The 55035-nt window shown below is 67.6% G+C and carries 58 protein-coding genes and 5 pseudogenes (2 of these 63 running past the window's edge); 20 read left to right on the top strand and 43 right to left on the bottom strand.

Going from position 1 to position 55035, the window contains the following annotated elements:
- Positions 1-1373: the 5' portion of an MFS transporter gene (locus LK409_RS09265; RefSeq protein ID WP_041937195.1), read on the bottom strand. The gene continues 1075 nt to the left of window position 1, outside the view; only the first 1373 of its 2448 coding nucleotides appear in the window; the start codon lies at positions 1371-1373; its stop codon lies off the left edge, out of view.
- 84 nt (positions 1374-1457) lie between these two features.
- On the opposite strand from LK409_RS09265, the gene LK409_RS09260 reads away from it, so the two are divergent.
- Both LK409_RS09260 and LK409_RS09255 read left to right on the top strand, forming a co-directional pair.
- Positions 1458-3479 carry a SpoIIE family protein phosphatase gene (locus LK409_RS09260; RefSeq protein WP_010928442.1) on the top strand — a complete coding sequence of 674 codons (2022 nt, stop codon included), beginning with the start codon at positions 1458-1460 and terminating at the stop codon, positions 3477-3479.
- A complete protein-coding gene (locus LK409_RS09255; protein ID WP_010928441.1) occupies positions 3476-4708 on the top strand; it encodes an ABC transporter substrate-binding protein in 1233 nt (410 codons plus the stop codon). Before LK409_RS09260 ends, LK409_RS09255 begins: the two co-directional genes overlap by 4 nt.
- 41 nt (positions 4709-4749) lie before the next feature.
- Here the strand turns inward: LK409_RS09255 and LK409_RS09250 are convergent, their stop codons facing one another.
- Positions 4750-6234, bottom strand: a complete 1485-nt coding sequence (locus tag LK409_RS09250) for a glutamate-cysteine ligase family protein (protein ID WP_010928440.1) — start codon at positions 6232-6234, stop codon at positions 4750-4752.
- 36 nt (positions 6235-6270) lie between these two features.
- Between LK409_RS09250 and bspR the strand changes: the two genes are divergently transcribed.
- Together bspR and LK409_RS09240 are read left to right on the top strand one after the other, a co-directional pair.
- On the top strand, positions 6271-6969 hold the full coding sequence (gene bspR, locus LK409_RS09245; protein ID WP_010928439.1) for a type III secretion system regulator BspR: 699 nt from the start codon (positions 6271-6273) through the stop codon (positions 6967-6969).
- Between the two features lie 174 nt (positions 6970-7143).
- Positions 7144-7743: pseudogene (locus LK409_RS09240) on the top strand (RNA polymerase sigma factor); the annotation flags it as partial.
- A 27-nt stretch (positions 7744-7770) separates the two neighbouring features.
- On the opposite strand, the gene bscC reads toward LK409_RS09240, so the two are convergent.
- The 21 genes from bscC to bsp22 are packed head-to-tail and all read right to left on the bottom strand — an operon-like array spanning position 7771 to position 23389.
- Positions 7771-9573: a SctC family type III secretion system outer membrane ring subunit BscC gene (bscC, locus tag LK409_RS09235; protein ID WP_003809915.1), complete on the bottom strand. Its 1803-nt coding sequence runs from the start codon at positions 9571-9573 to the stop codon at positions 7771-7773.
- Positions 9564-9962 carry a type III secretion system protein BscW gene (gene bscW, locus LK409_RS09230; RefSeq protein ID WP_010928438.1) on the bottom strand — a complete coding sequence of 133 codons (399 nt, stop codon included), beginning with the start codon at positions 9960-9962 and terminating at the stop codon, positions 9564-9566. Before bscW ends, bscC begins: the two co-directional genes overlap by 10 nt.
- Positions 9959-11008 carry a SctU family type III secretion system export apparatus subunit BscU gene (gene bscU / locus LK409_RS09225; protein WP_003809911.1) on the bottom strand — a complete coding sequence of 350 codons (1050 nt, stop codon included), beginning with the start codon at positions 11006-11008 and terminating at the stop codon, positions 9959-9961. Before bscU ends, bscW begins: the two co-directional genes overlap by 4 nt.
- A complete protein-coding gene (bscT, locus tag LK409_RS09220) occupies positions 11005-11805 on the bottom strand; it encodes a SctT family type III secretion system export apparatus subunit BscT (RefSeq protein ID WP_010928437.1) in 801 nt (266 codons plus the stop codon). Before bscT ends, bscU begins: the two co-directional genes overlap by 4 nt.
- Before the next feature lie 11 nt (positions 11806-11816).
- Entirely contained in the window at positions 11817-12083 is a 267-nt protein-coding gene (gene bscS, locus LK409_RS09215; RefSeq protein ID WP_033447679.1) for a SctS family type III secretion system export apparatus subunit BscS, read from the bottom strand.
- A 5-nt stretch (positions 12084-12088) separates the two neighbouring features.
- Positions 12089-12760, bottom strand: a complete 672-nt coding sequence (bscR, locus tag LK409_RS09210) for a SctR family type III secretion system export apparatus subunit BscR (protein WP_003809905.1) — start codon at positions 12758-12760, stop codon at positions 12089-12091.
- The gene (gene bscQ / locus LK409_RS09205; RefSeq protein ID WP_010928436.1) at positions 12757-13836 is read right to left on the bottom strand and encodes a SctQ family type III secretion system cytoplasmic ring protein BscQ; all 1080 of its coding nucleotides are present in this window, start codon (positions 13834-13836) and stop codon (positions 12757-12759) included. The genes bscR and bscQ overlap by 4 nt, the downstream gene beginning before the upstream one ends.
- Positions 13833-14381, bottom strand: a complete 549-nt coding sequence (gene bscP / locus LK409_RS09200) for a type III secretion system protein BscP (protein ID WP_003809901.1) — start codon at positions 14379-14381, stop codon at positions 13833-13835. The genes bscQ and bscP overlap by 4 nt, the downstream gene beginning before the upstream one ends.
- Positions 14378-14887, bottom strand: coding sequence for a type III secretion system central stalk protein BscO (gene bscO / locus LK409_RS09195; protein WP_010926206.1), 510 nt, complete (start codon positions 14885-14887; stop codon positions 14378-14380). Before bscO ends, bscP begins: the two co-directional genes overlap by 4 nt.
- Complete coding sequence (bscN, locus tag LK409_RS09190; protein ID WP_010928435.1) at positions 14887-16221, bottom strand: SctN family type III secretion system ATPase BscN; 1335 nt, start codon at positions 16219-16221, stop codon at positions 14887-14889. The genes bscO and bscN overlap by 1 nt, the downstream gene beginning before the upstream one ends.
- Before the next feature lie 4 nt (positions 16222-16225).
- Positions 16226-16864, bottom strand: a complete 639-nt coding sequence (gene bscL / locus LK409_RS09185) for a SctL family type III secretion system stator protein BscL (protein WP_076879814.1) — start codon at positions 16862-16864, stop codon at positions 16226-16228.
- Positions 16834-17496 carry a SctK family type III secretion system sorting platform protein BscK gene (gene bscK, locus LK409_RS09180; protein ID WP_003809894.1) on the bottom strand — a complete coding sequence of 221 codons (663 nt, stop codon included), beginning with the start codon at positions 17494-17496 and terminating at the stop codon, positions 16834-16836. Before bscK ends, bscL begins: the two co-directional genes overlap by 31 nt.
- On the bottom strand, positions 17489-18313 hold the full coding sequence (gene bscJ, locus LK409_RS09175) for a SctJ family type III secretion inner membrane ring lipoprotein Bsc (protein WP_010928434.1): 825 nt from the start codon (positions 18311-18313) through the stop codon (positions 17489-17491). The genes bscK and bscJ overlap by 8 nt, the downstream gene beginning before the upstream one ends.
- Positions 18310-18738 (bottom strand): type III secretion system inner rod subunit SctI, encoded by a 429-nt coding sequence (gene sctI, locus LK409_RS09170; RefSeq protein WP_003809891.1) that lies wholly within the window; start codon positions 18736-18738, stop codon positions 18310-18312. The genes bscJ and sctI overlap by 4 nt, the downstream gene beginning before the upstream one ends.
- Positions 18735-19262, bottom strand: coding sequence for a type III secretion system protein Bcr4 (gene bcr4, locus LK409_RS09165; protein WP_010928433.1), 528 nt, complete (start codon positions 19260-19262; stop codon positions 18735-18737). The genes sctI and bcr4 overlap by 4 nt, the downstream gene beginning before the upstream one ends.
- A 4-nt stretch (positions 19263-19266) precedes the next feature.
- Entirely contained in the window at positions 19267-19728 is a 462-nt protein-coding gene (gene bcrH2, locus LK409_RS09160) for a SycD/LcrH family type III secretion system chaperone BcrH2 (RefSeq protein ID WP_003809889.1), read from the bottom strand.
- A 23-nt stretch (positions 19729-19751) separates the two neighbouring features.
- Positions 19752-20960, bottom strand: coding sequence for a type III secretion system translocon subunit BopB (bopB, locus tag LK409_RS09155; protein WP_010928432.1), 1209 nt, complete (start codon positions 20958-20960; stop codon positions 19752-19754).
- Positions 20961-20983: 23 nt separating this feature from the next.
- Positions 20984-21925, bottom strand: coding sequence for a type III secretion system translocon subunit SctB (gene sctB, locus LK409_RS09150; RefSeq protein WP_010928431.1), 942 nt, complete (start codon positions 21923-21925; stop codon positions 20984-20986).
- Positions 21926-21972: 47 nt separating this feature from the next.
- The gene (gene bcrH1 / locus LK409_RS09145) at positions 21973-22458 is read right to left on the bottom strand and encodes a SycD/LcrH family type III secretion system chaperone BcrH1 (RefSeq protein WP_010928430.1); all 486 of its coding nucleotides are present in this window, start codon (positions 22456-22458) and stop codon (positions 21973-21975) included.
- A gap of 15 nt (positions 22459-22473) precedes the next feature.
- On the bottom strand, positions 22474-22749 hold the full coding sequence (btc22, locus tag LK409_RS09140; protein WP_003809883.1) for a type III secretion system chaperone Btc22: 276 nt from the start codon (positions 22747-22749) through the stop codon (positions 22474-22476).
- 22 nt (positions 22750-22771) lie between these two features.
- A complete protein-coding gene (bsp22, locus tag LK409_RS09135; protein ID WP_041937194.1) occupies positions 22772-23389 on the bottom strand; it encodes a type III secretion system needle tip complex Bsp22 in 618 nt (205 codons plus the stop codon).
- 163 nt (positions 23390-23552) lie between these two features.
- Here bsp22 and bopN point away from each other — a divergent pair, with 163 nt between their 5' ends.
- From bopN to bscF, 8 genes and pseudogenes are all read left to right on the top strand, one after another.
- Positions 23553-24650: a SctW family type III secretion system gatekeeper subunit BopN gene (bopN, locus tag LK409_RS09130; protein ID WP_003809880.1), complete on the top strand. Its 1098-nt coding sequence runs from the start codon at positions 23553-23555 to the stop codon at positions 24648-24650.
- Positions 24647-25024 carry a type III secretion chaperone SycN gene (sycN, locus tag LK409_RS09125; RefSeq protein WP_003809878.1) on the top strand — a complete coding sequence of 126 codons (378 nt, stop codon included), beginning with the start codon at positions 24647-24649 and terminating at the stop codon, positions 25022-25024. Before bopN ends, sycN begins: the two co-directional genes overlap by 4 nt.
- A gap of 4 nt (positions 25025-25028) precedes the next feature.
- The gene (gene sctX, locus LK409_RS09120) at positions 25029-25439 is read left to right on the top strand and encodes a type III secretion apparatus assembly protein SctX (RefSeq protein WP_003809875.1); all 411 of its coding nucleotides are present in this window, start codon (positions 25029-25031) and stop codon (positions 25437-25439) included.
- Positions 25436-25804, top strand: a complete 369-nt coding sequence (locus tag LK409_RS09115; RefSeq protein WP_003809873.1) for a hypothetical protein — start codon at positions 25436-25438, stop codon at positions 25802-25804. Before sctX ends, LK409_RS09115 begins: the two co-directional genes overlap by 4 nt.
- A pseudogene (gene bcrD / locus LK409_RS09110) lies at positions 25801-27899 on the top strand (SctV family type III secretion system export apparatus subunit BcrD). The gene LK409_RS09115 and the pseudogene bcrD overlap by 4 nt, the downstream one beginning before the upstream one ends.
- Positions 27896-29210, top strand: a pseudogene (gene bscD, locus LK409_RS09105) (SctD family type III secretion system inner membrane ring subunit BscD). The pseudogenes bcrD and bscD overlap by 4 nt, the downstream one beginning before the upstream one ends.
- A gap of 40 nt (positions 29211-29250) precedes the next feature.
- Positions 29251-29550, top strand: a complete 300-nt coding sequence (gene bscE, locus LK409_RS09100) for a type III secretion system protein BscE (protein WP_003809870.1) — start codon at positions 29251-29253, stop codon at positions 29548-29550.
- Positions 29540-29806, top strand: a complete 267-nt coding sequence (gene bscF / locus LK409_RS09095) for a type III secretion system protein BscF (protein WP_010928427.1) — start codon at positions 29540-29542, stop codon at positions 29804-29806. Before bscE ends, bscF begins: the two co-directional genes overlap by 11 nt.
- 36 nt (positions 29807-29842) lie before the next feature.
- Here the strand turns inward: bscF and LK409_RS09090 are convergent, their stop codons facing one another.
- Positions 29843-30286 carry a CesT family type III secretion system chaperone gene (locus LK409_RS09090; RefSeq protein ID WP_010928426.1) on the bottom strand — a complete coding sequence of 148 codons (444 nt, stop codon included), beginning with the start codon at positions 30284-30286 and terminating at the stop codon, positions 29843-29845.
- Between the two features lie 241 nt (positions 30287-30527).
- Positions 30528-31454 (bottom strand): LysR family transcriptional regulator, encoded by a 927-nt coding sequence (locus tag LK409_RS09085; protein ID WP_010926200.1) that lies wholly within the window; start codon positions 31452-31454, stop codon positions 30528-30530.
- 99 nt (positions 31455-31553) lie between these two features.
- On the opposite strand from LK409_RS09085, the pseudogene LK409_RS09080 reads away from it, so the two are divergent.
- The 5 genes and pseudogenes from LK409_RS09080 to LK409_RS09060 all read left to right on the top strand — a co-directional run bounded on the left by LK409_RS09080 (position 31554) and on the right by LK409_RS09060 (position 35963).
- A pseudogene (locus LK409_RS09080) lies at positions 31554-32618 on the top strand (alkene reductase).
- A gap of 70 nt (positions 32619-32688) precedes the next feature.
- Positions 32689-34062 carry a RidA family protein gene (locus LK409_RS09075; protein ID WP_010928424.1) on the top strand — a complete coding sequence of 458 codons (1374 nt, stop codon included), beginning with the start codon at positions 32689-32691 and terminating at the stop codon, positions 34060-34062.
- Positions 34063-34234: 172 nt separating this feature from the next.
- A complete protein-coding gene (locus LK409_RS09070) occupies positions 34235-34825 on the top strand; it encodes a hypothetical protein (RefSeq protein WP_003809863.1) in 591 nt (196 codons plus the stop codon).
- On the top strand, positions 34822-35403 hold the full coding sequence (locus tag LK409_RS09065) for a hypothetical protein (protein WP_010926197.1): 582 nt from the start codon (positions 34822-34824) through the stop codon (positions 35401-35403). Before LK409_RS09070 ends, LK409_RS09065 begins: the two co-directional genes overlap by 4 nt.
- Entirely contained in the window at positions 35400-35963 is a 564-nt protein-coding gene (locus tag LK409_RS09060; RefSeq protein WP_010928423.1) for a hypothetical protein, read from the top strand. Before LK409_RS09065 ends, LK409_RS09060 begins: the two co-directional genes overlap by 4 nt.
- A 1-nt stretch (position 35964) precedes the next feature.
- Here LK409_RS09060 and LK409_RS09055 read toward each other — a convergent pair whose 3' ends face one another.
- The gene (locus LK409_RS09055; RefSeq protein ID WP_010926196.1) at positions 35965-37242 is read right to left on the bottom strand and encodes a hypothetical protein; all 1278 of its coding nucleotides are present in this window, start codon (positions 37240-37242) and stop codon (positions 35965-35967) included.
- Positions 37243-37357: 115 nt separating this feature from the next.
- Positions 37358-38014: a GntR family transcriptional regulator gene (locus LK409_RS09050; RefSeq protein WP_010928422.1), complete on the bottom strand. Its 657-nt coding sequence runs from the start codon at positions 38012-38014 to the stop codon at positions 37358-37360.
- Between the two features lie 187 nt (positions 38015-38201).
- Between LK409_RS09050 and LK409_RS09045 the strand changes: the two genes are divergently transcribed.
- Together LK409_RS09045 and ggt are read left to right on the top strand one after the other, a co-directional pair.
- Positions 38202-39173 (top strand): Bug family tripartite tricarboxylate transporter substrate binding protein, encoded by a 972-nt coding sequence (locus tag LK409_RS09045; protein WP_003809854.1) that lies wholly within the window; start codon positions 38202-38204, stop codon positions 39171-39173.
- 22 nt (positions 39174-39195) lie between these two features.
- The gene (gene ggt, locus LK409_RS09040) at positions 39196-40791 is read left to right on the top strand and encodes a gamma-glutamyltransferase (RefSeq protein WP_010928421.1); all 1596 of its coding nucleotides are present in this window, start codon (positions 39196-39198) and stop codon (positions 40789-40791) included.
- A gap of 35 nt (positions 40792-40826) precedes the next feature.
- Here ggt and LK409_RS09035 read toward each other — a convergent pair whose 3' ends face one another.
- From LK409_RS09035 to LK409_RS08980, 12 genes and pseudogenes are all read right to left on the bottom strand, one after another.
- Complete coding sequence (locus LK409_RS09035; protein ID WP_010928420.1) at positions 40827-41570, bottom strand: SDR family oxidoreductase; 744 nt, start codon at positions 41568-41570, stop codon at positions 40827-40829.
- A gap of 8 nt (positions 41571-41578) precedes the next feature.
- Positions 41579-42274: an ABC transporter ATP-binding protein gene (locus LK409_RS09030; protein WP_010928419.1), complete on the bottom strand. Its 696-nt coding sequence runs from the start codon at positions 42272-42274 to the stop codon at positions 41579-41581.
- Complete coding sequence (locus LK409_RS09025; RefSeq protein ID WP_010928418.1) at positions 42274-43017, bottom strand: ABC transporter ATP-binding protein; 744 nt, start codon at positions 43015-43017, stop codon at positions 42274-42276. Before LK409_RS09025 ends, LK409_RS09030 begins: the two co-directional genes overlap by 1 nt.
- Positions 43014-43994 (bottom strand): branched-chain amino acid ABC transporter permease, encoded by a 981-nt coding sequence (locus tag LK409_RS09020; protein WP_223851092.1) that lies wholly within the window; start codon positions 43992-43994, stop codon positions 43014-43016. The genes LK409_RS09025 and LK409_RS09020 overlap by 4 nt, the downstream gene beginning before the upstream one ends.
- A 23-nt stretch (positions 43995-44017) precedes the next feature.
- Positions 44018-44881 (bottom strand): branched-chain amino acid ABC transporter permease, encoded by an 864-nt coding sequence (locus LK409_RS09015; protein ID WP_010928417.1) that lies wholly within the window; start codon positions 44879-44881, stop codon positions 44018-44020.
- Entirely contained in the window at positions 44821-46989 is a 2169-nt protein-coding gene (locus LK409_RS09010) for an ABC transporter substrate-binding protein (protein ID WP_226376535.1), read from the bottom strand. Before LK409_RS09010 ends, LK409_RS09015 begins: the two co-directional genes overlap by 61 nt.
- Positions 46990-47119: 130 nt before the next feature.
- A pseudogene (locus tag LK409_RS09005) lies at positions 47120-47446 on the bottom strand (Rieske 2Fe-2S domain-containing protein); the annotation flags it as partial.
- Between the two features lie 15 nt (positions 47447-47461).
- Positions 47462-47959, bottom strand: a complete 498-nt coding sequence (locus tag LK409_RS09000; RefSeq protein WP_041937193.1) for an aromatic-ring-hydroxylating dioxygenase subunit beta — start codon at positions 47957-47959, stop codon at positions 47462-47464.
- A gap of 28 nt (positions 47960-47987) precedes the next feature.
- Positions 47988-49106, bottom strand: coding sequence for a cupin domain-containing protein (locus LK409_RS08995; protein WP_010928415.1), 1119 nt, complete (start codon positions 49104-49106; stop codon positions 47988-47990).
- A 27-nt stretch (positions 49107-49133) separates the two neighbouring features.
- Positions 49134-50132 (bottom strand): ornithine cyclodeaminase family protein, encoded by a 999-nt coding sequence (locus LK409_RS08990; RefSeq protein ID WP_010928414.1) that lies wholly within the window; start codon positions 50130-50132, stop codon positions 49134-49136.
- Positions 50133-50143: 11 nt separating this feature from the next.
- The gene (locus LK409_RS08985; RefSeq protein ID WP_010928413.1) at positions 50144-51007 is read right to left on the bottom strand and encodes a fumarylacetoacetate hydrolase family protein; all 864 of its coding nucleotides are present in this window, start codon (positions 51005-51007) and stop codon (positions 50144-50146) included.
- Positions 51008-51128: 121 nt separating this feature from the next.
- Positions 51129-51452, bottom strand: coding sequence for a non-heme iron oxygenase ferredoxin subunit (locus LK409_RS08980; protein WP_003809828.1), 324 nt, complete (start codon positions 51450-51452; stop codon positions 51129-51131).
- Between the two features lie 184 nt (positions 51453-51636).
- On the opposite strand from LK409_RS08980, the gene LK409_RS08975 reads away from it, so the two are divergent.
- Positions 51637-52536 carry a DMT family transporter gene (locus LK409_RS08975; RefSeq protein ID WP_010928412.1) on the top strand — a complete coding sequence of 300 codons (900 nt, stop codon included), beginning with the start codon at positions 51637-51639 and terminating at the stop codon, positions 52534-52536.
- Here LK409_RS08975 and LK409_RS08970 read toward each other — a convergent pair.
- The 4 genes from LK409_RS08970 to LK409_RS08955 all read right to left on the bottom strand — a co-directional run.
- On the bottom strand, positions 52533-53477 hold the full coding sequence (locus LK409_RS08970) for a LysR family transcriptional regulator (protein ID WP_003809824.1): 945 nt from the start codon (positions 53475-53477) through the stop codon (positions 52533-52535). The genes LK409_RS08975 and LK409_RS08970 overlap by 4 nt on opposite strands.
- Positions 53478-53659: 182 nt before the next feature.
- Positions 53660-54469 carry a 2-oxo-hept-4-ene-1,7-dioate hydratase gene (gene hpaH / locus LK409_RS08965; protein ID WP_010928411.1) on the bottom strand — a complete coding sequence of 270 codons (810 nt, stop codon included), beginning with the start codon at positions 54467-54469 and terminating at the stop codon, positions 53660-53662.
- Between the two features lie 26 nt (positions 54470-54495).
- Positions 54496-54900: a nuclear transport factor 2 family protein gene (locus LK409_RS08960; protein ID WP_226376534.1), complete on the bottom strand. Its 405-nt coding sequence runs from the start codon at positions 54898-54900 to the stop codon at positions 54496-54498.
- Between the two features lie 104 nt (positions 54901-55004).
- A protein-coding gene (locus LK409_RS08955) for an NAD(P)/FAD-dependent oxidoreductase (protein ID WP_010928410.1) crosses the window boundary here: on the bottom strand, positions 55005-55035 show its 3' end. It continues 1202 nt past the right edge of the window; 31 of the gene's 1233 nt are visible here — the last part of the coding sequence; its start codon lies off the right edge, out of view; the stop codon is at positions 55005-55007.

The raw sequence follows: 55035 nt of genomic DNA, 5'->3' as shown, positions 1-55035 counted from the left end.
AGAAGGCCAGGCGGCAAGGGGAGGTTCGCGGCGGGCAGGCTGCGGGCGAACAGCGGCAAGAAACTGGCCGGCATGGCGCAGGCGAACAGATAGCCGAACATCACGGGGCGCGTCAATCCGCCCACGTCCGTACCGTCAGCAGACGGTTGCCGGCCTTGTCCGTTCGGCAACGCCCGGTTCATGACCACCGCCAACAGCAGCAACAACTCGACCGCCACCACCAGCGCCACGACCGCCACCGTCGCCGCGTCCAGGGCGCGATCACGCAAGGCCGCCGCGACCGCGCCGCCGTCCAGCCGCAGGGCCAGCGCGCCACGGCTGGCGTCGGGGCCGCCCAGCGGCAGCGACACCGTGTAGCCCGGGTCGTCCGCAAATCGCCGCTGCGCGTCGCCGGTGACGCTACCGCGCGCGTCCACTTCCTGCAGCACCCTGCCATCGCTTGCCACCAGCGCGATCGAGCCGATCAATGGATAGGCATGTATGGTGCGGGAAAACAGCCGGTCCACGCCGCGCAACTGGTGCAGTTCCAGGCCGTAGCCCAATACGCGATCCAGGCCGCGCTGCAAACCCGTGGCCAGCACGACGGCATTGTGGCGGACAACATCCAGCCACACGTCCCGGAACATGTCTATCGTGTAGCCCGCGTACACGCCTTGCGCCAGCAACAGCGCGGCCAGGGGCAGCACGAAACGGGCCCGGGTGCCGCCGCGCTCCCGCCTGCGCCGTTCGCCGCGGCGCAGGACCAACGCCAGCGCCAGCGCCAGGGCCAGCGCAACGGCCGCCGTGACCAAGGCCAGGACCTGCAGGTTGCGCCACATCAGCGCATGCATGAAGGCGGGATCGCGCGGCCAGCCCAGCACCAGCGCGGCTCGCACGATGCCGTCGCTTCCGGCCAACGGAATACCCAGCGAAACCGCTTCGTCGCCGACCAGGCGTACGCTGCCCGACGGCTGGCGCTGCACGTCCGGCTCATCATCGGGAAAGGCCAAAGCGCGCGCCAACCGCGCCGCATGCGGAACCAACACTCCGGCCGACGCCACTAATCGGCCGTCTTTCAGCACAACCGCTACTCCGGTGACACCATGGGACTCCTCCAGCAACCCGTCCAGCAGGTCGCGCAGGCCGAAGTACTGCTCCAGCGGCTTGCCCAGGCGCACGCCGTTCTCGATGACTATCGCCGATTGCCGCGCGCTCGCCTCGACCCGCGCGGCGGTCGCGTCCACGATCTGCCGCTGCAGGGCGCTCAGCGTCAACAATCCGGTCAGGCCCTGCGCCAGCCACAGCAACGCCACGAATGCCAGCGTCACGCCCAGCAATGGGCGCGCGTTCAGCTTGCGCAGCGCCCCTTTTCCGCGATCGAACCACGTACTCATGGCTGAATCCAACCATGCGGCAGCCCGTGACGGCATGTCACGCAATCCAACGCGCGCTGCCCGCACGTAGTACGAAACCCTTTCATGTTCATGCGCCGTACTCCCCGGCTAGAGCTGCCGCTTTCATTGCGTGGGAAGTTCCTCCTGCTCATTGCATCCACGCTGCTACTCGTAGGCATCGTCGTGATGCTCGTGACCCAGCGCGATGTCACGAACAACATCATCAAGAACGAACTGCATGCCGTCAGTAACATCATGGACTTGGTAGTTCGTGACACCGACACGCGCTGGTCCACGCTGCTCGACGACAAGATCCGCACCATCCGGGAAAGCCGCAGGCAACTGATCCAGCTCAGCGCGGTCGTGATATCGGTGCTGAACGCCTATGCCGCGCAGGCCGAGCGCGGACACGTCACGACCGGCGCCGCCAAGGGCATGGCGCGTGTCTGGCTGAACCATCTCGACCTGGGGCCACGCCGCGTCGCCTTCGCCTATGACGCGGAAGGCACCGTGCTGGCCAGCACCAACCCCCGGATGATCGACCGGGACCTCTCCGGGATCCGCGATTTCAAGGGCCGGCCGCTCGCCGCCGCCATGTACGAGGAAAGCCGCAACGGCGGTCGCGGCTTCGCCATCTATCCGTCTCCCCTGGACGAGTCCGCCCAGATGCGGCACGCCTATTTCGTGTACTTCCCCGCGTGGAAGTGGGTTCTCGCCATCTCCGATAGCTCACAAGCCATCATCGACAAGGTTGCCGCCCAGAAAGCCAACATGATTGCCGCGATAGACCGGAACCTGTCGGAGCTGCGGCTCAGCCGCCATGGTTTCGTGTTCGTGGTTGCGGACGATGGCACGGTGATCGTGCCGCCGCCCCCATCGGCCGCCCGGCTGCTGGATTCGACAGACGTCGAATCGGGACGGGTATTGCATACGATGCTTGCCGAAATCTCGTCTACCCGCGGCCTGACGTTGCGCTTTACCAACGGCGAAAGCGCCTGGCAGATCGACGCCCTGCGATACAAGCCGCTGCATTGGACCATCATCGGTGTCGTTCCCGAGCCGGACCTGACCGACCCGGCACAGAACCTGGCGCGCCGGCAGGCACTGATCTTCGCCGCCACCTTGCTGGCCGGGCTGATGCTGGCATGGGTGGTGGCGGTGCGCATCGCCCGGCCGTTGGCGCAACTGAGCAACTACGCTCGCCAGCTTCCCAACCAGGACCTCACCGAGCCGATCCGGGTTCCGCCGTCGGTGGCATGCCTGCCGCGCCGGCGGCGCGACGAAGTCGGACAACTCGCCGAATCGTTCCTGTTCATGAACGAACAGCTGCACCACAATGTGCGGGCCCTGATGGCGCAGATATCGAACCGCGAACGCCTCGAAAGCGAATTGAGCATTGCCCGCTCCATCCAGCTTGGCCTGCTTCCCCAGCCGTTGTCCGATGCGGCCACGCGCGGCAGCCAGTTGCGTGCCGTCATGTACCCGGCCCGGGAGGTCGGTGGGGATTTCTACGACTACTTCGTGCTGGCAGACGGGCGTCTGTGCTTTGCCATCGGCGACGTATCCGGAAAAGGCGTGCCCGCGGCCCTGTTCATGGCCATCGTCAGGACCTTGATACGCAGCGTGGCCGAAGAAGAGCACGACCCGGGCGCCATCGCCACCAAGGTGAACCACCGTCTGGTCGAGAACAATCCCAAGCTGATGTTCGTCACCTTGCTGATAGGCGTCTTCACCCCGGAAACAGGCGCCCTGACCTGGGTCAACGCCGGCCACCCGCCGCCGTTGCTCATCGACGAACGAGGCGAGGTTCGCCTGCTTCAAGGAAGCAGCGGCGCGGCCTGCGGCGTGCTGGACAACGAAGCGTATTCCACCCTGAGCACCACCTTGCCGAACGGCACCTCGCTGGTCGCGTTTACCGACGGCGTCACCGAAGCCATCCACGGCGGCTGCGCCCAGTATGGGCTGCCGCGGCTGGTCGCCCTGATGCAGGGCGCGCCGCGCGCAGCGGCCGAACTCATCGAGCACATTCTGCACGACCTACGCGAATTCGCCGCCGATTCCGAACAATCCGACGATCTCACCATCATCGCCATTCATCGCCCATGACCCTTCGCCCCGGAATACTCGCCCCGCTCGCCCCGCTCGCCCCGCTCGCCCCGCTCGCCCCGCTCGCCCTGCTCGCCCTGCTTCTTGGCCTCGCGTGGCCCATCGCGGCGGCATCCAGCCCTCCTCCTGTCGCGGCCCTGAGCTCCGACGTCGCCCTTACCTCGCCCCGCCTTCCGCCTCCCTCCCATACCTCCGGCCAGAAATGGCGCATCGGTTATGTGGGTAGCGGCGAGTACGAAGAGTATCTGCGCACGCTCTACGCGATCGCGCGCGCATTGCAACAACTCGGATGGCTGCATATCGACGACATGCCTGAGATAACCGATATGCGAAAGGCCTGGCTTTACCTGGCCACGCATGCCCGCAGCAACTACATCGAGTTCGTGCCCGATGCGTGGTGGCAGCCCGGCAACTTCGACACCGCCTTGCGGCCCGCCGTGCGCGAAGCCGTTGCGGCACGCCTGCGTGGCGCCAAGGACATCGACCTGATCATCGCCATGGGCACCTGGGCCGGACAGGACATGGTCGAACTGGGCACGCCGGTACCCACCGTGGTCGTCTCGTCGACCGACCCGATAAGCGCCCGGATCATACCCAGTGCGGCCGACAGCGGCCAGGACAACCTGCATGCCCGGGTACAGCCCGACCACTACCAGCGGCAGATCCAGCTGCTCCATGACATCGTGCCGTTCAAGACGCTTGGACTGGTCTACGAAGACACCGAAGCAGGCCGCACTTACGCAGCCATCGATAAGGTCGCTGCACTAATGCCGACATTGGATTTCTCCGTCAAGCGTTGCGACGCACGCGCGACCGGCATCCCCATCGCCACAGCAACCCAGAACGTTCTGAATTGCTACCAGAAGCTGTCGAGCGAAGTCGACGCCTTTTACGTCACCGAGCACCGGAGCATCACCTCGACGTCCGTCAAGCAGCTCGCCGCGCTGCTGCGCGCCGCCCGCGTACCCAGTTTCTCGATGCAAGGCTCCGACGAGGTCAAGGCCGGCCTGTTGATGAGCCTGGCCAAGGCGGACTACTCCAGCGTAGGCATGTTCCACGCCCAGACCATTGCCCGCATTTTCAATGGGGAAAAGCCGCGCAGCATCAGCCAGGTCTGGAATGCCCCCGCCAAGATAGCCATCAATCTGGAAACGGCGCGGCGCATCGGCTTCGACCCACCGGTGGATATTCTGCTGGCGGCCGACGAGGTGTACGAAGCGGAGCGCTGACGGGCCTGGCCAACGAGACCTGGAAAAGAATGTGCCGGCCCCTAGGACAGCACCGCGCGCTGCCGGCATACCTGTGCGCGGCGCATCTCAGACGTGCCGCGCGCCTGGCGCCACAAGCGCAGCATGCGGTCCGCGGCGGTCTCGCCGGTTTCCACCACGTAACGCACATAATCGAGCCATTGCTGTTCGTCGCCGGCCAGTCCGCCTTCGGCTACCGCCACGACCTGTTGGCAAAGGCAGCGCACCTGCGCATCGTCCAACGCCAAAGCGATGGCCCGATCGCGCAACGCGCGCAAGCGCAGCCAGCCCCATCGCCTCACCAGGGCCTCGGCGTCGTGCAGATTGCGCAACAGCCCCAATTGCAGCGCCGACGCCGCCATCGGCGCGCTGGCCGCGACGGCATCGCCGGCTGAGCGCAGCAAGTCGGCATCGGCAAATACCGCACCCGGCGCGCGCCCCTCGATGTAACCTTGCGCGCCGGCCTGCTCGAACAGCGCTTCCAGGCCGCCCTGCCTGTCCCAGGCTCGCAACAGCGCCGGCAAGGCGGGGACAATCGGCATCCTGTAGCGCCAACGCGCGTCCAGGAACTGCGCGAACTGCGAATAGACGAAATGTTCGCTGCGCGCGGCCAGACGCACGGAACCGCCATCATTCAGGTTTCGCGCGGGCCACGCGCCTGCATACAGGAACTCTGCCAGCGAAGGGGCTCCCACCAGGCAGGCCACATCGGCGTTCTTGTAGTCGCAAGCATCGCCCGGCGGTAGCGCCCGGCTGGAGGTCAATCCGCCGAACATCCAGCGGAAATAATCGCCGAGATCGCGAAACGGCCTTGCAGGCAGGCGATGCAGCAGGTCGTCGCCCAGGTAGCGCGCGCCTCGGAACATGCGCGGCCACAGGGTCAGGCGGTTTTCCTTGAGACCGGTAACCCGCCCTGCCTCCAGCGGGCTGTTGGCGAACATGGCGATCTGCGCGGGAGCCAGCGCCAGCACGACGTTCAGGCAGCGCGCGGCAATGGCCACGGGAACCGACGTGCAGGGGCTGTTCTGTGCCTTGGCGTCTATCCCGATCCGGTGCAGCCAGCCTCGCTGGCCGACGAGCTCCTCGTAGATGGGCCGCGGCACCCGCACTCGCCGGTACCAGTCGGCATCCAGGCTGGCGGCGGGGTGCTCGGCCGCGTTGATCAGCATCGCCCCCTCCGCGGCCAAGGCGAGCTGCGTGTCGCGCAGCTCGCGGCGCACCGCTTCGGCCAATCGGCGCAGCCCTCCAGCGCCGCCGTTCACAGGCGCGAATGCGGTTTCGAGCAGGTTATAGCCGTTATCAAGCCCGCTCAGGCCATGGGGACCGCCCACCCCGCACAGGCGCGCGCCCAGCCGGCACTCCTGCACGGACTCTCCGCGTTGACGGCGCAAGTTGCGCAGCGATTCGAAATGACGCGCCACCGGATGGCTGGCCCCGGTCGCACGACAGGCCACCACCATTTCCAGCTCGAGGCCCAGCGTATGGCCGACACTTTGCGCAGCGTTCAAGGCGAGCCTCGATGGCCGGACGGGAGCGAGGCATGCATGCCGTCGGGTTTGTCATGCCGGCATGGAACCGAAGAGCCGAAAGCGTCACACAGTGCATATTCCATGTTCCCGCTCCGTAGAACGCGATACACCCAAGGATTCGAGACAACGGCCCACCGCATGAACTTCCAGATCCCACCCGCTTTACCTGCTTTGGAGCTTGATGTCTTTGCGCGCGCCGCCAGCCAAGGAGAGACCCTTTATGTCACCAAAGCAGGCGAGCAGTTCCAGGTCATCGCATCCGGCACGACGCCATCAGGGCGCAACGTATCCTGGGTCGCCACCGACGAGGACACGCTTGTCATGTTTTCCAGCGCGCTGGCGCTGGCCTACGGCACGGGAATCGCCCGCGCCGTCGCCAAGGAGCTCGATCTGCACGCGGCCCCGACGACATCGCTGTCGGCGCGTGTCGTCACGCGAGCCGTCGACATGGCGGAAACCTCACGCCACGCCCTGCAGGGCGTGGATTTCCTTACCTTCCTGTCCTGGTCGGCGCGCGCCGACACCGCCGGCTTCCGACAAGTCTGTCACGACACCGGTGTCTCTCCCGATCAGATATCCGGAACGTTGCGTGCCACGATCGACGAAAGCATGCAGCAGCGCTTCGCATCCGCCGCACAATCAGGTAAGGCGCCGGTATCCGCCCATACGGCGCAAGAATGGTTGCGCGAGGTCCTTGCGCACCACCTGATGTAGTCCTCATACGTCGCATCGTAAGTTTTACGGAAGGCATTCAGCGCGTTGTATCTGAATGCTCCGGTAGCGACCGCGATCCGACATTAGTTTCGGAAGTTAACAACTGCCGGATAAAACCGGCAGTCAGTATCTTGGTGACGTGAATTATCACCCTTTCACTTGGTATCGCTTTGCATGGTTTCTCCCCCGTCATCCGGTCTTCCCGCTTCTCTCGAAAAACCGGACAACGCATATCCCGATATCGCCACCGAGCGATCGGACCAGCAGTTGCTGAGCAGCCTGGTAGCCGAACATGCCGGCCGATTGCAGAGATTCATCGCCAAGCACATCGGCCACAGCAGCGACGTCGAGGACCTTGCGCAACAGGCTTTCGCCGAAGCGGCCCGCGCGTATCAATCGTTTCGTGGCGACTCCCAGCTTTCCACCTGGCTGTACGGCATCGCGCTCAATCTGGTCCGCAATCACTTGTCGCGTGCGCCAGAGCGCCGTTATGAATTCACCTCCGACGCCAGCCTGGGTGTCATGCCATGCAGTGCGCCCAACCCCGAAGCCGTGACCGAGCAGCGTCAACGCATGCGCTTGCTACGCGAAGCGCTGGAGCAGCTCCCCGAAAGCATGCGCGACGTGATCCTCATGGTCGGCGTGGAAGAACTCTCCTATGAAGAGGCTGCCGCACTGCTTTCGGTTCCTGTAGGAACCATTCGCAGCCGACTTTCCCGCGCCCGCTGTGCCTTGCGCGAAGCGCTGCGCGAACGAGGCTACGACAGCGTGCCGTATAGCCCCCCCCTGCCCGGGCCACGCTCAGGGCGACGCCTCCCCCGCCTCGCCATACTCCACATGCAATGCATCCGGCACCAGCCGGACCCGCCTGCCCGCGCGGGCATCATGACGCACTTGTGTATGCCCGTCCTCGCCGGGTGCAATGCTCAGGCTGCTGCCATGCCCGCCCCAGCCCGTGCTCATGAACACCTGCGACGTGCCCGCAACGGGGCTGAAGACCGGCTTGCCCTCGATGGCCACGACACGCGGCCGGATCAGGAACAGCCGCTCACGGCGCTGTACCGCCCGGGACTTGCTCGAGAACAAGAACCCCAGGCCTGGGATATCTCCCAGCAGCGGCACTTTCTCGACCTGCTCTTCGTCACGGCGATTGTTGTAGCCGCCGATCAGCAGCGTCTGCTCGTCCCCCACCACCGCCAGCGTGCTGATGCTGCTTTTCCGGACCCGGGGCAGACCATCGATGGGATACTCCTGCAAGACCCTTCCGTCCTCGATATCGATCGCCAATTCCACCTGGCGTCCTCCCTTGGCGGCGATATAGCGCGGCGTCACACGCAACGACGTACCCACCGTGACAGGCGTGACCGTCGCTACGCGCTCGCCCAGGGTGCGAATGTAGAAGGTATCCGACAGGTCTATCATGGCGCCAAGGTTGTCGGCGGTCAGGATGGACGGCTGAGACAGGATATTGGCCTGCCCGTCCGACTCCAACGCACGCAAGCGCGCCGCCAGCCGGGTACTGACACTGATCCCCAAGGTTCCGGGCGCCAGCTCGGCCGCCGCGCCGTCCACGGGCAGACCGTTGCCGGGACGCAGCCCCAGATCGCCATACCCCAGGCTGGTGGTTCCGATCTGCGCCCCCCAGGTAACACCCAGTTCGTTGACCAGATCGGTATTGACGTCCACGATCATGGCCTCTATTTCGATCAGGGTGCTGGGCACATCCAACTGCTCGATCAGGGCACGGTAGATCGGCATCCGTTCGGGAATATCCTGCACGATCAAGGCATTGAGGCGCGTGTCGGCCTGCACGCTGGGCTCGCTCAGGCGCCGGCCAGCTGCCTGGGCCGCGCCAGCGAGCGGCGCTTTCCCGTCAGCGGCCGCATCGCCGAACACCGGCGGATTTTCCCGCAGCGGCGCCGCCACCGCGGCCAACGCCGCGTCGTTGCCCGGCCCCGCCCCCAGGATCAATTGGCGCAGCATGGTGGCCATCCCCGGCGTAACGACCTGCTGGTCTCGATAACGGATCACCCGGTCGCTCACGGAAGCATGCTTGAGGCGAAACACCGCCACCTGCTGATTGCCGGCCCCCTTGGGCAACGCCGCTACCGCCTGTTCGACCAGCGCGACATAGGCCGGCGGCCCTGACACCATGGCCACGCCTTGCGCCGGCAGCTCTCCCCACCCGAAACGTTCGTCCAGGATGCCCAGTTGCAGCAAGGCCTGGCGCAACGCCGACGGCGAAGCTCCGGCTGCATCCACCGCGCGGGTAACCACGTCGCTGGTGCGGCTGACATACAGCGTGCCGGCATGCACGAACCAGTTGAACCCATAGATGCCGCTGAGACGCTCGATGAACTCCGTGGGTGTGCGCGCATTGAAACGCCCATTGACCACGCCTTGCACCCCTTTGCCCTGTTGCAACGCCAGGCTGAAGCCTGCGGCGAACTCGCGCAGCACATCGGACAGGCTCTGCTGCTGCGCGTAATAGCTATACGGCGCCAAAGGCCAGTTCGGCGCCGCCCACGCGCTACCGGCCGCCAACAGCATGACACCCCCGGCCCATGCGCCGCGGACAAGATACCCAAGCCGACCTATTGCCATTGCGCCATCGCCCTTTTCCAAGTGGCCAAGGCATTGACGAACTCGCCCACCGCCTCGTCCACCGCCAGCGCACTGCCGGCCGGTGCGACGCGCTGGTGCAGGTACAACGCGGTTTCGCCCTGGTCTATGCCGCAGTACGCATCCGTCGCAGGGGCCATGGCGCTGGCCAGCAGGCCCGCCTGGCGCAACTGCGCCGAGCGCGCCTGCCACCCATCGGGCAGCTCGGCCAGCCGCGCCCGCAACATCAGCATGCCGTCCTCGGCGGGGATCAACCTGACGCGATGCCGTCCGTCGATCCGGACGGCAAGCCCGCCATCGGCGTCGACCGACGGATCGAGGCCATGGCGTCGCGCATAATCGGCAATATCGGGATGAATGGTTGCTGTCATGTCTGCTCCTTGAGTGCCTGGCGCACCGCCCGCAACACCGCGGCCACCGGCTCCACCAACTCGCCGGGAATGTATTGGTCCACCTCCGCCTGGTCGTGCAAGGCGCGGGCCAGCGCGACGTTCTGCATGACCGGCACGCCGGCATCGCGCGCGGCCTCGACCATGAGAGCGGCCACGGCTCCCTGCCCCATGGCCAGCACGCGCGGCAAGGGCGTCTCGCCCGCCGCGTAGTACAGGGCCACGGCCAGGTGCGTCGGATTGGTCACCAGCACCGTCGCCCGGCGAACCTGGGCCGCCGCGCCATGCATGATCAGCTCCTGGTGCAGGTGCTTGCGTTGCTGCTTGATATGGGGATCGCCTTCCATCTCCTTGTACTCCTGCTTCACTTCGTCCTTGCTCATCCGCAAGCCTTTGCGATACTGGTAACGCTGCCAAGCCAGGTCCGCCAGCGAAATCGCCCCGTACGCCAGTCCGATGTTCCAGACCATGACCTGCAGAATGCGGCCTACGCCCGTTCGCAACCCGTCCAGCCCGCTATGGGGAACGGCCATCAGCGGCTGCAAGGAATCCCGTATCACCAACGTGACCAGCACCGCCAGAAACAGGATCTTGCATACCGACTTGATGAACTCCATCAGGTTGCGCGCCGAGAAGATATTCTTCAGATTGCCGGCGGGATTCAGTTTCTCCGCCGAAGGCTTGAGCTTTCGAAACGCCAGCACGACGCCTACCTGCAGGAATTCGGCGAACATCCCCACCCCAAGCACGATGAGAATCAGCGGAGCGAGCACGCGGACGGCCTGATCGAGGATTTCCGTCAGCACGGGCCCCAATGCGACGGCGAACGCCTGGTCGGCAAAGGCCGCCGGCGCCAGTATCAGCGCTCGCAGCGATGCGAGAATGGACGGGGCATTGATCAGAAAGTGCCCGAACAAGGCGCATATCAGCGCCGTCTGGGTAAAGTCCCGGCTGTGTGCGACCTCGCCTTTCTCGCGGGAATCGCGCAGGCGCTTCGGGGTGGGTTGCTCGGTTTTCTCGCCGCTCATGAGCCGGGCCACGCTGAATGCAGGAACGGCACGATCCGGCCCACAGAACCCAGGATTTCGCCTGCATACTGGAACAACGTTGCCATGTACAGCACCAGCACAAGCAGCACCAGCGCGCTCTTTACCGGCAGAGCCAGGAAGAACACCTGCAGTTGAGGCGCGAAGCGGCTGATCAGGGCCAGGCCCAGCTCGGCCAGGAACATGGCCACGATGGCCGGCGAGGCCAGCAGCAGGACACGCGCGGCAAAGCCACTGAACTGGTCCAGCATCCGCACGGCGCCTTGCGCGGGCATGGATGGCCACCACGCCCAGATGTTCCACAACCCGAAACTGTCATACAGCATCGTGGCGAACAACCCGAATCCGCCCGCCGTCAGGAAGAACACCATGAATCCCAGATTGAAGAGAATGCCCAGGGGCGACGAATCGTTGCCCGTGGCGGGGTTGGGGATAGCGCCCAGGCTGGCGCCCCGTTGGTTGTCTATGACGAAGCCGATGGCCTCGAAGATCCAGAATGGCAAGGCAGCCAGCCAACCCAGGAACATGCCCACCATCGCCTCCTTGGCCAGCAGCGCCAGCAGCCGGGGCCAGCCGATATCCAGCGCGGCATACTGCGGCGCCAGCTGGGGAACCACGATCAGCCCGAGACAGGCGCCGACGGCGTAACGTAGCGGACCAGGCAGAAACTGACGGTTGAACATCGGCAGAAAGAGCATGGCCGCGAGTATCCGCGGTTGCGTCATGGCAAGCGTTCCCAGGAAAACCTTCGCCTCGACGAAATTGAACTCCGTGTGCATCGACTGGCCGCTCAGTGGATCCGATGAAAGGCATCGAACACCGCAATCGTGAAGTTATAGATTTCCGCGCTTATCCACCGGGCCGCCAGCATCAGCGTGGCGAACACGGCTATCAGCTTCACGGCGAAGGACAGGGTCTGCTCCTGCACCTGCGTCAAGGCCTGCAACAGGGAAAACAGCGTTCCCACGATCGCCGCCACGGCGATGGGCGGCAACGACAGCCAGAGCACCAGGTACAACGCCTGTGTCATGAACGAAACCAGGTCTTGGGTTTGCATGCTGGTCACCGATAGGAAAGCACCAGGCCCTGGATCAGGCGCGTCCAGCCGTCCACCATGACGAACAGGAACAGCTTCAACGGCATGGAGATCGTCACGGGAGAAACCATCATCATTCCCATGGCAAGAAGAATGTTCGATACGATGAGGTCGATGATGATGAACGGCAGGTACAGCAGAAAGCCAAGCTGGAATGCGGCGGTCAGCTCCGAAACCAGAAATGCGGGCGTCAGTACCAGCAAGTTGTCTTCCGACAGGTCCCGCGATGCCTCCTCGCCCCACAGATGACGCGCTGTGCGCAGGAAGAAATCACGCTGGGCCGGCTGGCTGTTGCGCAGCATGAAGGCCCGCAGCGGCGCCACTCCTCGCTCGACCACGCCAAGCACGGCGTCCAGCGCCATCGGCGCGGCGGTGCCGGACTCCCCGGCTTGCGCGGTCAAGGCCTGGACCTCGGTGCCTATCCTGTGAACGACCGGCGCCATCACATACGCGGAAAGAATAAGCGCCAGGCCGTACAGGGCCATGTTGGGCGGTACCTGTTGCACTCCCAGGGCGTTGCGCACCAAGGCAAGCACGACGGCGATCTTCAGGAACGACGTGGTCATGACGACGATGAGCGGTACCAGCGCCAGCAGCGCCAGAAAAAGGGCCAGGCTGAAGGGGTCGGTATCGCTCATGCGAGTCCAGGCCTGACCGACTGCAATACCACGCCGATGCGGCCGTCGATGTCGACCAGCCGGCCGCTGCCCAGCAACAGGCCATTGGCCCGCACCATGACCGGCCCGTCGGCGATGGGCCGCTCGAGGTCGAACGTGCAACCCGGATGCAGGCTGCGCAGTTGCGCAAGCGTGAACTCGCGCTCGCCCAGGTCGAACGTCAGGCGCACGGGTATCTGATCGGTGTCGAGCGTCGCCTCGGCCTGTGCCGGGGTTTCGCCAGGGTCAGGTGTCGCGGGTTCCGTCATGATGGGAGTCCAACCTTGAGTTACACGAAAAGACGCGTGCTCGGCCCGTACCCGGATCGCGCTGGGTCCGGCCGACAACCATAGTTCTCCGGCATCGTTCACCCGGTACTGCGCGAGCAGCACGACGTCGCCCGCTCGCAGCGTCCGCAGCTGGCCTGCGGCCACGGACGCCGCGCCGACATCGGCACGCAACCTGACCGGCACGCGCTCCGGATTGACCGGACCATCGGCAAGCGCAACGGAATCCAACGCCGCCGCGACCGCTTGCAAGGCCCATGCGTCGCATGCCAGTACCGCGCGCCAGACGCTACCGTCAGGCGCCCGTACCGTCAGGGTCCAGCGATGCGGCTGAACCGGTGGCTTCCCGCCTTGCCGCGCCACGCGGACCGGGCCTTGCTGGTCGAGTCCGGCCATGCCTCGACAGACCTCCTCCAGCATTGCCTCCAGGGCCGCCGCCGCAATGGGTTCCGGCAACTCCACGCCGGAAAACCGGGGCAGGCGCGCCGCCAGCCATCCCGCCGCGGCCGCGCGCGGAACCGTCAGGCCGATGTACGTCCCGGCCCATTGCAGTTGCAGGCTTTCCATCTCGCCATCGGCAAGGTCGCCATGCACGCAAGGCGTCAGGGCGCAGTGCCAGCACACGGCCGGCTCGCCAAGCCGAACGTCGAATCGCGCGCCATGGCATGCAATCCTCGACAGGGCATGGGCCTCGCCGGCGCTCAACCGCGGAACCGCGAGATCCACCATGCCAGCGGCCTGCGCCGCCGCCCCGCCGGCCACTCGATTCATCGCCACGGCCGCTGCGCGCGCGCCACCCGCTCGTGCGGCTCGCCGTCGCATGCCACCGTAACCTCGACATCGCGCGCCAGCTCCAGCGCGAGCTCCATGGCCAACCGGTCGGCGCACGCGTGCAGGCGCTCGCAAGCGTCCCGCTGCCGGCACGCGAAAGCGACCACGATCCAGCCGCCGTCCTCCCGTACCGACAAGGTGGTGTCGGGTAGCAGCGTATCGTCCACAACGATACGGGCTTCGCGATGCCCCTCCAGCACGTCGCCTACCGCCAGCCCCGCAGCCACGCTTGCCAGCGCTTGGGCCAGACTGGCCGGCGGACGGCCGGCCGCAGGTTCCACCGACGCCAGCCAGCCGACGCAGGCCGGCCCCGGCGCCAGGCGTTGCGACCCGGACAGTTCTTCCTTCGCTTTCTCCTGTTCCATTTCCCGCTCGAAGGCACGCTGCGCATCCCGATCCGGCTGACGCGCATACGGCGTGCGCGCCACGCCCATGCGCTGCCCGCCGCCGGCCATGGGCGAACCCAGCCCGTCTGGCTGGTTCATAGCCGCGCCAGGCCGTCACCGGCTCGCGATGCATCGTCGCGCCCACGCGCCGACAATTCGATGGCTTCCTGAATTTCGCGATCCTCCAGGCTCTCGCGCAAGGCCGCCGCCTCGACCTGCTGCAGGCGCACCAACTCGGCGATCCGTTGCTGCGCCTGGAAGCACTCCCGGTGCTGCTCGCGCTGCTGCGCGAGCAGCTGGATTTCATGCTCGTGGCGGCGCACGGCGTCGTCGAGCTGCAGCGCCAGGCTGGCCTGGCGGTCGCGGGCGTGGCCCACTCGTTGCAGCACCTCGTCGATGTCGCGTGTCTTGACGATGCGCCGGCACAGCTCGGCATAAAGACGGTTTTCGAGCTGCCCGGCCCACAGGCGACAATCGTCGAGGCGGCCTTGCGCCTGGCGCTGCGCCGCGGCAGCAACCGCGCAGGCCTGCTGTTGGCGTTTCAGCGCAAGCTGGGCTTGGTCGGCGCGAAAATGCTTGATGGCAAGCAGGCTTTCCAGGTCCATTAGGATTCGGGTCCGATGATTTCAGCCATGCGCAGTACGGTATCCTCGAATGCTTCGCGTTCGTCGGTTAGTTGTCTGAGAAACGCATTGATCTGTCCGATCTTCTGTATCGCCTCATCGGTCGACGCATCGGCGCCCTGCTTGTGCTCGCCGATTTTCACCAACAGCTCGACGTCCTGGTACTTGGCCATCAGTTCGCGCATACGTCCGGCCAGGTACTTGTGACGTGGCGACACCACGGCATTCATGACCCGGCTGGCTGAGGCCAGCACGTCGACGGCAGGATAGTGATTCGCCGCTCCCAGCTTGCGCGAGAGCACGATGTGGCCGTCCAGTATCGAACGCGTCTCGTCGGCCACCGGTTCGTTCATGTCGTCCCCCTCGACCAGCACCGTATACAGCGCCGTGATCGAACCCGTCTGGTTCATGCCGGCGCGCTCCATCAGTTTTGGCAGGGTGGCGAACACCGACGGCGGATAGCCGCGCCGCGTCGGCGGCTCGCCTGCCGCCAAGCCGATTTCACGCTGGGCTCGCGCAAAGCGGGTGACCGAGTCCATCAGAAAAAGTACACGCTGCCCTTGATCGCGGAAGTATTCGGCGATGGCGGTTGCGACGTATGCCGCCTTGGCACGCTCCATCGAGGACTTGTCGCTGGTCGCGCAGACGATCACGCTCTTGCGTCTGCCCTCCGGACCGAGTTCGTGCTCAAGGAACTCGCGAACTTCCCGCCCACGCTCGCCGATCAGCGCCACCACCGTCACGTCGACCGCGGCGCCCTTGACCAGCATGCCCAGCAAGGTCGACTTGCCGCCGCCGGCTGCTGCGAAAATTCCCAGACGCTGGCCTTCCCCGCATGTAAGCAAACCGTCCAGTACGCGCACCCCCAGCTCCAGCGGAGCATGGATGATGCGACGCGTCAGCGGATCCGGCGCATCGGCGAAGACCGGATAGAACTTGTGGGCATGCAGCGGCCCTGACTCGGCGACGTCCAGCGGACGTCCCAGCCCGTCCAGCACGCGTCCCAGCAAGCCCGGACCGACGGGCACCATATGCGTGCGTCCGGTCGGTATCACCTCGGTCGCCGAGGAAATCCCGTACATGTCGCCGATGGGCGTGAGCAAGGCGGCGTCGCGAACAAAGCCCACCACTTCGCCGTGCATCTCGAAGTCCTCGCCAGGATTGCGCAGCAGGCACACTTCGCCGATCTTGACCATCGGAACGACGGCCTTGATGATCGTTCCCACCACTTGCACCACTCGGCCCTTTATCCGCAACGTGGACAGATCCTGCAGGGCCACCCGCATCATCTCCGTGATGTAGTGGTACTGACGCATGCCCCTATCCGCGCCGGCCGAATGTACGTTCGAAGGCCGCCCGCAAGGCGCACAGCTGGTCCTCGAGGCTGGCCTCGACCATGCCTATCTCGCTCTCCAGTATGCAGGCTCCCGGCGTCAGCCTGGCGTCGGGCAGCAGGTCCAGGTAGCCCACGCCCGGATAGGCCGCCAGCAGCTGGTTCATGCCTTCCCGGAGCACATCCACCTCGTCGGGGTGCAGGCGCAAGGTCATCTGGCGCTGATTGCGCACGACCGCCAATGCGTTGCGCACGGCGATCACGGTGCGCTCGCGGTCGTCGTAACCGTCGACGATCTTGCGGACCGCGCTCATGACCAGTTCGATCATCTCGTTCTCGATACCCGCGAAGTAGTCGATCGTGCGGCTTACCGTTTCTATCATCTTCTCCGCCTGATCCGTAAGCGCTTCGCGGCGCCCCTCCTCATAGCCTCGCCTGCGCTCGCGCTCGAACTCCTCTCGCGCCTCGGCCACGATTTCGTCGGCCCGCCGATGTGCCTGGGCAACGATCTGCGCGGCGCTGAGCAGCTCGGCGTAGTCTTCGGCGCGCAAGACGTCGGTCGCGGGATCCGCACGGCAGGGCCGTACCGCCTGGATCAGGCTTGGGCGGGGAACGAGGAAAGCCATTCGGCATCCAGGATTTCGAGCATGGACAGCACCAGCGCAAGCGCCGCCTCGGGCGGCAGGACGGGCGCGGGATCAAGGTCGCGCGGCAACTTCAGCGCGCAACGCAGCGCTATCTCGTCGGCGGCGCCCTGCACGGCGTCGCGCAGCAGGGCCCAGCCCAGTTTCTGCGCCGCCTGGACCGTGGCGGCCAGGGTCCAGTCCGAACTGGCGGCGATCCCGTCATGCAGGGCCCGCGCCGCGGAAGACACGGCGAAATTCATCACATCGCGCCCGAGCGCGGCATGCAAGGTACGGACCTCGGCGCCGTCTATCGCGCGTCGCAGGCGCGGCGCGCACAGCAGCGCTCCCGCATGGGCGGCGCAGGTGCGCAAGGCGTCCGTGGACAATAGCGCGACCTTCAACTGCGGCGGATCGAGGCTCAGGACCGGCTGGTTCAGCAGGCCCAGCTCGCACAAGATCCAGCGCGACCAATGGCGATGCCATGCGTTGGCCAACGCCGCGTCGGCATTGCACAACGCGCGCACCCAATCGGCTGGAAACGTCTCGTCGTGGCGACTGGCATGCAGGGTCAGGCTGGGCAGGAGATTGAATATCATGAGCCGCTCGGAAAGCAGCACGCTCTTCTCAGTCATGCCCGGCTCCTTCCGTGGCGCCGGCGCCAGCGCCGCCGCGCCCTTCGCCGCGGGACCAGCGCGTGCGCCAGGCGTAGAGCGCGGCCCCCGCCACTATCAGGCACAGCACCGGCAACAACAGCAGCAACAGCGAAAATCTCAGGACCGATCCGTCCGCGACTTGTACGCCAAGCACGCGGCGCCACGCGACCGGCACGGGTGCGGCCTGAACGGGCTGGGCCACCACCAGGGCAACCGATACACGGTCCTCGGCCAGGCCCGGGATAGCATGCGTGACCAGCTTGCGGATCTCGGGCACGAGCGCGTCGAGGCTCTGTCCGTCGCGGTACTTGAGAAACACCCCTGCCGTCGAAGGGGTGGCCGGCTCGCCGACCGCGCCGCGCTCGGGAAGCACCACGTGCACGCGGGCGCTGAGCACGCCGTCGATCTGCGACAGAGTGTCGGCCAATTCCTGAGATAGCGCATAAATGTAGCGGGCGCGCTCTTCGAGCGGCGATGAAACCAGGCCTTCCTTGCGGAATATGCGCCCCATTCCGTCGAACTGCTCGCGGGGCAGGCCGCTTGCGCGCAGGATCTCCAGCGACCGGGCCACCGCCTCGGCCGGCACCGAAACCGCGTAGCCGGCCTTGCCGGACTGCTTCTGCGCAGCGATGCCTGCCTCGAGCAGCGCCGCCAATACTTCGTTGGCTTCGTTCTCGGGCGCCGCGCCCAACAGCTCGACGCGGGCGCCGCAGCCGGCCAGCAGCGCCAGGGCGAGCGCCAGGGCCGCCCATCCCGCGCCGCGCCGATACCGTTGGATCGCCCCGATGGCGTTCATGACATTCTCGCCAGCGTGTCGACGTTCTGGGTGGCGCGCCCTATTGCCTTGCCCACCAACTCGTACTCCACGGATGCCTGTAGCAACCTGGCCTGCAGATCGAGCATACCCACCACGGTAGGCGCCTGGCTCACCTCGGCCAAGCCCGTCTGCACCGCCCGCCATTTTCCTGCCACATCGGCCAGGCCGCCGCGCAACTGTCCAAGAATGCGACGGCCCAGCGGCTCGCCGAGCGCGACCGGCGCCGCCGGGCCTTCGGCCGGTGCCGGGGCGATCGCCCCGTTCGGGGCCGATGCGCCGGGCATCTCGCCCAGCGCCAACTCAAAGCGCGCCTGATCCGCCATCGCGGGAGACCGCGGCATGTCGAACGATCGAGCGAGCAGCCGTTCCTGCACGGCGTTGATCGCCGTCAGATCCAAATTCATCCAGGAGCTCCAGGTAATGGCTCGGACTGCAACGGCGCGGGCCGCATCATGGCGGGTCCGCTGTCCAACACGACCTGCGCCAGCCTTGCCGCCTCGCCACCCGCATCGATGGCTCGCTGCAGCATGCGGCGCGCCTCGTCCGAGCGGCCGGCCAGCAACAGGGCGAACCCGCACCAGGCGTCCAGTTCCGAGCGGTCCTCCGCCTGTGCCGGCTGGAAATTCGCCAGGACCTCGGCGGCTTCGTCGGGCAGCCCGGCGTTCATGCGGGCGACCGCCAGGCCGATGCAGGGATACGTCCGGCCCGGCCGTACACGTTGCAATGCATTGAAAATGGCGTCCGCGCGCGTCAGATCGCTGACGGCCGCCGCCAGAAAGCCCACTTCGGTAAGCAGGCGGGCGTCGGCCTCCTCGAGCACATGCTCCATCGGCTGTATCGGTTCCGATGGATGTATCGACGAGGCCATGGGTGAACCTGAGCCTGAGCCTGAGCCTGAGCCTGAATCTGAACCTGAGTCTGAATGCATGGAGTTACTCCGGATGTGAAACTGAAATAAGATCGAGCAAAGCGCGCGCACGGTGCGAGACCGGACCTGGCTGCCCACTTTCTGCATCGATGGCAATTGCGCCGAACAGGGCCGCCTGTGCCCGTTCGTTCTCACCCAACGCCAGCTCGCATTCGGCCGTGCGCAACACGGCGTCCGCGGAATCGGGATAGAGCGTGAGGATCAACGCATAGATATTGCGCGCCTCGTCGGGACGGTCGGTCTTCTGCAGGCATAGCGCCAGCCCGGCCCAGTAATGCTTGCGCGTGGGACCATACTGCGCGAGGAAGGCGAAGATGGGCAGCGCCTTGCCGTACTCGCACCTGGCGACGTGCGCATACGCCATCGCGTAAATCACTTCCAATTGCTCGGCCGTCAGGCGCCGGCTGCCCGGCAGCGCATCCAGCCGGGCGCGCAGCGCCGCGGCCGCGTCGTCGTGAACAGTCATGAAAATTCCTTGAGCGCCCGGCGCTACACCGCCTGGCGCCGCCCGAGGTTGGCGCTGACCTGGCTGTGCGTACTCGCCATATCGCTGATCATCTTCGCGATCATGTGATAGGCCTCGTCGAATTGAGCCAGGATCTTCTTGATATCGTCCGCCTCACGCTCCATGGCCGCCCGCAGTTTTGTCAGGCTCGCCGCCAGATCCGCCTTGTCGGCGACCAGGAGATCGGCCTGTTTGCGATCGACTGCCATCGACACGCCGACGCCGCCTTGCGCCACTGCCGTACCCCCTTGAAGGACCTGGGTGGCTACCGCGGCGGCCCGATCCCAGGCCCCCTTGATCGCCGAAGCGCTACCCGCGCCGGCTGTACCGGCGGCATTGATCGCGGCGACCGCGATCGCCGCCACGATGGACATCGCCATGGCTATGTACCCCGCGGTGGCATCGCTGGCGCCAGCCAGCCTGGCCACGCCTTGCGCCATTTCGCCCAGCATCTGGGGTTCGATCAGCAAGACGACGGGCACGGCCAGGCCGGCGACGATCTTGGCAATTTGGTCGGCCTGCGACTGATCCACCCCCAACGCTGTCAGCAGACGTCCGGCCAGCCCGGAGAGAAACCCGCCCAGGCTGATAGGCGGGCCTCCCGCCTCTTGCGATATCTGGTCGGCCAGCGATGTCACGGCGCTGACCAGTGCCATGCCGCTGAGCAGCAGCATGGGTGTGGCCGCCGCGCCGGTGGCCACACTGGCGACGGCGGCAAAGCCCACCGCCAGGGCCGATGCCACGACCGCCAGCACCTTGCCGATCCAGCCGAACACCTTGCTCAGCCATCCCTTGCTCTCGGCCTCTTCGGCCTTCCGAAACCATGCGTCCAGCTTGTCGAGCTGGGCCTGGGTGTTCTGCTTCGCCTTGACTTGCGCGTCCTGCAGGTTCTCGCGCGCCGTGGCCAACTGCCCGTCCACCGCCCTGGATCGCAAGACGCGCAGCAGGTCGGCCAAGTCGGCGGGGCTGAGATCGCGCACTGGCGGATCCAGGACGGGCGCGGTGCGCAGCGACGGTGACGCTGGAAAAGCCGGCCGGCCCGCCGCCAGAGCCAGCGTCGTCACCGGCGCCAGGATGCCGGCGCCTTCGCCGGCACTCCCGGGCTCCGGTGCCCGCATATCTATGCGAGACGGCGCAAGCGCGGCGCCGCTCGGGGCTGTGGATATGGTCGTACTCATGACGGTCATCCTCAAGATTGAAGGTTGGAGCCGGACACTCAGATATTGCGGGCCACGCTACGGGCGGTCTCGCTGCGGGACTGCTCCATTCCGGCCAGCTTTTCCCTGATGCCGCGGATGATGTCGAGCATCTGCTGCATGGCTTCGTCGGCCCGCCGCGAGGCCGTTTCATGCACCTTCGCTTCGACGTCCAGCTCCGCGCGCCTGGCCTCGTGCTCGGCGGCGCGGCGTTCCTGGGCAGCGCTGGTCAGGCTGCCGATACCGCCGGCCGTCGCGGCGCCGGCCTGGGCAACGCTCGATACGCGCTGCGACTTTGCCGACGAACGAGCCGCGTCAGCACCAAACGAGGCCGCTTGCGCTTCGAGCTGGGTTGCGCGGGCCTGCACCGTTGCCTGCAGCTCGGGGGCATCGTGCAAGCCGGCCGCCACCTTGCGGCTTGTCGAGGCCTGCTCGGAAAATGCGGCGCCCTTGGCTTGCGCAGCTGCGCCACCCATGGCCTGCAAACCCGCTGCCAGGCCCGCCCCCAGCTGCACGAAACCACCCGCTATCTGCATGGCGCCCGCCACGATCGCTCCGGCCATGCGCTCGTTGGCCGCCTGGCGCATCTGGCTGGCCGCATCGCCGAGAGCCTGCGTTTGCCGCGTGGCCTCGGCATCACGAGCGATACGGGCGGCCTCCCGCATCTGTTGACTGGCCTGTTGCAACACCGCCATCAAGGTGTAGATGTCTTCACCGAGCCGTGCTGCGTCCAGATCGTCGAGCGCCGCGCGGGTGCGGCTGACGGCGCCCCCCGCGAGCAAATCGGGCGCGGGCAGCATGCCCAGCGTGGGATCTCCCGGCTCGACGCCGCGCCGATCGACGGGCGGCGGCACAGGCGCCGCACCGCCACGACGCTGCGCCGACGGGGCCGGGGCCTGCAATTCGGAGTCAAAGACAGGGCCGGCCCCGAAAGAGCCGGGCGAAGTCGGAGAAACAGACATATCTAACCTCCTCGAATTGAAATCTTGACGGCGGACATGGCGCCGTTTCAGTCGGCACGTGCATAGCTCCTGCGCAGCGACTCGGCCCGTTCGCGCAGGGCCGCATGCTCCGGCGACCCGCACAACTCAAGCACCATGTCGAGCGTATCCAGGGCGTCGCGGCGACGACCCAACGCATACAGGCACTCGGCGCCATGCAACAGGGGCCTGGGGGAGTCCAACTGCAAAGCCGCCGCGGCCGCGTATTGCTGCAAGGCATGCTCGTACAGCCCCAGCTCCTGGGCCGCGGCGGCCAGGGCCAGCAGATAACGGGCTTCCAGCGGATCGCACGCGACCAGCAGGCAGAACATTTTCAACGCGTCGGCATAGCGGCCCTGTTCGTAGGCGCCATGAGCGATCGCGTACAACGCCTGCTGTTGCGCCTCGTCCAACCCCTGCAAGCTGCCCATCGAAGCGCCTGCGTCGAGAATATGGCGCAACGCCTCATGCGAAGCTGACGCCGGGGAGCCGCCCTGCTCGGCTGACTTTGGCATGGAAGGCCTCCGCGCTCAGACGTGGTTGTGAAGCACCCTGCGGGCCTGCGGCGCATCGGTGCTGGCCGCCTTGACGCGCGCCGCCTCGCGCTCGATGTCCGCGAGGTCATCACGGAACGCCGCCTGGGCCTCGGCCTCTATCCTTGCCTGCTCGACCGCCAGGTTGCGCAGGCGGGCGGGGTCGACGCCAACGTGGGCGTAGATCTCGTCGACGCTGCACAACGCCTTGCGGGTCTGCTCGACCAGCTCTTCCGCGGCACGCATGATGGATTGGATGTCTTGCTCCTGCATGGAATACCCCTTTGTGCAGCGCTTAGCACATGTTGTTGGTGATGGAACTGTTCAGGTCGCTGCGCCGCTTCTCGGTGTTGGTCATGACCTCGAAAGCCTCGTTGCGCTTGTTGCTGGCGGCCTGCAGCCTGATCATGTCCATCTGTTGCGTATTGGACGCCGTATCCAGCATCCCCTTTACGGTGGTGTAGGCACTTTCGAGTTCCTTATAGGTCATGGAACCGGCCATGACGCCCGTGCCGTTCACGACCTGCGTACCCCGGCCGCCGGGGGCGGTCACTTGGCCATCGCGCGCTTCGAACATGCCCGTCAGGCCGGCAGCGCGCAGCGCATCATTGAGAGGAACCTCGATCCGGCTGACCTTCTGGTTGTCCCAGCCCGGGATGGTGTCGCCCGGCTTCGGATTGGGCGGAAACTCGGCCTTGGCCCGGGACAGCGCGGACAGGACCTCGTTGAGCTGCGCCATGCGTTCATTGGCCTTCTGCACCACTTCGGCCTGGGTCTGCATTTGAGCCGTGAGGAGTTCGGCGCGACGACCCTGCACATACACCATGAGAGTCTGGATATCCATGCTCTTGAGGTCGATGCCTTGCAGGCCGCCGGCCTGCGACGTGAGTGAAACTCCGAGATCAATGGTCATGAGGGCTCCTTCGAGTTGAAAGACGCATGCTGAGTAACCCTGCGCCCGCGGCAAGTTCCAGGCTGCGAATTGCCCAATATCGCGCCCGTTTCCGGGAACCATGGCCGCGCGCGCGACACTCACTGCACCAGTAGGCAAATGGTTCCTTCTCCGAGGACTCCCCATGACTCGTATCGATGCCGCCCCCAATCCCTTCCACGCCGCCATGCAGGGGCGCCACGACGCCTCGGCCAACACCTCCTCCGGCTGGCTGCAAGGCCAGCGCATCGCACCGGCGCCCACCGGCATATCGCTGGCGGACGCGGCCGAGGAGCTCAGCCTGCACATGGCGCAGGCTGCCGAGGAAAAGCATCACTCCGAACGCAAGGTCACGGCCGAACGTCCGATGCTCTGGCTGGACGCGGCGCAGCTTGCGGAACTGTTTTCCCACACCCACGACCCCGACGCGCAGGCAAAACTGGAAGCCCTGACCGCCGAGCTGCTGCGCGGCCGGGGCGCCCCCATGCAACTGGCCGCGCAAGCGTTTACCGGTGTCACGCAGCAATACCTCGCGCTGCAGCACGCGCTGCAGCGCGGCGAGCACGAGGACGCCGCGCCGCACGCGCTCGAAGCCCTGCGCGATGCATTGGCCGACCTGGAGCTCGCCCATGGCCCCGAAATCCGCGCCGGCATCAACACCCTGCCCACGGCCAGCGCGTTCGCGCGTTCCGCTGACGAGCTGGCCGGCTTCCAGCACGCGTACCGCGACATCGCCCTGGGCCAGCTGTCGTTGGCGCGCACGCTGGACCTGGTGCTGGAACGCTATGGGAACGACGACATCCACGGCGCGCTGGGCGCGCTGATTCAGGCGCTGGGACACGACCTGGCCGCGGCGACACCGTCGACGGACGGCGTCAGGCTGCAAGTGTTGGCGAGCGATCTCTATCAAGTCGAGGTGGCCGCCACGGTACTGGAGGAATGCAATGCCCTGAAACAACGGCTGGGCAACGCAGGCTCGCAGGAGTGTGCGGACGCCCAGGGCCTGATGCGCGATCTTGTGGGAATCAGCGAGGACAAATGGATTGCGCCCGCGCGCTTCGAGAAGCTGGCAGAGCGCCACGGCGCGAATGCCCTCTCCGAGCGCATCGCATTCCTCGGCGGCGTACGCCAGATTCTCAAAGACCTGCCCACGCAGATCTACGCCGACATGGACGTGCGCGCCACCGTCCTGGCGGCTGCGCAGGATGCGCTGGACAACGCGATAGCAATGGAGAACGCATGAATACTGCCGATAAGGCGCTGCATCAGTTCGGCCAGGATATCGGCATCGAGGGCCTGGCATTCGGGCCGTCCCGATCGGCGTCGCTGGCGCTGTCCAACGGGCGCCGCCTGGGCGTCGAATGCGTCGCCGGCGCGGCCCTGGTCCACCTGGCCCAGCGGGCGGAGCGCGACGCCGCCTCCGTGTTGCTGGCGGCATGGAAACGGGCCCATGGACAGCGCGGCGGCGCCGCATCCATCCAGACGTCACTCTGGTCGGAGGACAGCGAGGACTGGATCGTCGCGCAGACACGACTGCCCGAACGCTCGCTCGACGCAGCGGCGTTGCGCCTGGCGGTGCTGGGCCTGACGAACTGGCTCGACCGCCTGGAGGCGTGACGCCATGTCCAGCGCCGTACCCGGCATGCATGCCATGCACCTTGGCCTGGAGCGCGGCGTCGACCACATCGTTCCCGGCCCCCGCTGCGAGCCCGCCCCCACCCTGCCACCCGAGCGCTGGCTCGAGCCGCCCGCCACCGGCGCGGTCGATCATCTGAAAGCCCTGCTCGTACGTCCGGACCTGAGCGCGATGCTCGACGAGTCGGCGCGGCCCCGCCTGACGGATGGCGCATTGCTCCAGCCCGCGCAGTTCGAGCGCGCCCTGGCGCGGGCGCGCGACGAACTGTCCCGGGCCATGGAACTGCACGCCGGCAACACCGCGCCGGCCTTGAGCCGCGCCTTGCACGTCCTCAACGAGGCCGGAAAGCTGCGTGACCTGGCTGCCATGTATCGCAGCGCGCTCTACCAGGGATGATGCCGCATACCCTACCCTCCCCCAGCCTTCAGGTACGCGAACTTCTGCAATTGCTTGCGCACCACTACCAGTTGCAGCGCCAATGGAGCAAGACGGTTGCCCTGCTGGCGGCCCTGGATGCCCTGGACGCGATCGACAGCCAGTCCCTGCTGGCCCTGGCGCTGGGCTATCTGCACCAGGACGAACCGCGCATGGCCTTGGTCACGCTGGACAAGCGCGCGCTGCGCGCCACACCCGATGCCGCCGGCCATCTGGTCCGGGCGCAGGCCATGCAGGCGCTGAACCGACCCGACGACGCCCGCCAGGCCATGCGTGACTATATGGCGCTACGGGCGGCGTCTTGCGCGAGCGCGCCCCCGCCATGACGAGCAAGAAATCCATTCTCCGCCTGCAACGCGCGGTGGCGCTGGCCACCAGCCGCAACGACATCGTACTGGCCGTGCTCATCGTGGCGATCGTCTTCATGATGATCCTGCCGTTGCCCACGACGCTGGTCGACGTGCTGATCGGTGCGAACATGACGCTGTCCGCAGTCCTGCTGATGGTCGCGATGTACCTGCCTTCGCCCCTGGCGTTTTCCTCGTTCCCTTCGGTCCTGCTGGTCACCACGCTGTTCCGGCTGGGCATCTCCATCGCGACCACGCGGCTGATCCTGCTGCAAGGCGATGCCGGCCACATCATCGAGACCTTCGGCAACTTCGTGGTGGGCGGCAACCTGATCGTCGGCCTGGTGGTTTTCCTCATCCTCACGATCGTGCAGTTCGTGGTCATCACCAAAGGCGCGGAGCGGGTGGCCGAAGTCGCCGCGCGCTTCTCGCTGGACGCCATGCCCGGCAAGCAGATGTCCATCGACGCGGACTTGCGCGCGGGCACCATAGACATGGACGAAGCCCGCCGCCGACGCCGTACGGTCGAGAAGGAAAGCCAACTGTATGGCGCCATGGACGGCGCGATGAAGTTCGTCAAGGGCGATGCCATCGCCGGCCTGATCATCGTTGCCGTCAACCTGCTTGGCGGCATGCTGGTCGGCGTGCTGCAGCGCGGCCTGAGCGCCGGCGAGGCCGTGCAGACATATGCCATCCTGACCATAGGCGACGGGCTCATCGCGCAGATCCCGGCGCTGTTCATCGCCATCTGCGCGGGAATCATCGTGACGCGGGTGCAGACCGGGGATGGCCCCTCCAACGTAGGCACCGACATCGGCGCACAAGTGCTGGCGCAGCCTCGCGCCCTGGTCATTGCCGGCGCGATCTCGGCAGGCCTGGGCCTCATTCCCGGCATGCCCACGCTGGTCTTCTTCGCCCTGGCCGCCGTGGTGGGCACCATCGGTTTCGTACTGCTGCGCGCATCCCAGCGTCCGCCCGAAGGCGCCGGGCCCGCGCTCGCCGGCATGGCTGCCGACGGCCAGCCCCGCACCCGCGCGCCGGCGGATGGACAGGCGGAATTCGCTCCCACCGTCCCGCTGATCATCGACGTGGCCGCGCGGCTGCAGCCCCGGTTCGAGCCGGCCACCCTCACCGACGATCTGCTGCAGATCCGGCGGGCGCTCTATTTCGACTTGGGCGTGCCATTTCCCGGCATCCAGTTGCGCTTCACCGAAGCGCTGGCCGCCAATACCTACACCATCGTGCTGTCGGAGATCCCGGTGGCGCAGGGGATGTTGCGCGACGATGCCGTGCTGGTGCGGGACACCGAGCAGAACCTGCAGGCCCTGCGGATCGCATACGAAACGGGCGCGGCCTTTCTGCCTGATACGCCCACGATCTGGGTTGCAGCCAGTCTGACCGGCGCCTTGCGCGATGCAGGTATTCCTTACCTGGGTATCAGCCAGATCCTGACTTGGCACTTGGCATATGTACTGAAAAAATATTCAGCCGATTTCATCGGCATCCAGGAAACCCGGTTTCTGCTTTCGGCCATGGAAGAACGATTTCCCGATCTGGTCAAGGAGTGCCTGCGCGTCATGCCGGTGCAGAAGATTGCCGAAATCCTGCAGCGCCTTGTTTCCGAGGAAGTGTCGATACGCAACCTGCGCGCTGTCCTGGAAGCGCTGGTCGAATGGGGCCAGAAGGAAAAGGATACCGTCCTGCTTACGGAGTATGTCCGAATCGCACTCAAGCGCTATATCAGCTACAAGTACACCAGCGGCCACAATATCCTGCCCGCCTACCTGCTGGCCCCCAAGGTCGAGGAAACCGTGCGCGCCGCCATCCGGCAGACCGCCGCCGGCAGTTATCTCGCCCTCGATCCGGACACGACACGCCGGCTGGTCGAGTACATACGCCAATGTGTCGGCGATCTGGCCGCCGGCGCGAGCCGTCCCGTCTTGCTGACGTCGATGGACATCCGGCGCTACACGCGCAAGATGATCGAAGCCGATCTCTACGCCCTGCCGGTGCTGTCCTACAGGAACTGACGCCGGAGATCAATGTACAGCCCCTGGGCAGGGTGGATCTATGACGGCGGCGCTGGAATTCCGCGTGCTTTCAGGCGCACAGTGCAGGGCGCGCTGCCCGGCCGTGCATGGCGCGCGCGTGGGCGCCAATCCGCATTGCGATATCGTCCTGACCGGCGAGGACATGCCCGAAGTGGCGGGATGGCTGGAGATCGACCAGTCCGGCTGGCGGTTGGCCGGCGCCATGACGCCCGGCCTGGACGCCCAGGCGCCGTGCCCGCCCGCGGCCTTCAACGAACCCGTACAGCTGGGAGCGACCTGGATCACCGTGGCCGCCCCTTCCGCGCCGTGGCCCGCGCCGCCAGAGCCGCGCGGCCCCGACGGCAGCGCCACAGCCTTGCACGACGCCCCTAGCTCGACAAGCCCGCCGTCCGTCGACGCCCTCATGCCGCGCCGACGTGCAGGACGGCCCTGGCTGGCGCTGGGCGCGGCCGCGGCCGTCCTGCTGGTCGGCCTGGCCACGGCGCTGGTTTCCGTGACCACACCCGCCGCGCCGCCGGCCGCGCCGCCCCCAACGTCCGCCGCGCCGCTGATCCGCGCCGCGGCGCTCATCGACAGCCTGGGCCTTGCTGAGCAATTACAAGCGGCCTACGGCCGTGGCGGCGTGCTCACCGTGACCGGATGGGTGCACGACGAGACGGAATTCGCTCGGGTCGCCCGGGCCTTGGCGCAACTTGCGCCACGGCCTGCCATGCAGGTAAGCAGGCAGGACGAGGCCAGGGCCCTGGCCTGCGATGTCCTGGCGACATTCGGAGTGCGCTACATGGCGCGCCCGTACGGCAATGGCCGCCTGGCGATCTCGGGCATCGCCAGCGATGCGCACGAACGCGCCGCGGCGCTGCACGCGGTGCGCATGCGCCTGCCGGGCATGACGATCCTCGGTCGCGATGTGCGCCTGGCCGACGAGGTCTCGGCCCAGTTCGCGGCCCAGCTGGCCGACGAACGCCTCGACGGCGTCAAGCTCAGCTGGCACGCCGACCGCCTCGACGCAGATCCCGGCCTGGCACGCCGACCGCCTCGACGCAGATCCCGGCGGATTGGCGGCAGGCCGCATGGCGCGCCTGCGCGAGCTGGTGGCCGCGTTCAACCAGCGCAACTACGACGTCGTCCGGCTGCCGGCCACCGCCGCGCGCGCGACGCGGGATCACGTGCCGTTCGAGATACGCAGTGTCGTGAGCGGCCCGCAACCGTACCTGATGCTGGCCGATGGCAGCCGCCTCCTGGTGGGCGGACTGCGGGACCAGTATCGCCTTACCGCCATCGAATCCGGCCGCCTGGTCTTCGATGGTCCCGAACCGGTCATCGTGACGCGATGAAATCGCCTCGGTAGCCGTCAACCCTCGCCTGCAACATCATATGAATACATCTGTTCTAGCCCTGACCGAACTGGAAGTGCGCCTGGCATCGCCGGGCGGTTCCGCCTTGCGCGACACCTTGCTGTCGCAGCTCGGCGAACTGGAGACACGTTTGCGCGTCCGCCTGCACGATGGCGTGGGGCGCGACACCTATCCCGTATGGCGCGACGCGCTGGCGGCCGCCACCGCGGCCCGGCAGGTATTGCTGCAGCGCCCGACCGGGCCGGACAACCCTCCGGCGTCAGTCTTGACGCGCCTGAGCAATGAACAATGCGCCGAAGGAGACAAGCATGGCCATTAACCTGGGCGGCGATGCAGACCGAGTGACCATGCAGAGCGTCAACCAGGCGGTCAATACGCGGCTGAACGCTCACGAACGCGACCTGCGCAGTCGCCTGGAGGCGCTCAGCGCGCGCGGAGACGGCGCGGTAAGCACGTCCGACCTGCTGATCGTGCAACAGGAAATGCAATCGTGGGTCGTCATGATCGATCTACAGAGCACGGTGGTCAAGCAGGTCGCGGATTCGCTCAAGGGCGTCATACAGAAGGCGAGTTGAGCCTGCCGCAGCGGCGCCCGGCAAGTCGCCGCCGACCTAGACGCCGCGCGTCAGCGCGGCGATATTCGGGGCCGAGCTGGCGCAGCCGTCGTGGTCGCCGACGCGCCAGCGCGAGGCTTCCTGCAGCAGACGCTCACAGTGATCGAGCAGGATCGCGGGCGTGGCGCGCGACAGGGGTATGGCCTGCTGCAGATAGGACAACCCATCGCCACCGATGCAGGCCACGACGCCGCTGCCGGCCTGCATGAAGTTGGCTCGGGCCATGCTTGCCGGGTTGACCGTGTCCGCCGTGCCCAGCACGCAGGAAATCATGATTTCCGCCCGGGCGTGCACCGGTGCGATGAAGACCGGTGCGCACGGTTCGAAAATCAACTGACACACGGGGTTGAGCGAGTCGATGCCGATGAGGCGGCCGAAATCGGCGATGAGTTGGTGGTATGCCGTGTCGGTCATGGCGAGGCGAGCCTGCGTCGGGCGCAAGGGAATCCATACGCTCGAAATGCGTGGCAAAAGAGGGCAATGGTATGCGCACAGTCTGGAAGGCGCCAGCCGATTGCTTCTCGGAATATCCCGGTTTTCGGACGTCCGGCCGCAGGACCCCGCCAAGGGCATGCGGATCCGGCGCGCGCCACGGCGAATATCCGGACGCCACGCATTACCTGTTATTCGACAACAGGGAACCGGTGACGGCCGACCTGCTGGTCTTTCCGCGCCACGCGCGCTAGGCTGCGGCCCTGCCGGTCAGGGTGCGCGCGGGGAACGCCGCGCAGAGGTATTCCACGAATGCCGCCACCTTGGTGCTGACCAGGCGGCGCGAGTTGTGCAGGACCCACAGTTCGACGGGCCGGTCGGGGATGCGCCCCCACACCGCCAGGCTGGCGTGCGCCCCGCCCTGCGCCAGCAGCGAACGCGGGATAAGCGCCGCGCCGGCGCCGGCCTGCACGGCATCGCGGATCATGAGGAGCGAAGACAGGCGCAGGCGCACATCGGGCATGACGGTGTTCAACGTATCGCCGTCCTGGTAGTGCCAGGCGCCGCTGTCGAACACATTGGCCAGGGCGACCGCGGGCACCGTGGGCGCCTGCCCATCGGCGGCGGCCGCCGGCCGCGCCAGCGCAGGCGGCGCCACCAGCAGCATGTCGTCGCGGGCGAAGCAGCGCCCCACCAGCGCGGCGTCCGGACGGGGATTGACGCGAATGGCCACGTCGTAGCCGTCGTCGACCAGATCGATGTTGCGGTCTTCGGCCACGACGTCCAGGCGCACCTCGGGGTAGGCCTGCGCGAAACCGGCCGCGATCCGGCCCAGCAAGGTGCTGGAGAACAGCACCGGCGCGCTGACGCGCAGCCGCCCTCGCGGGGCGGACAGGCCGGCCGCCACCGACTCGCCGGCTTCGATGATTTCACCCAGCGGGCCGCAGGTGCGCTCGTGCAGCGCCTGGCCCTCTTCGGTCAGCCGCAGCGAACGGGCGCCGCGCTCGAGCAGGCGCACCCCCAGGCTTTGCTCCAAGTCCATGACCCGCCGCGACAGCGTGGCCTTGGGCCTGCCGCTGCTGCGGCTGGCCTTGCCGAAGCCGCCATGGGCGGCAACCAGGTTGAAGTCGGCAAGCGCGGACAAATCCATGTTTGATCCATTTTTGAGACAAACCATACAAACAATACAGTCTTCCGACAATTATTGGAACGAACTACCTTACCGATCACGCACTCGACGTGCAGCCCCTTCACCTCAAATCGGTAGGAATACGCCATGACCTCTCTCTGGGATCCGATCCAGATCGGCCGCATGAATCTCGCTCATCGCCTGGCGATGTCTCCCCTGACCCGCAGCCGCGCGCAAGACGACGGCACGCCCGGCGAGCTGGCGGCCGAGTACTACGCGCAGCGCGCATCGCTGGGCTTGCTGATCTCGGAGGGCACCCAGCCTTCGGCCGACGGCCAGGGCTTTCTCAATTCGCCGGGCATCTACAGCGAGGCCCACGTCGCCGGCTGGCGCAAAGTGGCCGATGCGGTGCACGCCGCAGGCGGCCACCTGTATATCCAGGTCATGCACGCCGGCCGCATGTCCCACCCGGCCAATACGCCGCATGGACGGCAGGCCGTCGCCCCCTCGGCCATCGCGCCCGAGGCCCAGATCCACACGCCCACGGGCATGCAGCAGGTGCCCGCGCCGCGCGCGCTGTCGCCGGACGAGATCCAGGCCACGGTGCGCGACTACCGGCATGCCGCCGCGCGCCATCGAGGCCGGCGCCGACGGCGTGGAGATACACGGCGCCAACGGCTACCTGATCCAGCAGTTCCTCTCTGCCAACGCCAACCATCGCGACGATGCCTATGGCGGGCCCGTCGCGCACCGCACGCGCTTCGCGCTGGAGGTCGCGGCCGCCGTAGCCGAGGAAATCGGCGCCGACCGCACCGGCATCCGGCTTTCGCCCGGCTCGCGCCTGGGGGGGGCATCGACGAGGGCCCGCACTACGGCGACATGTATCGCCACCTGGTGGCGGGCCTGGCGCAGTTGAAGCTGTCGTACCTGCACATCGCGCACAACGGCGACGAGGCTTTGCTCAAGGATCTCCGGCAGCTGTGGCGCGGCCCCCTGCTGGTCAACCGCGTCAACCGGCCGATCGAGCTGATCGGCCAGGACGTCGAGACGGGCCTGGCCGACATCGCGCCGGTCGGCCGCTGGGCGCTGGCCAACCCGGATTTCGTGGCGCGCCTGCGCGCCGGCCAGCCGCTGAACCCGCCCGACCAGGCCACGTTCTACGGCGGCGGCGCGCGCGGCTACACCGACTACCCGCGCCTGGCGATGCGGTGATGCCGCGCCGGCCCCTGCCGCCACGCGCTGACTACCCGCTTGCCCAAAACTGGATTTTCAAGGAACCGTTATGACCACCATGATGAATCGCCGCCGCTTTATCCAGGGCGCCGCCGTCGGCATGACGCTGGCCGCGCCGCTCGGCCTGGCCGCGCAGGCCGCCGGCCAGGCCGCCGCGCGCGGCACGCTGACGCCCCAGGGCTTCTGGCCCGGCGGCGTGGAAAAGCCGCTGATGCCGTATACGCCCGCGATCAAGGCGGCGGGCTGGCTGTTCATCGCCGGCCAGCTGGCCAGCGACTTCGAGACTGGCGTGGCGCCGCAAGCCCGCAGCGACGGCACGTTCGCCGAGCAGTTGACGCTGCAGTCGCGCTTCGTGATGTCCAACGTGGCCCGCACCGTGGCGGCCGCCGGCCTGGACCTGGGCCGCGATACCGCCCGCCTGTGGCAGTGGCTGACCTCGCCGCACCCGACCATGGACGAGTTCGCGCGCGGCAACAACTGGCCGCGCATTCCCGTCCAGGCCCATTTCGCCGAGCGCGACGCCTTCCTGGCGGCGCCCGGCCCGGCCTCGACCGCCATGGGCGTGAAGGCGTTGATGGTCAAGGACACGCTGCTTGAAATCGACCTGCTGTGCGTGGACGATGGCGGGCGCAATGTCGGCGTCGAGCAGCCCGCGCGCCAGCCCGGCCAGGCTGGCGCGGTGCGGCGCGGCGATTGGGTCTTCCTGTCGAGCGAATCCTGGCAACGCATGCCGGCCGGCGCTGGCACGCAACAGCAGACCGACCAGGTCCTGCGCCATCTGGCCAGGCTGGCGCAGGCCGCCGGCTCGTCGCTGCGGCGCGCCGTCAAGGCCGAGGTGTACATCGGCCATCCGTCCGAGTACGCGGCCATGGAGGCCGCCTGGAAGCGCTGGTTCCCCGACAATCCGCCGGCGCGCGTGGTCATGCCTTACATGGGCCTGGCCGGCGGCCAGGGACGCCGCGTCGAAATCGCGCTGACGCTGCTGGTCGAGGACAGTCGCAAGACGATCGAGACCGTCTACACCAGCAAGGCGCCCAAGCCATTCAGCCACGAGCCTCAGGCCGTCAAGGCCGGCAACCTGCTGTTCTTCAGCCAGCAGATGCCCGCCGATGCCAGCGGCGCCCTGGCCGAAGGCATGGCCCGCCATCCCAATTTCCCGTACTACGGCCTGCCCGCGCGCCAGCAAATGGCGTACATGCTCAAGAACGTGGCGGCCATCTGCGAGGAAGCGGGAACGACGCTGGACAATGTGGTGCGGCGCGTGTGCTTCCATGACCAGGGCGAGCACTTCGCCGAGGCGATGGATGAATGGGCCGCGCACTTTCCCGGCCTGAAACCGGTGTCGACCACGCTGGTGCTGGGCGGACCGCTGGCGGTGCGCGGCGCGCATACGCTGTTGGATATCACGGCCTACGCGCCGTGATGCGCCAAGCGCCTGCCGGGCGGCAGGCGCCCAGTTTGTTTCAAGATTTGGCCCAGCGGTCCGCCACGCCTGCCTCCGACACGCTTGGACACATCCCGCCGGCGCCGCGCGCGGGCGCGCCGCCTACCATGTGGGGCTTGAAGCGCGCCGCCGCGGCGCGCCAGGAGGCCGGATGCGCGTACTGCACTCGCTCAAAGCCCGTGTCGTGACCGGCGTGGCCGGCATCGGCTCGCTGGCTGCCGCCGCCAGCGTCGCCCTGTATGGCGCGTACGACGGCACCCGGGCGGCGGCCGAACCCGTGTTCGGCGCCGGTTCGACGGTGCAGACCGGCCAGTGGCGCCTGGTGCCGCACGCCGCCTGGCTGGCATCGGGCAAGGTGTACGAGGTGTGGGTCAAGCCCGGGCACTCGGCCCTGGTGGTCGAGGCGGAACTGACCAACCGCACCGCCGAATCCTCCCACGACTACCTGGACCTGCTGCAATGGCGGGCGCCGCCGGGCGTCACGCCCGCCCAGCCCGCCGTGGTGTCGGTGCGCGACCCGCAGCAGGGCCCCGCCCTGCACCCCGGACTGCCCGAACGCGTGGCCTTCGTCTGGCCCCTGCCGGCCGGCGTGGCGCCGCCGCCGCAAGCCGCCTTCGCGGTGGAAAGCAAGACCTACAAGCCGGTGGACAATCTGTACGGCACGCCCGGCTGGTACAACCCGGTGCTGATCGGCCGCGTCGAGCTGCCGGTGCGCGCGCACGCGCCGCAGGATCCGCGATGAGCGCGCGCCTGGGCACGCTGGCCCTGCTGCTGCTGGCCGCGCTGGCGCTGTACGGCATGCAGCGCAGCACGCCGCGCTACCTGGACCTGACCGGCCCCATCGTCGAACGCGGCGCCATGGGCGAGGCAGTGCGCACGCGCCAGTTCGACGCGACGGTGCAGCGCGTGCAGTTCGCGCGCCAGCTGCGCTATCGCAGCCTGGGGCGCGAGCGCGTGCGCGAGACCGCCGGCGTGTGGGCCGTCGTGTGGGTGCGGCTGGCCGCGCTGGACGCCTCCACCCAGGTGGGCGAGGCGGCCTGGCTGGGCCCGGACGCGCTGACCTATCGGCACACCGACCGCCTCGGCCTGGCGCCCGGCGTGCCGCCCTACATGCTGGACCCCGGCCTGCCGCGCACGGTGCGGCTGGTGTTCGAAATCCGCCCCGACCAGGCGCGCGGCGCCACGCTGCTGCTGTCGGAGCGCTACTCGCCCCGGCTCGATTCGCAGGCGCGCATCGCGCTGGACGACGTGCCGGTAGGGGCCGACGGGCGGCCCGAAACCGTAGCCAGCCACGACCTGGACCAGGACGCCATCCCATGAACGCTCCCGGCACGGCCGAACGCACGTGGCGCCGCCGCAGCCTGTGGCTACTGCCGGCGGTGCTGGCGCTGTCGCTGGCCTGGCGCAACGACGACAACGTGCCCCAATGGCTGGTCAACCGCGAGCTGCGGCCGCGCGATGTGCCCGCGCAGGCGCAGGGCGCGCTGGGCGGGGCGCAGTGGAAGCTGCTCGAATTCGGCATCATCGACGCGCCGGCCCGGCGCGGCTGGCTGCCGGGGTCGCGCGCATCCTATGCGGCCTTCGAAGTGCAGGTCCAGGCCAACGACTTGCCCAGGCGCTGGCAGGCCTGCCGCATCGCGCTGCACGACGCGCGCGGCCGCGTGTGGCGGCCCGCCACCGAACCGGTCTTGCGCATGGCGCCCCACATGGCGCGCGGCTGCCTGGCGGCGGCCCATCGCGGCGTGCCGCCTGGCTCGAAGCTGACCATCATGGAAGTGTTCATGCTGCCGCCGGACGTGGCCAGGCCGCTGACGCTGTCGGTCTCGGTCGGCAGCGAACGGCCCGCCTACCTGCGCTTCGCGGTTCCCGCGGCCGATTGACTCAGGCCGCCAGCGCGGGGCTGGCGGCGCGGCGCGCCTGCCAGGGCGAGAAAGCGCACTCCAGCACGGCCGCCAGGAAGCAGATGCGCAAGGGCTCGATCAACAGGCCGGTGGACGAGTCCCGGAACGGGCTGCCGAACAGGACCGACAGTGCGTCGCCCAGGATCTGCCAGGAGTCGAGCGGGTGCGGCCCGATCAGGCGCGCGGCGCCGTACCATAGCCACGCCGCGCCCCAGTCGATGAGCCGGTAGCCGACGATCAGCGTGACCAGCAACACGGCGCCGCTGTGAAAAGCCAGGCGCACGCCATTGGCCAGCGGCAGATAGCGCTTGCGGTAGCCGCCGATGAAATGCTCGACGAAATCGCGCAGAAAACGCGGCACGGACTGGTAGCGCTGGCCCAGCCGCTCGAGCCGGCGCACGCGCCGCAACTCGGCATCCTCGCGCACGTCGTAGCCGTAGATCAGCGCCACCATGACCAGCCAGACGACGGGCAGCAAGGCGTAGAAGAACAGGTTGACCAGCGTGGCGCCCCAACCGACGGCCTCGGCCTCGGCCGGCACCATGCCCGCCGACCAGGCATTGGCCAGCGGCGTGAGCAGGCGCTGCCAGAAATCCAGCACCGCGCTCCAGTCGCGCTGCGCCAGCAGCCATTGCCAGGCCTGGTCCTTCCAGCGGCTGATCACGTACAGGCCGACCAGGATCCAATTGGTCTCGCACAGCACGACCAGCAGTTGCCAGCCGGGCTGCCGGGTGCGGTCGCGGGCGCGCAGGGCGATCCTGCGCACCAGCCAGGACACGGCCACCGAGACCAGCAGCCAGCGCGAGTCCAGCGCGTCCAGCACGTTGCCATGCGTGCCCAGCGGATCCAGGTGGATGGCCAGGCGGGAGTACTGTCGCACGGTGTTGCCCAGGAACCCCCAGGCCGCGTAATAGGCGAAGAACGGCAGCAGCGCCACCGTGATGATGCGGGCCAGGCGGGCCATGCCCGGACGCGCGCTGTCCTCGCCGGCGCGGGCGGCCTGCTGCGCGGCCCGCAGCGCCGGCAGGCCGGGCAGGACCACCAGGAACATGGCCACGGTGACCACCAGCTGGCTCAGCGCCACCAGCGTCAGCACGGCCAGGCCGGCCAGATGGTTGGCGAAGCCCGTGTGCACGGCCAGCCACATCAGCAGGCCGTGCGCCAGCACGCCGGCCGCCACCAGCGCCATCAATTGCGGCCAGAACCTCAGCCACAAGCGGCCGGTCAATGCCCACGGCGCGAGGACGGAATCGAGCATGCTTGCCTCCGGCGTTGCGCAACGCAAGCGCCCGATCTTAGCGCCGGCGCGCGCGCCAGACTGTTACCGCTGGGGACAACCCGGCACAGGGTGTCAGCGCGATCCGCGCATGCAGTCAGCCCGCCTGGGCGAGGAAATCCTGCAGCACCGGCACGGTATTGAGCACGTGCTGGCGCGCGGCGGCTTCGGCGCGGGCCGCGTCGCGGGTCTTGAGCGCGTCGATCAGTTCCTGGTGGGATTCGCGCGCGCGCAGGCTGCGGCCGGGCTGCGCGGCCCACAGCCGCATGTAGGGTTCGACGACCGAGTGCAGCTCGGAGATCTGGCGCAGCAGGCGCGGCTGGCGGCAGAAGCTGCACAGGTATTCGTGGAATTCGCGGTGGGCGGTGGTCCAGTCCAGGTAGTCGCCCGAGCCGGCCTCCATCTGGTCCAGCATGCTGGAGAGCCGCCGGATGTGCTCGTCGCCCAGGTTGGCCAGGGCGTTGCGCACGGCCAGGCCTTCAAGGACCGAGCGCATCTCGAAGACTTCCAGCATTTCCTGGCGATTCAGGCCGCGCACCACGGCGCCGCGGTTGGCGCGGATTTCGACCAGGCCTTCGGAGGCCAGGCGGCGCAGCGCGCCGCGCACCGGCATGCGGCTGGTGCCGATCTCGCCGGCGATGGCTTCGGGCACCAGGCGTTGGCCGGGCGCGTAGCGGCCCAGGCGGATTTCCTGCTGCAGGTACTGGTAGGCCTCTTCCTCGGCGCTGACTGCTGTCTTCTGGGATTGCAGCATCGGGATCTCGGACGGTTAAACCGCAATGATAGTTAGCGGCGACCATAACATGAATTGGATCCAATAATCCATTGATACAATACCTAATGTCGTGCCAGGTCCGCGTCCCGTCTAATCCGGGCAGCACTTGCCACGCGGGCGGCCCGGCCGCCCGCGCGACACGCCGCATCCACTTCCAGGGGAAACCATGAAATTCCGTCTTTTGCAGGCGCTGGCCGCCGTTTCGATCGCATTTGCCGGCCAGGCCGGCGCCAGCGGCACCGACTGGCCGCAGCACCCGGTCAAGATCGTCGTACCGTTCCAGGCCGGCTCGGCCACCGACCTCATCTCGCGCCAGCTGGGCGCGGCGCTGGCCAAGGAGCTGGGCCAGCCCTTCGTCATCGAGGCCCGCCCGGGCGCGGCGGCGGCCATCGGCAGCGCCGCGGTGGCGCGCGCCGAGCCCGACGGCTACACCCTGCTGATGGGGGGCCCCGCGGCCATCGTGACCAACCGCTATCTGCAAAAGCGCCTGTCCTATGACCCGGACAGCTTCGAGCTGGTGTCGATGGTGGCCTATACGCCCAATATCCTGCTGGCCAACCCGTCGCAGCCGTTCAAGACCCTGCCGGAGATGGTGGCTTACGCCAAGGCCAACCCGGGCAAGCTGACCTATGCCTCGTTCGGCACCGGCACCACCTCGCACATGGCCGGCGAGATGCTCAAGTCGGTGGCCGGCATCGACATCCTGCACGTGCCCTACAAGGGGGCCGGCGAAGCCATTCCGGCGCTGCTCAGCGGCCAGGTCTCGATGTACTTCGACACCATCATGACCGGCCTGCCCCAGGTCAACAGCGGCGCGCTGGTGGCGCTGGGCATGTCCAACGCCCAGCGTTCGGCCATGGCGCCGCAGATCCCGACCATCGCCGAGCAAGGCTACAGCGGCTACGATATCGCGCCGTGGTACGGTCTGGTCGCCCCCCACGGCACGCCCGCGCCGGTCCTCGACAAGCTGAACCAGGCGGTCAACAAGGTGCTGGCCGACCCGGCCTTGCGCAACAAGCTGGCCGAAACCGGCGCCGAGCCGCAAGGCGGCAGCCGCGAGCAGTTCGCCGCGTTCATCAAGGCCGAACTGCCGCGCACCCGCAAGCTGGTCGAGCAGGCCGGCATCACGCCCCAGTAATCTCCAACCTACGGCAGCAGCCATGTCACTTCCTTTCGATTGGTCCTTCCCCTACGCCAGCCGCAAAATGCCCGTGCTGGCATCCAATGCGGTAGCCACCAGCCAGCCTCTGGCGGCGCAGGCCGGCCTGCGCATGCTGCTGGCCGGCGGCAACGCGGTGGACAGCGCCATCGCCACGGCCATTGCGCTGACCGTGGTCGAGCCGGTCATGAACGGCATCGGCGGCGATCTGTTCGCGCTGGTCTGGCATGGCGGCCGCCTGCACGGCCTGAACTCCAGCGGCTGCGCGCCGGCCGCCTGGACGCCGGAGTATTTCGCCGGCCGCGAGACCATGCCGCCCACCGGCTGGGGCGCGGTCACCGTGCCGGGCCAGGTGGCGGGCTGGAAGGCCCTGTCGGAGCGCTTCGGCAAGCTGCCGTTCGCCGCCTTGTTCGAGCCGGCCATCGCCTATGCCGAGCAGGGTTTCCCGGTCTCGCCCACCATCGCGCGCCAGTGGGCCACGCAGGCCCCCAAGCTGGCCGGCGAGCCGGGCTTCGCCGACGCCTTCCTGCCGCAAGGGCAGGCGCCGCAGGCCGGCCAGTGGTGGCGCTTCCCGGCCCAGGCGCGCACCTTGCGCGAGATCGCCGAGACGGGCGGCGCCAGCTTCTACCAGGGCGAACTGGCCCGCCGCATCGCCGACTTCGCGCGCCAGACCGGCGGCGCGCTGCGCGAGCAGGACCTGGCCGAGCACCGCCCGGAATGGGTCGAGCCGATTTCGCAGTCGTTCCGCGACTACGAACTGCACGAGATCCCGTCCAACGGCCAGGGCATCGCGGCCCTGATGGCGCTGGGCATGCTGGAGCAGTTCGACCTGGAAGCCATGGGCCACGACAGCGCGGACTATTACCACGTCAGCATCGAGGCCATGAAGCTGGCCTTCGCCGACCTGCACCAGCATGTGACCGACCCGCGCCACATGCGCGTGAACGCCGCCGCCCTGCTCGACCCCGCCTACCTGGCCGAGCGCGCGCGCCTGATCTCGATGGACCGCAGCAGCGTCCCGGCCGCCGGGGCGCCGGCCACGGGCGGCACGGTCTACCTGACCGCGGCCGACGCCGACGGCACCATGGTGTCGTTCATCCAGTCCAACTACCACGGCTTCGGCTCCGGCGTGGTGGTGCCCGACACCGGCATCAGCCTGCACAACCGCGGCATGAACTTCGTGCTCACGCCGGGCCACGTCAACCAGGTGGCGCCGCGCAAGAAGCCCATGCACACCATCATTCCCGCCTTCATGACGCGCAAGGGCCAGCCGGCCATGTCGTTCGGCGTGATGGGCGGATCGATGCAGGCGCAGGGCCACCTGCAGATGGCGACCCGCCTGGCCGCCTTCGGCCAGAACCCGCAGGCCATGAGCGACGCGCCGCGCTTCCGGGTCGAGAACGGGCCGGTGGTCAACGTCGAGGCACACCTGCCCGCCGACGTGGTGCAGACGCTGCGCGACCGCGGCCACAATGTGGCGGTGGCGCCGGCCGACAGCCTGGAGTTCGGTTCGGCCCAGCTGATCTGCCGCCTGCCCGAAGGCGGCTACCTGGCCGCCTCCGACTCGCGCCGCGACGGCCAGGCGGTCGGCTTCTAAGGCCGTGCCGCACGGGGCGACGCCACGCGCCGCCCCTAGAAGCCGCCGCGCGCGTCCAGCAGACAGCCGGTAACGTACGAGGCCTGCTCGCCGGCCAGCCAGACGACGGCCTGGGCGATTTCCCCGGCCGTGCCCATGCGGCCCAATGGAATGGCGCCGACCATGCGCCGCAATTGTTCGGGCGTGCGCTGGGCATGCACCTCGGTATCGATGACGCCGGGCCGCACCGCGTTGACGCGTATGCCCTCGCCGGCCACCTCGCGCGCCAGGCCCACGGTCATCGTATCCAGCGCGCCCTTGGTGGCCCCGTAGTGCACCCAGCTGCCGGCCGAACCCAATTGCGCGGCGCCGGAAGACACGTTGACGATGGCGCCGCCCGCCCCGCCACGGCGCCTCGACATGCGGCGCACCGCCTCGCGCGCGGCCAGGAAGGCGCCCAGCACATTGACCCGCCACACTTCTTCCAGGGTGCCGCGCGCCACGTCCTCGACCCGCGCCACGCCACCGGTGACGCCGGCGTTGTTGACCAGCACCGCGATGCGGCCCAGCCGGTCCAGCCGCGCGAACGCGTCCATCAGCGAGGCTTCGTCGCCGACGTCGGCCTGCAGCGCCACGGCGCGGCCACCCTGCGCGGCGATATCGCCGACGACCGCTTCGGCCGCGGCCGCGTCGGCGCGATACAGGATGGCGACCGGATAGTCGCGCGCGGCCAGCCTGGCGATGGCCGCGCCGATGCCACGGCTGCCGCCGGTGACCACGAACAGCCCGCGCTGGTCCATGGCGCCCCCTAGACGCTGAGGTGGGTGCTGAGCACCGACTCGTTGCCGCGCAACGCGGCGCTGTCGCCCGTGAAGCACACCTCCCCCTTGGACAGCACGTAATGCGTGTCGCCCAGGTCCAGCGCGACGCTCAGGTTCTGTTCGATCAGCAGGACCGCCATGCCTTCGGATTTCAGCTTGCGCAGGATCTCGACGATCTCGTCGACAATCAGGGGCGCCAGGCCTTCGGAAGGTTCGTCGAACAGGATGACGGACGGATTGAGCATCAGGGCGCGCGCGATGGACACCATTTGCTGCTCGCCGCCCGAGAGCTGGAAGCCGCGGTTGGCGCGGCGCTCCTTCAGGCGCGGAAACAGCGCGTAGATGCGCTCCAGGGTCCAGCGTCCGTCGCGCCCGGGCCGCGCCGCCACGGTCAGGTTTTCCTCGACGGTGAGACTGTCGAAGATGCCGCGTTCCTGCGGCACGAAGCCCAGGCCCAGGCGCGAGATGCGGTGCGAGGGCGCGCCGCCTATATCGCGGCCGCGATAGGCGATGCGGCCGCTGCGCGGCTTCAGGTAGCCCATGATGGACAGCACGGTGGTGGTCTTGCCGGCGCCGTTGCGTCCCAGGATGGAGGTGACCTCGCCGTCGCGCACCTGCAGCGACACGTCGCGCAGCACGTGGCTGGCGCCGTAGTAGGTGTTGATACCGCTGACTTCCAGCATCAGTGCTTCCCTCCCAGGTAGACGTCCCGCACCCGCTGGTTGCCCTGGATGTCGCAGGGCGCGCCGCTTGCCAGGACTTCGCCGTAATACAGCACGGTGATGGTGTCGGCCAGCGAGAACACCACTTTCATGTCGTGCTCGATCATCAGCACCGCCAGCGACGGCGGCAGGCTGCGCACCAGGTCTATCATGCGGTCGGTCTCGGCCGGCGACATGCCCGAGGTGGGCTCGTCGAGCAGCAGCAGTTCGGGCTCGGCCGCCATGGCGATGGCCACCTCCAGCTGACGCTGCTCGCCGTACGACAGCTCCCCGACGCGCTGGCGGGCGCCGCTGGCCAGCCGCACCTGTTCGAGCAGCTGGTCGGCGCGCTCCCATTGCGCATGGCGGGTCTCGATGCCGCGCAGCGCCTCGTACCAGCCGCCCTGCTTGGCCTGCACGGCCAGGCGCACGTTCTCGCGCACGCTCAGGTTCATGAACAGGTTGTTCTTCTGGAAGGTGCGGCCCACCCCCATCTGGCAGATGGCGTCCGGCGCCGCGCCGGTGATGTCGCGCCCCTTGAACAGGATGCGCCCCGACGAGGGCTTCAACTGGCCGGTCAGCTGGTGCACGAGGCTGGTCTTGCCGGCGCCGTTGGGGCCGATGATGATATGGCGCTCGCCGGCCCGCATGCTGAGGCTGACGTTGCGGGTCACCACGACGCTGCCGAAGGCCTTGCACAGGTTCTCGGTCTGGAGCATGGTCATTTGGCCTCCCGCAGCACGGCCTTGGCCACCGGCGGTTCGGGCGGCGCCTGCGGCGGCGCGCTGCGGTGCGCCGCGCGCCAGCGCGCGACCGCGTAGCCCCATACGCCCTCGCGCATGAACATGACGCAGAAGATGAACACCGCGCCGACCCAGAACGACCAGTAGTCGTTGTACGAGCCGATGAAGTTCTTCAGCAGCAGGAACAGCGCCGCGCCGATCGCCGGTCCCAGCACCGTGCCGCTGCCGCCCAGGATCATCATGATCATGACGTCGCCCGAGAGGTGCCAATGCAGGATGTCGGTGGAGACATAGGCGTTGAACAGCGCGTACAGCGCCCCGGCAACGCCGGCCAGGAAGCCGGCGATGATGAATGACAGCAGCTTGAAGCGCTGCACCGGATAGCCGATGGCCCGCATCCGCTGTTCGTTGTCGCGGATGCCGATGAAGATGCTGCCCAGCGGCGAGCGCACCAGGCACCACAGGAACACCAGCACCAGCGCGAAACCGACCGCGACCACGGCGTAGCGCGCCACCGCGCTCTCGGACAGGCTGACGCCGAACAGCGCCGGCCGCACGAAGCCGACCAGGCCGTCGGAGCCGCCGCTGAGCGAACGCCATTTCAGCGAGGCGGCGTACAGCAGCTGCGAGAACGCCATGGTGAGCATGAGAAAGGGGATGCCGCTGACGCGGATGCAGAACACCCCGATCACCGCCGCCAGCGCGGTGGCCATGGCCACGCCGGCCAGGATGCCCCACCAGCCCGATATGCCCAGGTGCACGCCCAGGGCGATCACGGTATAGGTGGACATGCCGAAGAACGCGGCGTGCCCGAGCGACATCAGGCCGGTGTATCCCACCAGCAGGTTCAGGCTCATCGCGAAGATGGCGAAGATCAGGATCTCCGAGATCAGCCCGAGCGTATAGTCGCTGGCCAGCGGCGCGGCCGCCAGCGCGGCGCACAGCAGGGCGAACAGCATAGGTCTGGATGCGGTCTTCATGGTCAGGCTCTCGCAATGCCGAACAAACCCTGCGGTCGGGTGAGCAGCACCACCACCATGAGCAGGTAAACGAGGAACAGCGCGTAGTCGGGGAAATACGCCTTGCCGAAGGTGTCGATGGCGCCGACCAGCATGGCGGCCACCAGCGCGCCGCGCAGGCTGCCCATGCCGCCGACCACCGTCACGATGAAGGCGGGGATGAGGATCTCCACATCCATGCCCAGGTATACCCCCAGGATGGGGCTGGCGACGATGCCGCCGATGGCCGCCAGCGCCGCGCCCAGCGCGAAGATGCAACCGAACAGCAGGGGCACGTTGATGCCGATGCCCGCCGCCGTCGCGGCGTCGTCGACGCCGGCCCGCACCATGGCGCCGATGCGGCTGCGCTCCAGGAACCACCACAGGGCGACGGCCACCACGCCGCCGAAGCACACCAGGAACAGGCGGTACTTGGGAACGATGGCGCCGGCCAGCTCCAGGCTGCCCTCCAGCATTTCCGGAGGCGCGACGTTGCGGATATCGGCGCCCCACAGGTATTTGCAGATATCGCCGAAGACGAAAATGAACCCGAAGGTCAACAGTACCTGGTCGAGGTGGCCGCGCTTGTACAGCGGACGGATGAACACCCGTTCCATCAGCACCGCCGCCGCCACCGCCGGGATCCAGCCCACGCCCAGCGCGAACCAGAAGTTGCCCGAGAACTGCGCCAGCGTGTAGGCCGTGAACGCGCCGATCATGAAGAACGAGCCGTGCGCGATGTTGACGACGTTCATCAGGCCGAAGATCAGCGACAGGCCGGCGGACATCATGAACAGCAACACGCCCAGGACCAGGCTGTTGAGCAATTGTGTAATGACGAAATCCATAGCGCCTTCGTAGTCGATGCAAGCACGCCGGCGCCCCGCCCGCAGCGGGCCGCCGGCACGGATCCGCTCAGCCGGCGCGGCGGCTCGATCGCGTCGGGGATGGTGTGGATCACCTTGTTGGTGAGCCGCCCGTCGACCTCGGCCACCTCGCGGATGTACACGTTATGGATCGGGCTTTGCGTTTCCTCGTTGAAGCGGAAGGGCCCGCGCGGCGCGTCCAGCTTGATGGCGCGCATGGCCGCGCGCAGCTTGTCCTTGTCCTCGCTGTTGCCGTCGACGGCTTCCAGCGCCAGATGGATGATGCGTGCGGCCACGTAGCCGTACTCGCTGTAGACGCTGGGATAATCCTTGAAGCGCGCCCGGTAATCGGCCACGAACTTCAGGTTGGCCGGGTTGTCCAGCGTATCGGCGTAATGCAGCGAATTGAGCGCGCCCAGGGCGGCGCGTCCCTGCGCCGGAATGGTGTCGCTGTCGAGCATGAAGCCCGACCCGGTCAGCCGCGACTTGGCCTTCAGGCCGTACTCGTCGTACTGCTTGACGAAGCGCACCGCGTCGGTGCCGGCGTAGAAGCTGAACGTGGCCTGCGGGCTCATGCTGCGGATGTCGGCCAGATAGGGGCTGAAATCGTTGTTGCCCAGCGGCGGATAGATCTCCTTGATGATCCGGCCGCCCTTGCGGGAGAAGCCGGCCTTAAACTCTTCCAGGGTGTTGCGCCCGCCGGCGAAATCCGAGGCCATGAGCAAGGCTTCCTTGGCCACGTTGTCATAGAACCATTCGCCCATGGTGGCATGGATGGGCACCGTCGAAATCGAGCAGCGGAAGAAGTACGGCATGCCGGTATACGACAGCTGCGCCACGCCGGCGCCCGAGCACAGCATGAAGGCCTTGCTCTGGCGCAGGTACTCGACCGCCGCCATGGCCACGTTGCTGGCCTGGATGCCGGTGACGATGTCGCAGCGGTCGCTCTCGACCAGCTTCTTCAGCTTCTGCAGCCCGACCTGGGGGTTGATCTCGTCGTCTTCGCGGATCACTTCGACCTTGCGTCCGGCAATGGTGTTGCCGATCTGGTCGAAGTACATGTTCATGCCATTCAGGTTGGCATTGCCCAGCGCGGCGAACACCTTCGAGTACGAATTGAGCGCGCCGATGCGCAGCGGCTGGCGCGATTGCGCCAGCACGGCCGGGGCGGCGCCGCCGAACAGCGCGGCCGCCCCAAACGCCCCGGCCCCCTTGATGAAGCGCCGGCGCGACGGCGCGGCGTTTTGCCCTTGGATCTTGTTCATGTCTCCTCCTGTCCTTGTCGTACCGGCGTATCCTCGCCGGGAACCTTGCTGCCGGTTTGAAAACCAGGCCCCGCGTACAGGCCCATGACCTCGCGATAGTGCTTGTAGAAGGCGCGGATCAATACCTCGGTCACCATGTGATCCTGCCGCTCCACGTCCCGTCCGCCCATTTCCACCACGGCGCTGCGATGGCCGTAGTGGTGCGCGCCCAGCTGCGATTCCCGCCGGGCCGTACAGGTTGGCGTGGCGCACGCGCAGGCGCTGCATCTCGTCGTCGTCATCGGCATAGCCGAAGAACGTCCACGCCAGCTCGAACGAATCCACGCCCTTGGGAATGACGTGGCGCACGCCGAAGGTGTTGGCCTGCTGATGGATGATCACGCTGGGGAACAGGCAGATGGCGACCACCTTGCCGTCCTCGAACTCGGTGCGCGGCGTGACCGTGTCCAGGTCGTTGAGCTCCAGCGCGTCCTTGAACCGCGTGATCTCGGCGGTCGCGTCCGACTTTTTCTTGCCGACGTTGCGCGACACCATCATGCTGTGCCCGTCGTCGAGCGGGATGCTCTCCGATTGGGTATCGGCGCGCCACAGCCCGAAGGTGATGAGAAAGGAATGCAGCAGCGTGGCGTGGTAGGGATCCTTCAGGTTCTCGAAGTACAGCTTCCAGTTGCCGGGAATGAGCTGGCGGCTGTAGCCCAGCAGCCGCAGCGGCCTGCCGTCGAACTGGCGGTGCAGGCCGGCCATCACCTCCGCGCCGCAGTACTGCTCGAACGGCGGCGCCTCGTCGCTGAAGCTGGCCCATATCGAACCGCGCTCGACATGCACGCGGCAAGGATTTGAGCGCGTGCGCGGAGGTATCGAAATCGGCCGGCATGCCGCCTTTCTTCAGCACGCCGTGCTTGAGCGGCACGCCCTGCAGCTGGCCGGCCAGGTTGAAGTTCCACTGATGGTAAGGGCAGGTGAACGAGGTCTCCTGGCCCTTGTTCTTCCAGCACAGCCTCGCGCCCCGGTGCGCGCAGCGGTTTTCCCAGACGTGGACCTGCCCGCCCTCGCCACGCACCACCACGACCTGGCGTTCGCCGATCCAGGCGCGCTTGTACGAGCCCTGCTCGGGAATCTCGCACTCCAGCGCCACGAAGTTCCAGGTCGGGCCGTAGTAGAAGGCTTCCAGCTCGCGCTCGTAGACCTGCGCGTCGGTATAGACCCAGAACGGCACGCGGGTCCACCCCTCGGCCGGCCATTGCCGGCCGGCCTCGGCCGCCGGATTGACTCGTTGATCCATCGGATGCTCCTTCCCTCAGACCGGCACGATCAGGGAGCGCCTGACGTGGTGATTGTCGAAAACGGCCAGGTGCTGCCAGAACTTCAGCTCGTCGCCGTCGCGCACCAGCACGTCCAGGTACTGGCCGACCAGGAAAATGGTCGGATCGGCATCCGACATCGCCTCGGTGATCAGGAAATTGGCGCGTGCGTGGATATCCTCGCCATCGATGGCGGTGATGCGCACGCCGCTGATGAAGTGACGCCAGATGCGCGGCACGTAGACCTGCGTCTCGCGCAAGGCGGTGACGCGGTCGCGCACCATGCCCAGCCCGTCGCAATAGATGTTGGCCTGGGGCAGGCCCTCGGCGTAGTTCTCGCGCGAGACGACCTGGTACAGGCAGTCCTCGACGAAATAATCGGGGAAGCGCTCGACCAGGTCCTGGTCGAGCATGTCGGCGATCTCGTCGTATAGCCGGCGTACCGATGCCTCGAGCGCAAAGAGCGCCGGGTCGCGCGGCACGGGCGCCACCATGGGAACGATTCGGTCTCTCATGGCGGGCCTACGCGGCGACGCGCGAGAGGTTGGTCTGGATCCCCTGCTCCGAGCCCAGCTTCAGGATCGGCGACTTCAGGGTTTCCTGCCACAGCAGCGACTCCATGGCGATATGCAGCGGATGATCCTGGATGGTGAGCGCCACGAAGCCCTGGTCGCGCGAGGCGTGGTTGTGCACCGACCAGCCCGGCGCCGAGAAATGCAGGTCGCCCTCCTGCCACTGGATTTTCTCGCCGTTGACCACGCTCTTGCCGTTGCCCCACATGATGTAGTTGATGGCGGCCGAGGTGTGGCGGTGCGGCTGGTCGACCTTGCCGGGCGTCAGCTTGGCGATGGTGGCGAAGAAACTGTGCGAGGTGCCGATGCGCCGCTCGGTGGCCGGGTTGTACAGCACGTACAGATGGCGTCCCGTGTACGCGAGGTCCATGCCGTAGACCGTTTCCAGATGCGGCGAAACATCCTTCCAGGGCCAGTGCAGCATGCGCGAATCGACGGTATCGATGTCCACCAGCCACTCGTAGCCCAGCATCTGGGCGCCGTCCTCGCCGATCGGTATCGGGGTGGCGGCGTCGCGCGCGCGCCGCTGGCTGGCCGCCAGCGCGGCATCCTGGGAGCCCGGGCGCGTGGCGTTGGCCACCTGGCCCACATAGTGCACGTCCAGGCGCTCGAGCAGCGGCGCGTTGCTGTAGCACAGCCGCACGAACAGGTCGGAACCGTCGTTGCGGTAGACCACCGGCATCATCGACGGCGTGTTCCACACATCGAACCGTTCGGCCTGGAAGGTTTTCGCGCCTGTCGTGACCTGGCCCTTGCCGCGGATGCACATATCGACACAGCTCGAATTGCGCAGCATCGGCTCGGTCTGCTCGCCCGGCTTGAGCACGACGATCTGCACGTCGATGCCGGGCGCGTAGGCCGGGATCGGGCCGGTATTGGACGGATGATCCACCGAGGCGGCGCGCAGGCCGTCGGCCGGCGCGGGGATGGACGCCAGGCGTTCGATCTCCGATTCGATGGCTGCCCTGGGCAGCACCACGGTGGGCCAGAACGTCTGTTCGCGGGCCGGCCGGCCGCTGACGTCCACCAGTTTGATCTTGTTGTCCAATGTTGTCTCCTTGTGTTCCATACCGGTCCGCCCCCCGATCCGACCCCGTCAGACGGGCAGCCGGATCGGAGCGTTGGCCATCAGTGAAATGGATTGCCCGATCTGCGCATCTTTTGCGCGCTGATACGCTAGCACGGCGACCGACAGATCAGATATGCCCATGCCCATGGCCTTGAACAGGCTGATGTCGCAATCGGGCGCCGGCGTCTCGCCGCCGGCGATGACTTCGCCCAGCGGGCGCACCCTGCTCCAGTCGCCCTTGCCGGGGCCCTTCTCGAAATAGTCGATGAACTCGCGCGAGGCCTTCTGGGCCCCGGCCACATCGTCGACCGCGATGAAGCCCACGCGCGCGAACACGTCCTGGCTGAACTCCGCGCTGTGCGGCAGGATGGCGCCCACCGCGTTCAGGTGCACGCCGCGCCCCAGCACGCCGGCATCGAGGAACGGCTCGCGGGCGCGCGTGACGGTGGTGACGATGGTGGCCCCATCGCAGGCCTGCGCCAGCGAATCGGCGACCACCACCTCGGTATCGAATTGCGCGCGCAAGGTCTCGAAAAACGCCTGGCGGTTCTCGGCCGTGGGGCTCCAGACGCGGATGCGCGCCAGCGGCCACACCGCATGCACGGCCGCCACCTGCGCCAGGGCCTGGCGCCCCGTGCCGATGATGGCCATGTCGTCGGCGCCGGGACGCGCCACCCACTTGGTGCCCAGCCCGGTCATGGCCGAGGTGCGCATCTGCCCCAGGGCGTTGGCCTCCATGATGGCCAGCAGGCGGCCTTCGTGCGCATCGAACAGGACATAGACCGCCTTGGCGCCGCGCGGCGTATTGATCCAGTTCTTGTAGCCGCAGAAGCCCGCTTCGGGCAGCGCCGACCCCAGCGAGTGCATCGAGGATGCGTCGCCATAGGCGCCCAGCGCCTTGGGAATGTTGAAACCCTCGCCGGTGCCCAGGGCGCGCACCCCGGTCTCCAGCACGCCTATCGCCTCCTTGAGGGAAACCAGTGCCGTAATGTTCTCTTCGCTGAGCCAGATTGCCGATGACAGCATGGGTGGTCCCTTTATCTAGAATCGTCGTCGACCGGGTTGCGCAATACGCCCACCCCGGAAATGTCCACCTCGAACACATCCCCCGGCCGCAGGTAGCGCGGCGGTTTGCGCGACATGCCCACGCCGGCCGGCGTGCCGGTGGCAATGACATCGCCGGGCAGCAGCTCGGCGAATGTCGAGAGATAGCTGACCAGCTGCGCCACCGTGAAGATCATGTTGGCGACGCTGTCGTGTTGTACGGTTTCGCCATTGAGCCTGCCGATCACCGTCATGGCCTCGGGCGCGCCGGCCTCGTCGGCCGTCACCAGCCACGGTCCGAAGGCACCGGAGCGCACGAAGTTCTTGCCCGGCGTGGCCTGGGTGGAGTGGCGCTGCCAGTCGCGCACCGAGTTCTCGGCCAGGCAGGCGTAGCCGGCCACGTGCTCCATGGCCCGCGCCTGGCTGACGCGGCGGGCCGGCTTGCCGATGATGACCGCCAGCTCGGCCTCGTAGTCGAACTGGTCCGACTCCGCCGGGCGCAGCACCGGCTGCCCCTGCGCGGCCAGCGAACCGACAAAGCGCACGAAGGTCGACGGCCTGGCCGGAATGGCCATGCCGGCCTCCTCGGCGTGCAGGCGGTAGTTCAGGCCGATGCACAGGATCTTGTCGGGGTCGGTAATGGGCGCCAGCAGGGTCGCGTCGGCCAGCGCCAGGCCGGCGGCACCGTCCGCCTGGCGCAGCCGCGCCGCCAGGCCGTCGACGCCGTCGCGGGCCAGCGCGGCGCGCAGCGTCGGCGCCTGCGGCGTGGCCAGGTCGATGATGCGTTCGCCCACCACCGCCCCATACGAGGGCTGGGGGTCGCGCTGCGTGCGATCGAGGTAACTGACTAGTTTCATCCGGATCTCCGTGCCCGGGCGCGGCCGCCCAGAACATACATGTGTGCGATGCGGGAAAGTGTGCGATGCGGCGTCCGGCGGGACAATGGCACGCCCGGAACAGCAGCTATTCCCGCCAAGATCAATCCGCGCCCGCCACCCGTACCAGCACCCGGCCACCTTCGACGCGGCTAGGGTAAGTCCGGATGTCGCGGGTCAGCGGCGCGCACAGCGCGCGACCGTCCCGGATGTCGAAGCGCCCCTGGTGCAGCGGGCACTCGATCTCGTGCCCTTCCTGGAAGCCGTCGCACAGCCGGGCGTTGCCATGGGTGCACAGGTTGTCGGTCGCATAGACCTCGCCGTGCGCCAGATACAGCGCGATCTCCCGGTCGGCCACCCTGACCGCCACTGGCTCCTCTTCGGTGAGCATGTCTTCCCCGCCGACATCGGTCCACTGTTCGCTCATTGCCTGCATGCCTCCTTGCCTGGTTGTTCGCGGGCGGCAGCGCCGTCCGGCCGCCCATCGTGCACCGGGGCGGGCCCGGCCAACAAGGCGCGCGCCGGAACAACTGCTGTTCCCGGCGCGACAGCCGGGCCCGGCCACGCGATGCCATAATCCATCACGCCATGCGGGCGCCCGGAGACAGAAAATGGGGATATCGAACTGGCAGCCGACCATGCGCGCGGCATGCTGGATGAGCGGAGCGCTGGTTTCCTTGCTGGCCATGGCGGTCGCCACGCGCGAGCTGTCGGCCCACGTCTCGGTATTCCAGATCCTGTTCTTCCGCAGCGCCTGCGGGCTGCTGATCATCGTGCCGCTGGTCTGGCGCGCGGGCTGGCGGAAGGTCGCCACGGCGCGCCCCGGCCTGCACGTCCTGCGCAACGCCACCCATTTCCTGGCCCAGTACGGCTGGGTCTACGGCATCGCCTTCATCCCGATGGCGGAGGTGTTCGCGATCGAATTCACCGTGCCGGTCTGGACCGCCCTGCTGGCCGCCGTGCTGCTGGGCGAGCGCCTGACGGCGGCGCGCCTGCTGGCGGTGGCGCTGGGGCTGGCGGGCGTGTTCGTCATCGTGCGGCCGGGCAGCGGCATGATCCACCCCGCGGCGCTGGCGGTCCTGCTGGGCGCGGTCGCCTTCGCGCTGGCCTACATCATGACCAAGATGCTGGCGCGCACCGAGACGCCGCTGTGCATCCTGTTCTACATGACGCTGGTGCAATTGCCGCTGGGCCTGGCGCCGGCGCTGGCCAACTGGAGTTCACCGCCGCCGCACGTGTGGCCGTGGATACTGGTGGTGGGCACCATGGGGCTGGCCACGCACTACTGCCTGGCGCGGGCCATGGCGCTGGCCGACGCCACCGTCGTGGTGCCGCTGGATTTCCTGCGCCTGCCGCTCATCGCCGTGGTGGGCGCCGTGTTCTACGGCGAGGCCATCGAGCCGCTGCTGTTCCTGGGCGCCGGCATGATACTGGCCGGCAATCTGTACAGCATCCTGGCCGAGCGGCGGCGCCCGGCCATGCCGCGCGCCGCGCGCGACGGCTCGCATTAGTTCATCGAGGCAAAGCAGCGCTTGAGGAAATCGATCGCGATCTGCAGCTTGGCCGAAAAGCCGGTGCGCTGCAGCAGCAAAGCATAGACCGAGCGGTTGTCCGGCACGTAGTCCGCCAGCACCTCCACCAGGCGCCCGGCGCGGATGTCCTCGTCGAGCAGCCAGCGCGGCGCCATCATCACGCCCAGGCCGGCCAGGCAGGCGAGCCGCGCGGCATGGCCGTTGTCGGTCACCAGGTTGCCCTTGACCGGCACGTTGCCGATCTCCCCGTCCAGGCGCACCGGCCAGCGGGTGTTGAGCACCGAGCCGCGCGTGATCAAACAATTGTGGTCCATGAGATCGGCCGGCAGCTCGGGCGTGCCCTTGGCCTCGATGTATTGCGGCGCAACGCAGAAGACCCGCCGGTAAGGCGCCAGCTTGATGGCCACCAGGCCGGGATCGACCGAATCGGCGATCCGCACCGCCACGTCGATGCGGGCCTTGAACAGGTCGACCTTCTCGAGCGAGAAATTGATGTCCAGCGACAGCAGCGGGTTCTGCTGCAGGAACTGCGGCAGCTGCGGCGCGATCACCGCCTCGCCGAGCATGGCCGGCGCCGTCATGCGCAAGAGCCCGCTGGCCTTGTCCTGCATGTTCGACATTTCCTCGGCGGCCTGGTCCAGCTCGATCAGCGCGCGCATGCAATGGTCGTAGAGACGCTGCCCGGCCTCGGTCACCATGAGCCGGCGCGTATTGCGGTTGAGCAGGCGCTGCCCGATCTTGTGCTCCAGGTTGGCGATGCGCTTGCTGACCATCGCCGGGTTGGCGCCGATGCGGCGCGCCACCTCGGAGAAATTGCCGATCTCCACCGTGCGCACGAAGATGCGCAGCGTGGTCAAGTCTTCGAATGCCAATGCCGACGGCTGCCGCAGCCCGATGAACTCCGTCGAGGCGCCTCCCATGCCTGTCTCCTGTACGTGTCCCGGCCGCCCACGCGCCGGGTGCGCGCCAGCGGCGCGCGCCTGCATCTCAAGCGCGATGGGGTCGGCTGCGATGGAATGCGCCGCGCCGGTCTGGACACAGTCTAGCCCAAGCGCGCAACGCTCGGCCGCGCCTCATGGTTTCCCCTGATCGGCGCTTGCCGTCAGGCGAAATGGCAGCTGACCGTGCCCAGCGGCCCGTAATCGGCCGACAGGGTATCGCCGCTGGCCGCGTGCACCGGCCGGGTGAACGAGCCGGTCATGATGACCTGGTCCTTTTCCAGCGCGATGCCATGCGCCGACAGTTTCCTGGCCAGCCACGCCACGCCGTTGGCGGGATGGTTGAGCACGCCGGCGGCCAGCCCGGTTTCCTCGACCACGGCGTTGCGCATGAGGATCGCGCCGACGCGGCGCAGGTCGACCTCGTCCACGCGCACCGGACGCCCGCCCAGGACCACGCCGGCATTGGCCGCGTTGTCGGAGATGGTGTCGGTCACCTTGCGGGTGGCGCGCGTCTGCGGGTCCACCATCTGCACGCGCGCGTCGAGGATTTCCAGGGCCGGCGTGACATAGCGCGCTGCCTCCAGCACGTCGAACAGCGTGACGTCGGGCCCCTCCAGCCGCCTGCCCATGATGAAGGCCAGCTCCACCTCGACCCGCGGCGCGATGAAACGGCCGGCCGGGATGGTCGCCCCGTCGGCGAAGAACATGTCGTCCAGCAAGGCGCCGTAGTCCGGCTCGTCGATGCCGATCGCCGCCTGCATGGCACGCGAGGTCAGGCCGATCTTGTGGCCCTTGAGCGGGTTGCCCGCGGCGATCTTCAGCGCCACCCACTTGCGCTGGATCGCGTAGGCATCCTCGATCGTCAGCGCCGGGTGGCGCAGCGACAGCTGGCGGATCGGGGTGCGCGTCTGCTCGGCTTCGTACAGTTCGCGCGCAAGCGTGTCCAGCAGGGCGTCGTCAAGCACGGCCATGTCTCCGGTGCGGGGTTGTTCGGGATTCATTCCGCCGGCAGCAGGCGGCGGCTCTGCTTGCGCGCGATGCGCCAGGCGCCGCCGACGCGCGCCAGCTCGTCGACGCAGTCGCGCACGCCCAGCATGCGCGGCTCGCCGACCACCCCGTCGGGCGAGGTGAGGGTTTCGTAGGCCGTCATGTAGAAGCGCACGCGCGCGCTGTCCGGCGTGGCCTGCTCGATCCACAGGTTCGAGACGATATGGGCGGTCTGGCGGCGCGGGTCGCGCTGCGCCAGGGCCGCGCGCACCGCGTCGGGGCCGACCAGTTCCGTCCCCTGGCGGTTCCACACGCCGTCATCGGCCATCAGGCCGGCCACCGCCTCGTTGTCGCGCCGGTCCAGGCCGCTGAAAAATCGGTAGACCACGGCAACCAGCGCTTGGGTCTCGTCCATGTTCATTGCGCGTCTCCCCAGGGATGTCTGGCAAGGGATGTTGCGGCAGCGGCCGCCCGGCGGCAAGCATCGCCATGGAGCAGGTGTTATTCCCGCCGGCGGTGCTATGCGGCAGCCTCGCCCAGCACGGCGCCG

The organism is Bordetella parapertussis (assembly GCF_020735925.1).
In the GTDB taxonomy this organism is placed as follows: domain Bacteria; phylum Pseudomonadota; class Gammaproteobacteria; order Burkholderiales; family Burkholderiaceae_B; genus Bordetella; species Bordetella pertussis.
This window is presented reverse-complemented; position numbering and strand designations above follow the sequence as displayed.

Coding starts and splice junctions, on each gene's coding strand:
- sctB (WP_010928431.1), bottom strand. CDS start 21,925: ATGTCTGTTTCTCCGACTTCGCCCGGCTCTTTCGGGGCCGGCCCTGTC.
- LK409_RS09255 (WP_010928441.1), top strand. CDS start 3,476: ATGACCCTTCGCCCCGGAATACTCGCCCCGCTCGCCCCGCTCGCCCCG.
- bsp22 (WP_041937194.1), bottom strand. CDS start 23,389: ATGACCATTGATCTCGGAGTTTCACTCACGTCGCAGGCCGGCGGCCTG.
- bcr4 (WP_010928433.1), bottom strand. CDS start 19,262: ATGCATTCAGACTCAGGTTCAGATTCAGGCTCAGGCTCAGGCTCAGGC.
- hpaH (WP_010928411.1), bottom strand. CDS start 54,469: ATGGCCGTGCTTGACGACGCCCTGCTGGACACGCTTGCGCGCGAACTG.
- LK409_RS09025 (WP_010928418.1), bottom strand. CDS start 43,017: ATGACCATGCTCCAGACCGAGAACCTGTGCAAGGCCTTCGGCAGCGTC.
- LK409_RS09070 (WP_003809863.1), top strand. CDS start 34,235: ATGCGCGTACTGCACTCGCTCAAAGCCCGTGTCGTGACCGGCGTGGCC.
- LK409_RS08995 (WP_010928415.1), bottom strand. CDS start 49,106: ATGGAACACAAGGAGACAACATTGGACAACAAGATCAAACTGGTGGAC.
- LK409_RS09050 (WP_010928422.1), bottom strand. CDS start 38,014: ATGCTGCAATCCCAGAAGACAGCAGTCAGCGCCGAGGAAGAGGCCTAC.
- LK409_RS08980 (WP_003809828.1), bottom strand. CDS start 51,452: ATGAGCGAACAGTGGACCGATGTCGGCGGGGAAGACATGCTCACCGAA.
- bscC (WP_003809915.1), bottom strand. CDS start 9,573: ATGGCAATAGGTCGGCTTGGGTATCTTGTCCGCGGCGCATGGGCCGGG.
- LK409_RS09060 (WP_010928423.1), top strand. CDS start 35,400: ATGAACGCTCCCGGCACGGCCGAACGCACGTGGCGCCGCCGCAGCCTG.
- LK409_RS09045 (WP_003809854.1), top strand. CDS start 38,202: ATGAAATTCCGTCTTTTGCAGGCGCTGGCCGCCGTTTCGATCGCATTT.
- LK409_RS09020 (WP_223851092.1), bottom strand. CDS start 43,994: ATGCTGTTCGCCCTGCTGTGCGCCGCGCTGGCGGCCGCGCCGCTGGCC.
- LK409_RS09000 (WP_041937193.1), bottom strand. CDS start 47,959: ATGGTGGCGCCCGTGCCGCGCGACCCGGCGCTCTTTGCGCTCGAGGCA.
- bscS (WP_033447679.1), bottom strand. CDS start 12,083: ATGCAAACCCAAGACCTGGTTTCGTTCATGACACAGGCGTTGTACCTG.
- bscW (WP_010928438.1), bottom strand. CDS start 9,962: ATGACAGCAACCATTCATCCCGATATTGCCGATTATGCGCGACGCCAT.
- LK409_RS09055 (WP_010926196.1), bottom strand. CDS start 37,242: ATGCTCGATTCCGTCCTCGCGCCGTGGGCATTGACCGGCCGCTTGTGG.
- bscE (WP_003809870.1), top strand. CDS start 29,251: ATGAATACATCTGTTCTAGCCCTGACCGAACTGGAAGTGCGCCTGGCA.
- bscU (WP_003809911.1), bottom strand. CDS start 11,008: ATGAGCGGCGAGAAAACCGAGCAACCCACCCCGAAGCGCCTGCGCGAT.
- LK409_RS09065 (WP_010926197.1), top strand. CDS start 34,822: ATGAGCGCGCGCCTGGGCACGCTGGCCCTGCTGCTGCTGGCCGCGCTG.
- bscK (WP_003809894.1), bottom strand. CDS start 17,496: ATGACTGAGAAGAGCGTGCTGCTTTCCGAGCGGCTCATGATATTCAAT.
- bcrH1 (WP_010928430.1), bottom strand. CDS start 22,458: ATGCCAAAGTCAGCCGAGCAGGGCGGCTCCCCGGCGTCAGCTTCGCAT.
- btc22 (WP_003809883.1), bottom strand. CDS start 22,749: ATGCAGGAGCAAGACATCCAATCCATCATGCGTGCCGCGGAAGAGCTG.
- bscP (WP_003809901.1), bottom strand. CDS start 14,381: ATGAACCAGCCAGACGGGCTGGGTTCGCCCATGGCCGGCGGCGGGCAG.
- LK409_RS09075 (WP_010928424.1), top strand. CDS start 32,689: ATGACCACCATGATGAATCGCCGCCGCTTTATCCAGGGCGCCGCCGTC.
- LK409_RS08960 (WP_226376534.1), bottom strand. CDS start 54,900: ATGGACGAGACCCAAGCGCTGGTTGCCGTGGTCTACCGATTTTTCAGC.
- sctX (WP_003809875.1), top strand. CDS start 25,029: ATGTCCAGCGCCGTACCCGGCATGCATGCCATGCACCTTGGCCTGGAG.
- bscT (WP_010928437.1), bottom strand. CDS start 11,805: ATGCACACGGAGTTCAATTTCGTCGAGGCGAAGGTTTTCCTGGGAACG.
- LK409_RS09115 (WP_003809873.1), top strand. CDS start 25,436: ATGATGCCGCATACCCTACCCTCCCCCAGCCTTCAGGTACGCGAACTT.
- LK409_RS08970 (WP_003809824.1), bottom strand. CDS start 53,477: ATGGGAGGCGCCTCGACGGAGTTCATCGGGCTGCGGCAGCCGTCGGCA.
- bscL (WP_076879814.1), bottom strand. CDS start 16,864: ATGGCTTTCCTCGTTCCCCGCCCAAGCCTGATCCAGGCGGTACGGCCC.
- bscQ (WP_010928436.1), bottom strand. CDS start 13,836: ATGAATCGAGTGGCCGGCGGGGCGGCGGCGCAGGCCGCTGGCATGGTG.
- bopN (WP_003809880.1), top strand. CDS start 23,553: ATGACTCGTATCGATGCCGCCCCCAATCCCTTCCACGCCGCCATGCAG.
- sctI (WP_003809891.1), bottom strand. CDS start 18,738: ATGAATTTGGATCTGACGGCGATCAACGCCGTGCAGGAACGGCTGCTC.
- LK409_RS09260 (WP_010928442.1), top strand. CDS start 1,458: ATGTTCATGCGCCGTACTCCCCGGCTAGAGCTGCCGCTTTCATTGCGT.
- bscO (WP_010926206.1), bottom strand. CDS start 14,887: ATGGACCTGGAAAGCCTGCTTGCCATCAAGCATTTTCGCGCCGACCAA.
- bscJ (WP_010928434.1), bottom strand. CDS start 18,313: ATGAACGCCATCGGGGCGATCCAACGGTATCGGCGCGGCGCGGGATGG.
- LK409_RS09085 (WP_010926200.1), bottom strand. CDS start 31,454: ATGGTTTGTCTCAAAAATGGATCAAACATGGATTTGTCCGCGCTTGCC.
- LK409_RS08985 (WP_010928413.1), bottom strand. CDS start 51,007: ATGAAACTAGTCAGTTACCTCGATCGCACGCAGCGCGACCCCCAGCCC.
- ggt (WP_010928421.1), top strand. CDS start 39,196: ATGTCACTTCCTTTCGATTGGTCCTTCCCCTACGCCAGCCGCAAAATG.
- LK409_RS08990 (WP_010928414.1), bottom strand. CDS start 50,132: ATGCTGTCATCGGCAATCTGGCTCAGCGAAGAGAACATTACGGCACTG.
- LK409_RS08975 (WP_010928412.1), top strand. CDS start 51,637: ATGGGGATATCGAACTGGCAGCCGACCATGCGCGCGGCATGCTGGATG.
- bspR (WP_010928439.1), top strand. CDS start 6,271: ATGCCGTCGGGTTTGTCATGCCGGCATGGAACCGAAGAGCCGAAAGCG.
- bscR (WP_003809905.1), bottom strand. CDS start 12,760: ATGAGCGATACCGACCCCTTCAGCCTGGCCCTTTTTCTGGCGCTGCTG.
- bscF (WP_010928427.1), top strand. CDS start 29,540: ATGGCCATTAACCTGGGCGGCGATGCAGACCGAGTGACCATGCAGAGC.
- bcrH2 (WP_003809889.1), bottom strand. CDS start 19,728: ATGACTGTTCACGACGACGCGGCCGCGGCGCTGCGCGCCCGGCTGGAT.
- sycN (WP_003809878.1), top strand. CDS start 24,647: ATGAATACTGCCGATAAGGCGCTGCATCAGTTCGGCCAGGATATCGGC.
- bscN (WP_010928435.1), bottom strand. CDS start 16,221: ATGCGTCAGTACCACTACATCACGGAGATGATGCGGGTGGCCCTGCAG.
- LK409_RS09015 (WP_010928417.1), bottom strand. CDS start 44,881: ATGGATTTCGTCATTACACAATTGCTCAACAGCCTGGTCCTGGGCGTG.
- LK409_RS09035 (WP_010928420.1), bottom strand. CDS start 41,570: ATGGACCAGCGCGGGCTGTTCGTGGTCACCGGCGGCAGCCGTGGCATC.
- LK409_RS09030 (WP_010928419.1), bottom strand. CDS start 42,274: ATGCTGGAAGTCAGCGGTATCAACACCTACTACGGCGCCAGCCACGTG.